Raw genomic sequence first — 42,112 nt, forward strand, 5'->3', positions numbered from 1 at the left:
CGCAGCACCACACGATCGACGAAGCGCGGTTCGGGCACGTTCACGCCGATCGCGGCGAAATAATCGCCCGCGTGGAACACCAGTTCGTATTCGCCGGTTTCGAGATCGGCGCCTTCGAGCAGCGGCGCATCGGCGCGGCCGTCGTCGTTGGTGTGGATGGTCTTGATCGCGCGGCGGACGTCGCCGTTGAGCGCGAACAGCTCGACTTTGATGTTTGCGCCCGGGCGGCCGTGCGCGGTGTCTAGGACGTGGGTGGTGAGCTTGCCCATTCGCAGTTTCCTTGAGTTGTGCGAGATCCGGCTTTGCGCATCGATCCGAAATTCGGCACCTTGAAACATCAGTGCGTCTGCGGCGGATCGAGGCTCCACGTCAGTGGCTACATACCCGTCGGCGTTTCAGATGCGCGCCGTGTACAGCATTGTAGGAATTTGAGACGCGCTGTGCGCCCGCGATAGGAAAGATAATGCCCAACGCATGACAGCGGCGCGTAAGCCCTGCGGCAAAGGGTTCGCCGGCGTTTCCGGCGGCTCCCGACGGCTTTTCCGGCGATGCTACCCGCGCCAAAATTCGGGAATATATCGCCGCCGTGAAGACGACTATGACGGCGGCTTGATTGCGTCCGATTTTTTGGTTGCGGACAGTGGCGAAGCGCGCAATATCTGATGCATATTGGCGGCGTCCCGAAGACGGCGGCACACGCTGGGTAACCGGGGCTTTTACTGGTTTCCCTCACCGTCTCTGGAGATAACGCTGATGCCACGCAGTCTTTTGGTCAAGAACGCCCACATGCTCGTCACGATGGATGAGCATCGCCGCGAGATTCGCGACGGCGGCATGTATATCGAAGACAACCGGATCGTCCAGACGGGACCGACGAGCGAGCTTCCGCCATCCGCCGACGAGGTGCTCGACATGCGCGGCCATCTCGTCATTCCGGGCCTCGTCAACACGCACCATCACATGTACCAGAGCCTGACGCGCGCGATTCCCGCGGCGCAGAACGCCGAACTCTTCGGCTGGCTCACGAATCTCTACCGGATCTGGGCGCATCTCACGCCCGAAATGATCGACGTTTCGACCAAGACGGCAATGGCGGAGCTGCTGCTGTCCGGCTGCACGACGTCGAGCGACCATCTGTATATCTATCCGAACGGCAGCCGGCTCGACGACAGCATCGCGGCGGCGCGGGAAATCGGCATGCGTTTTCACGCGGCGCGCGGCAGCATGAGCGTCGGGCAGAAGGATGGCGGCTTGCCGCCCGATTCGGTCGTCGAAAAGGAAGACGCGATTCTGAAGGATTCGCAGCGCCTGATCGAGACGTATCACGACGAGGGCCGCTGCGCGATGCTGCGCGTGGTCGTCGCGCCTTGCTCGCCGTTTTCGGTGAGCCGCGAATTGATGCGCGATTCGGCGCTGCTCGCGCGCGAATACGGCGTGTCGCTGCACACGCATCTGGCCGAGAATGTGAACGATGTTGCGTACAGCCGCGAGAAATTCGGCATGACGCCCGCCGAATATGCGGAGGACCTCGGCTGGGTCGGGCACGACGTATGGCATGCGCACTGCGTGCAGCTCGACAGGGCGGGCATCGAGCTGTTCGCGCGCACGGGCACGGGGGTCGCGCATTGCCCTTGCTCGAACATGCGCCTCGCGTCGGGCATCGCGCCGATCCGCGCGATGCGTGACGCGGGCGTGCCGGTGGGTATCGGCGTGGATGGCTCGGCGTCGAACGATGGTGCGCAGATGGTCGCGGAAGTGCGTCAGGCGCTGCTTTTGCAACGTGTCGGCTTCGGGCCGGACGCAATGACTGCGCGCGAGGCGCTCGAAATCGCGACACTCGGTGGCGCGAAAGTGCTCAATCGCGACGACATCGGTGCGCTCGCGCCCGGCATGGCGGCGGATTTCGTGTCGTTCGACCTGTCGCAGGCGGCGTTTGCAGGCGCGCTGCACGATCCGGTGGCGGCGCTCGTGTTTTGCGCGCCGTCGCAGGTGTCGACGAGTGTCATCGACGGGAAGATCGTGGTGAAGGAAGGGCGGCTGACGACAGTCGATCTGGGCGTGGTGGTGGAGCGCCACAATCGCCTGGCGCGGGGGCTGGTTGAGGCTTCGGGTGTGTGAGGGTCGGCTGCGCGGTGGCTTGACTTGTCTGGTTTGGTTTGCGTTCGTGAAACCTGTCTACGTGTTGGTTATGAGCACTGCGCCCCGCACAGGGGCAGTGCAAATACACCAACACGAACACCAGTTTTCGCGACGATCAAACAAGCGGCAACCACGCCCTAAGGCTGATCGATCAACGACCGCGTCGCTTCCGCGACGAGCCCCCGCAGCCAGCGGACTTCGTCGGAATAATGACAGCGCTCATGCCAGAGCTGGTAATACTGCATCGGCGGGAAATCGAGCGGCGCGGGCACGACCGCGAGGGGCAGGAACCGCGCGTAATGGTCCGCGAAAAGGCGCGTGGTCGTGAAGACGAGATCCGACTTGATCAGCACGTAAGGCGCGAGGTTGAAATACGGCAGCGTGACGACGACATGGCGCTTCAGGCGCTCGCGCGCGAGATGCACGTCGATTGCGCCGCGCTGGCCGACGGAATAGGGCGTCGGCGCGAGATGCGGCGCGTTGAGGTATTGATCGAGCGTAAGCCCGCCGCGCTTGGCGAACGGATGCGTGTTGCTGACAAGACACACGATCTTGTCGACGAACAAGTTTGAGAGATGCAACTGCTCGGGCGGCTCAGGCCAGTTGCCGACGACGATATCGAGCTTGCCGTCCTCGAGCGCGAGTTCGTAATCGAACGCGGGGCCGAGCGAATGGAACTCGAGCGTCGCGTTGGGCGCAGCCTGCCGGAATCGTTCGACGACGGTCGGCACGAACAGCACGTTCAGATAGTCGGGGCAGCCGATGCGATAGCACCGCACGGAGGTCGACGGATCGAAGTTGTGCTGCTGGACCTTGATGCGCTCGATTTCACGCAGCGCGTTCTGCGTGGGCTCGAGCAGGCGCAGACCGTATTCGGTCGGCACCATGCCGGACTTGCCGCGTACCAGCAGCGGGTCGCCGGTGATATCGCGCAGCCGGCGCAAGGCTGCGCTGATGGCGGGTTGCGACTGATTGAGCTTGACGGCCGCACGCGTCACGCTGCGTTCCATCAGAAGGGTATGCAAGACGCGTAACAGATACGTATCGATCGCCTCGCGCTGCTGACTCATGTTATCTCCACTATATGTTCTGGCTGATCGACGCGGGGGTGCGACATATCGTTTTTAATATGACGTGAAAAATTCGTCAAGGTGTGGGATACCCGCAAACACTGGCTTTACCGGCACGCAACACTAATTTTGAGTTATCGACTTAGGGCCCCGAATTCTGTAAATTCTGCCCGCGATATGAGTTCGTGCGACATGACCTGTCTCGCGCTCATGAGCGGTAATCTTTCCAGCCTGGCCTGCTCGGTGGCCGGGCGCATTTCTGGATCTCAATGGGCGACGCCATTTCCACGTCGATGACGCCACCGCGCCTGGCGTTGTCGGGTATCAGCAAACAGTATCCGTCCGTCAGGGCGAACGACGGCGTGAATCTCGTCGTCATGCCGGGGGAAATTCACGCCGTGCTCGGCGAGAACGGCGCGGGCAAGTCCACGCTGATGAAGATCATCTACGGCGCGGTGCGTCCGGACGAAGGCGAGATCCGCTGGCAGGGCCAAGCGGTCGAGATCGGCAGCCCGGCCGCCGCGCGCAAGCTCGGCATCGGCATGGTGTTCCAGCACTTTTCGCTCTTCGAGACGCTGACGGTCGGCGAGAACATCGCGCTCGCGCTCGACGAGAAGTTCGACATGAAGGCGCTGGGCAAACGCATCCGCGACGTCTCAAAGGATTACGGTCTCGATGTCGATCCGCAGCGGCACGTCCACAGCCTGACGGTCGGCGAGCGGCAACGCGTGGAAATCGTGCGATGCCTGCTGCAGAATCCGCGTCTGCTCATCATGGACGAGCCGACCTCGGTGCTCACGCCGCAGGCCGTCCAGAAGCTCTTCAAAGTACTGCGACGCCTCGCCTCTGAAGGTTGCAGCATTCTCTACATCAGCCACAAGCTCGACGAAATTCAGTCGCTCTGCGAAAACGCCACCGTGATGCGAGGCGGGCGCGTGACCGGCAACGTCGATCCGCGCAAGCAGACGCAGGCGTCGCTCGCGCAGCTGATGGTCGGCCATTCGCTGCCCGACTACACGCGGCGCGAGCACAATCCGGGCGACGTGCGGCTCGCGGTGAAGAACCTGTCGGTGGCGAGCCCCGATCCGTTCGGCACGTCGCTGGAGAACGTTTCGTTCGCCGTGCACGCGGGCGAGATCTTCGGTATTGCGGGCGTGTCGGGGAATGGACAGGCGGAGCTGCTCGCGGCGCTCTCGGGCGAGATCCGCGACCGGCACGTCGCGCCCGATGCCGTCTCAATCTGCGGCAAGCCCGCCGCACGTCTGACCGCGGGCGGACGGCGCAGGCTCGGCTTTGCCTTCGTGCCCGAAGAACGCCTCGGGCGCGGCGCGGTTCCGGCGATGTCCCTCGCCGATAACGGTCTGCTCACCGCGCACCGCGAAAACATGGTGCGCGGCGGCTGGATAAAAACTGCGGCGGTGAAATTGTTCGCCGAGCGTTGCATCAAGGCGTTCGACGTGCGCTGCGGCGGCAGCGGTGCGCTCGCGCAGAGCCTGTCGGGCGGGAACTTGCAGAAGTTCATCGTCGGGCGCGAGATTCTTCAGGAGCCGAAGGTGCTCGTGGTCGCGCAGCCGACCTGGGGCGTCGATGTGGGCGCGGCGGGCTTCATTCGTCAGCAACTGCTCGATCTGTCGGCGCGCGGCGTCGCCATCCTCGTCATTTCCGAAGAGCTCGAAGAACTTTTCGACATCTGCGACCGGCTCGCCGTGATCGCGCGCGGCAAGCTCTCGCCGGTGCGCAAGACGAGCGAAACCAACGCGGAGGAGGTCGGCCTCTTCATGGCCGGTCTTTTCGAAGGCAAGACCGCGCCCGCCGCCGAACCCGACTCTCTCTTGAAGCATTAAGCACGATGACCTTTCCTTATCGACTCGAAGCGCGCCCGACGCCCTCGCGCGTCATGCAGCTCGCGGTGCCGGTAGTTGCCGCCGTCGCGACCCTCGTCATCGGCTTTCTGATTTTCAGCCTCGTCGGACAGGACCCGCTGCGCGCGATGCACGCGTTCTTCATCGAGCCGCTTTCCAGCATCAACGGCTGGTCCGAGCTCGTGCTGAAGGCGTCGCCGCTGTGCCTGATCGGGCTCGGACTCGCGGTCGGCTATCGCGCGAATGTGTGGAACATCGGCGCGGAAGGGCAGATGCTGCTCGGCGGAATCGTCGCGGGCGGCATCGCGATTCACGCCGGCGATGCGTCCGGCTGGTGGACGCTGCCGCTGATGATGGCGGGCGGCGTCGTCGGCGGCATGGTGTGGGCGGCGATTCCCGCGCTCCTCAAGAGCCGCTTCAACACCAACGAAATCCTGACGAGCCTGATGCTCACCTACGTCGCGACGCAATTGCTGATCTATCTGGTGAGCGGCCCGTGGCGCGACCCGGAAGGCATGAACTTCCCGATCTCGGCGATGTTCGGCGACGACGCGCTGTTCCCGCGCCTCTACGGCGACTGGCACTGGACGTGGCTCAAGGGCACGCGCATCAATGCGTCGGTGTTTCTGACGGCGATCGCGATTCCGTGCGTGTGGCTCTTCATGCGCAAGAGTTTCGCGGGCTTTCGCATGAACGTCGGCGGTCTCGCGCCGCTCGCCGCGCGCTACGCCGGTTTCTCCGACAAGAAAACGATCTGGACTTCGCTCCTGCTCTCCGGCGGCCTGGCGGGACTCGCCGGCATGGGCGAAGTGGCCGGCCCGATCGGCCAGCTTCAGGCGGGCTGGTCGCCGGGCTACGGCTTCACGGCGATCATCGTCGTGTTCGTGGGACGTCTGCATCCGGTGGGCATCGTGCTCGCCAGCCTGCTGATGGCGCTCTTGTATCTCGGCGGCGAAGCCGTGCAGACCTCGCTGCAATTGCCACAAGCGCTCGCGGGCGTGTTCCAGGGCTTGCTGCTCTTTTGCCTGCTCGGCTGCGATCTGTTCGTGAATTTCCGCATCAAGCGCAGGACGCCTGCGCATCACGCCGCATGACGAGGCAATAAGAAATGGACATCAATCAGGCCAGCAACCTCGCGTCGAGCGCCGTGATCGCCGCCATCCCGCTGATGTACGCGGGCGCGGGCGAACTCGTCGCGGAAAAATCCGGCGTGCTGAATCTCGGCGTCGAAGGAATGATGCTGATGGGCGCCGTCACCGGCTACGCCGTCACGGCGATCACCGGAAGTCCGTGGCTCGGGATCGTCGCGTCCGTGTTCGCGGGACTCGCGATGGCGCTGCTCTTCGGCTTTCTCACCATCACGATGCTCGCCAATCAGGTCGCGACGGGCCTGTCGCTGACGATCTTCGGCATCGGCTTTTCGGCGTATGTCGGCAAGCCTTATACGTCGGCGGCGGTGCGCTCGACCATCGACGTGATGCCGATTCCCGGCCTCGCCAACGTTCCCGTGCTCGGACCCGCGATCTTCTCGCTCACGCCGCTCGGCTATCTCGCGTTCATCATGTTCGCCGTCATCGGCTGGTTTCTCTACAAGACGCGCGCGGGCCTCGTGCTGCGCTCGGTCGGCGAGTCGCCGGCGGTCGCGCATGCGGTGGGCTTTCCGGTCGTCGGCGTGCGCTATGGCGCGACGCTCTTCGGCGGCGCGATGGCCGGCATCGCGGGCGGCTATTACTCGATCGTCTATCTGCATGTCTGGCAGGAACAACTGACTTCGGGTCGCGGCTGGATCGCGCTCGCGCTCGTCGTGTTCGCGACATGGCGCCCCGGCCGCCTGTTGATCGGCGCGCTGCTCTTCGGCGCGGTGATGGCGCTGCAGTTCTACGCACAGGCGATCGGCGTGCCCGTCCCGACGCAATTTCTCGCGATGCTGCCTTATATCGCGACGATCGTCGTCCTCGTGCTCATCTCACGCAACCCGAACACCATCAAGCTCAACGCGCCCGCATCGCTCGGCAAGCCGTTTTTCGCGGCGAGCTGATGCTGTTGTTCTTGCGCAGCATCGCGGTTCCGCTCTCATTTTTGACCGACCACACTGATGCGGGCCTGAAATATCGTTTCACACACAACATCGACCAGGAGAATCACAATGAATAAACCATGGCTGAAGGCGATCACCGCGACGGTCGCATTGTCCGCCACCGTCGCGGCGCTGAGCGCACAGGCGGCGGATGCGCCGGGCGTCGCGTTCGTCTATCTCGGCAATCCGGGCGATGCGGGGTGGACCTTCGCGCACGATGCGGGCAGCAAGGAAGCCGAAGCGAAGTTCGGCAACAAGATCAAGATCACGCGCGTGGAAAACGTGCCGGAGTCGGCGGATTCGGAACGCGTGTTCCGCGACCTCGCGAACAAGGGCAACAAGGTCATCCTCGCTACGAGCTTCGGCTATCAGGATTTTGCGCTGAAGGTCGCGAAGGATTTCCCGGACACCATCTTCCTGACGGCAACCGGCTTCAAGAAAGCGAAAAACTTCGGCACCTATGACGTGCGCATGTATCAGGGCGCGTATCTGGCCGGCGTCGCCGCGGGCTACGTGACGAAGACCAACACGCTCGGCTTCGTCGCGTCGGTGCCGATTCCGGAAGTCGTGCGCAACATCAACGCCTACACGATGGGCGCGCGCTCCGTGAACCCGAAGGTCCACACGAAGGTCATCTGGATCAACAGCTGGTTCGATCCGGGCAAGGAAAAGCAGGCTGCCGAGACGCTGATCGGCCAGGGCGCCGACGTGCTGCTGCAGAACACGGACTCGAACGCGACGCTCAACACCGCCGCCGAAAAGAAGGTCTTCGCGTTCGGCTGGGATTCGAACATGAAGAAGTTTGGCCCGGGCGCGCATCTGGGCTCGGTGGTCGCGCACTGGGGCGTGTACTACAACTCGGTGATCCAGCAAGTGCTCGACGGCAAGTGGAAAAACGATCCGGTGTGGCTCGGCATTCCGCAGAAGGCCGTGGATCTCGAAGACCTGAACACCGGCGTGATTCCGGCGAAGGCGGTGCAGGCGGTTGCCGCGAAGCGTGACGAACTGCACGCGGGCAAGTGGGATGTGTTCAGCGGTCCGATCAAGGATCAGTCGGGCGCGGAGAAAGTGCCGGCTGGCAAGACGCTGACCGATCCGGAACTGCAGCGCATCAACTGGTATGTCGAGGGCGTTGACGGCTCGCTGCCGAAGTAAGCTCGCGTCTCTACCTTCAGTCCGCGCAATGACGAACCGCGCTTCGTTGCAAAACGAAGCGCGGTTTTTTCATGCGATGCAGCGAGCGGATCAATCGATGCGCAATCCCACCTTGATCGTCACCTGCCAGTGCAGGATCTTGCCGTCCTCGATGTGCCCTCGTGTTTCCACCACTTCGAACCAGTGCATGTTGCGCAGCGTTTTCGACGCCTTGTCCAGCGCGACGCGTACGGCGTCATCGCTCGATTGCGTCGAGGAGCCGGTCAATTCGATCTGCTTGTAGACGTGTTCCGACATGGTGTTCTCCTTGTAGTCCCCAAGGCGATTTCCTCAGGGCATGATGGATCGGGTAGGCAGCTTGCAATCCCGACGCAGCAAGGCACGCGCCATCACGCTTTCGCGCGTGGCTTCCATTAAAGAACACGAAAGCGCGCGGGAGTAGTCGGGGTTTGCGCGAAGCGCCTCGACGCGCAGCCGACGGCACGCCGGGCCTCGTTCACGAGGCCCGCGCGCATCAAAGACACACGGGAAAGGTCAGAGAGGGATCAACGCAGCGGCCGCGATGCGGCATCGCCCGCGTCCTGCCGGCGGGTGCCGCGACGCCTGCGCGCTGACACCGTCGCACCGAATTCGCTCAGGATCTGCGCACGGGCGCGGCTCGCGAACACGAGGAAACCAAAGCCGTTTGCCTCGTACCAGTAGCCGCCGTTCTCCAGTCCGTCGAGCGGCTGCTCGAGCGCATTGGTGATCGATTCGACGCAGCGCCTGTGTAACTCGTCGATGGCCGGGTACGGTGGCTGTGCGCCTCGCACGCTGCACAGAAGGACATCGAGACCGGGCAGAACGTGTGCGTAGAGCACCGGTTCATCCTGGGCGCGAGCCCGGGCGATCTTCGTGTCGAGCTGACCAAATGGCTTGAAATGCCGCAGCACGGCGAGAAAAGACTCGTCGCCATCGGCCTTCACGCGCTTACGCCTTTTCGGGAAGGACATAAAAACTCGCCTGAAAAAGATTTGCAAGAAACGCAGCGTCCTCATGCGGCCACTCCCGTCTTGCGCGCCGCACGTCGATCTTTTATAGCGCATCGATGTGATTAGGTCACGGTGAATCGGGCCATCTCGTCGTGACCGGCAAGGTGCCGGTGCACGTCCGTGGCGCATGATTCGTGCCGATGACCGTTTGGCGGCCCGCTTGGCATCCCTCTGAGCATCTATCCCAATAATAGTCCTGCTGCTACCCGCGCGAACAGCTTTCGTAAAGAAAAAAGCGGGTGGGCGCACCAAGCGAGCGGGGGTGGGCTACCCGGGCAGACCCGCGCGAGCCGCGTGGGTTCAATCTGTTTCGAGCGGGTTTGTCCGGCTAGACGCGCGGCGCGTTCTTGAGTTCGTCGCGAATTTCGCGCAGCAGCAGCACGTCTTCCGGCGTCGCGGGCGGCGGCGTGGCTTCATTGGGCTTGCGCAGATTGTTGATGAACTTGACCATCAGAAAGATGATGAACGCGAGGATGATGAAATTGATCAGCGTCGTGATGAACGAACCGTAGCCGAACACGGCGACACCCGCGGTCTGCAGATCCTTGTACGAATCCGGATTGCCCTTGAAGGTAGGCGGTATCTGACCGAGTCTTACGAAGAGGTTCGAAAAGTCGAGGCCGCCGGTGGCGAGACCGACCACCGGCATGATCAGATCCTTCACGACGGAGTTCACGATCGTCGAGAAAGCGCCGCCGATGATCACACCGACCGCGAGGTCCATGACGTTGCCCTTCAAGGCGAAGTTCTTGAATTCATCGATCATGCTCATGCGCGGCTTCCTCCAGTTTGAGTTAGACGGTTGTGCGGACCAAAGCGGCAGCAAGGGCTATGCCATTGAAAAGCCCGCGAAACATGCGGCAAAGTGCGTTCCATTGCGGGCTCCGACAATGATAGTCAATTCGACTGCGGACCGCCCGCGCGCTGAGAATCGCGCCCGTTCGACCGTCAGGCGGCCGGGACGCGGCCCACGCTGATCGCCGCGCAAAAGGCGGCGTGATCGGCGACCGTCTGTGCGCCGTAGCGCTCGGCCCAGGTCGCGTACGCGGCATCCAGGCGATCCGAATTGCCGCAATAGCCCGCGATGAGCGCGGCGTCTCCCGTGCGCGCGTGGGCGCGGGCGAGCAGGAGGCCGAGACACCACGCGTAGAAATCGAACGTGGCGCCGTGCAGCCAGTCCATCGGAATCGAGCCGCGGATCTGCTTCATCTGTCGTACGTAGAAATCGCGGCCGGAGATGGTCGTCCAGCCGAGCAGCGCGTCCGACGAACTCTGCAAGAGCCGCTGGCCATGCACGACGCGCCGTCCCTGGTGCCGATACGGCTCCTCGAGCGGCGGCACGAACGGCGCGGCGGCGGGCACGATGCCTTCCTTGACCTGAATGAAAAGCGGATCGCCGAGCGCGCGGCTCAGCATCAGCACGAGATACGCGCGCGTGCCGACGCTGCCCACGCCGACGACGCGATGCGCGACATCCACGACGTCGTATCGCTCGAGCATCATGCGCCATTCGCCCGCGATGGTCTGCAGATACGCCTTCAGGCCGTCGATCACATGATTTTTCTCGGCGGCGTCGAGGCTCGTGAGGATCGGCGGATCGACCTTGAAGCGATAGCTCTTGCCGACCGGTTCCGCGACTTTCGCGAGCATGGTCGCGTGCGAGCGCTTCATCGCACGCTCGACGGTCTTTTCGATGGTCGCTTTTTCTTCGGCGTTAAGCTTCGTCGGGGCGTCCATGTGCAGCGCGCTCGCGTAGGAGCGCATCTGCCAGAGATCGTAAGGGCTCACTTGCCAGAGGCCGGCCATCGTCGTGCGATACGCCAAGCAGGCCGAGCGCACCGCGCGCTCGCGCCCCGCGGCGTCCACGCCGTTCTCGCGCGCCGCGACGTTGATGCTCGCCGTCAGGCGCTTCAGATCCCACTCCCACGGGCCGACGAGCGTTTCATCGAAATCGTTCAGATCGAACACCACGTCCTGGCGCGGCGTGCGAAAGAGGCCGAAATTGTTGACATGCGCATCGCCGTCGATGATCACGTTGTGCCCGATCGACGGCGACTTCGCCAGATCCCACGCCATCACGGTCGCGGAGCCGCGCAGGAAGGCGAACGGCGACTCGGCCATACGCTGCATGCGTAGCGGAATGAGCCGCTCCTGCCGGCCCGCGTTGCCTGCGAGTACGCGCTCGACCGGGTCGGGCCGGTCGGGCTCGGGCGACCACGCGCCGTGGGCCTCGAACGGAACGGCGTCGCGCAGCGCGCGGCCGGCCGCGCGGCTGTCTTCGGCTGTGCCGTTGATCGGGGAAATCGACATGGCGGGACCTGGGCGTGTGGACAAGGCGTGTTCTCCTGCTGCGATGGGCGGGTGTGTCGAACGTCATTCGGGCGCCGAGCATTTCGCGCTCCGGTAAGCGAACGTTTTACACGCGGGGCGGTGCGCGCGTAACGCTTCGGACGTTGCAGCCAATCTGAAGCGAGCCGCGCGCCGAATCAGCGCATGGGCACGCTAAATGCTCCTTACGATCCGTTGGAAGCCCCGCAATGCCCACGCACGATCCCGACGCACCGCGTGTCAACCACTCGAACACATCATCTCATGCCGAAAGAACTCCGCATTGCTGAAGGCTCCCCGTTTCCGCTCGGCGCGAGCTGGGACGGAACGGGCGTCAATTTCGCGCTTTTCTCCGCGAACGCGACCAAGGTCGAACTATGCCTCTTCGACGAGAAGGGCGAGAAGGAAACGCAGCGTATCGAGCTGCCCGAATATACCGACGAAGTCTGGCACGTTTATGTGCACGGGCTCGAACCCGGCACGGTGTACGGCTACCGCGTGCACGGTCCATACGAACCGGAAGCCGGACATCGCTTCAACCCGAACAAGCTGTTGCTCGATCCCTATGCGAAGGCGCACGTCGGCACGCTTAAATGGGACCCGGCGTTGTTCGGCTACACGCTCGACGCCGAAGGCGACGATCTCACCTTCGACGAACGCGACAGCGCGCCTTTCATGCAGAAGTGCCAGGTCGTCGATCAGACTTTTAGCTGGACCCATGCGACGCGCGTGCGCGTGCCGTGGGAGCACACGATCTTCTACGAGACCCACGTGCGCGGCTACACGAAGCTGCATCCGGCGATTCCGGAGCACATGCGCGGCACCTTCGAAGGGCTCGGGCAGGAAGAGGTCGTCGAATACATCAAGAGCCTCGGCGTGACGTCGGTGGAACTGATGCCGATTCACGCGTTCGTCAACGACAGTTACCTGCTCGACAAGGGTCTCACGAATTACTGGGGCTACAACACGATCGGCTTTTTCGCCGCCGATCCGCGCTATTTCGCGCGCGGGCCGGGCGCCGTCGCCGAGTTCAAGGAGATGGTCGACCGGCTGCATGAAGCCGGCCTCGAAGTGATCCTCGACGTCGTGTACAACCACACCGCCGAAGGCAACGAGCGCGGGCCGACGCTGTCGTTCCGCGGCATCGACAATGCGTCGTACTATCGGCTGATGCCGGAAGAGACGCGCTACTACATCAACGATACCGGCACGGGCAACACGCTCAATCTCTCGCATCCGCGCGTGCTGCAGATGGTCACCGACAGCCTGCGCTACTGGGTGACGGAGATGAATGTCGACGGCTTCCGCTTCGACCTTGCGACGATTCTCGGCCGCGAGCCGTACGGCTTCGACGAAGGCGGCGGCTTTCTCGACAGTTGCCGGCAGGACCCGATTCTCTCGAGCGTCAAGCTCATCGCGGAGCCCTGGGATTGCGGGCCGGGCGGCTATCAGGTCGGCGGCTTTCCGCCGGGCTGGGCGGAATGGAACGATCGCTATCGCGACACGGTGCGCGAATTCTGGAAGGGCGACGAGGGCGTCGCGCCGGAGCTCGGGACGCGGATCACCGCGTCGGGCGACAAGTTCAACAAGCGCGGACGCAGGCCGTGGGCGAGCGTCAACTTCATCACGGCGCACGACGGCTTCACGCTGAACGATCTCGTGTCGTACAACGAAAAGCACAACGAGGCGAACGGCGAGGACAACAACGACGGCCACTCGGACAACAAGTCGTGGAACTGCGGCGCCGAAGGCCCGACCGACGATGTGGAAATCCGCACGCTGCGCGAGCGCCAGAAACGCAACATGCTCGCGACGCTGCTGTTCTCGCAAGGCACGCCGATGCTGCTCGCGGGCGACGAGTTCGGCCGCACGCAGAAGGGCAACAACAATGCGTACTGCCAGGACAACGAAATCAGCTGGGTGAATTGGGAAATCGATGACGATGGCCGCGCGCTCACCGAGTTCGTGCGCAAGCTCACGACGCTGCGCCACACGCTGCCGGTGCTGCGCCGCCAGCGCTTCCTCACGGGCGAGTACAACGCCGACTTGCAGGTGGCCGACGTCAGATGGCTCGGTACGACCGGCGACGAACTCACGCAGGAACAATGGGACGATCCGAACATGCGCTGCTTCGGCGTCGTCTTCGACGGCCGCGCGCGGGCGTCAGGCATCCGCAAGCCGGCATCGGACGCGACGCTGTTGCTCATCGTGAACGCGTATCACGACGTGGTCGATTTCACGCTGCCGGACATCCCGGGTCCGGACGAGTGGATTTGTCTGATCGACACGAACGCGCCGATCCGTGAGGAGTTGCCCGAGTTCGGCTCGGACGACGTATATCAGGTGACGGGCCGCTCGTTGCTGTTGTTCGCGCTTCAGCCGCGCGGCGCAACGAAGCGAATCTTTGACCGACTGGAGGAGGCGCTGACCGACGAAGCACCGCCCGAAAGCGAGGAGAAGAAAGCGCAGGGGTGAAGCTCGACTCGGCGGGCCGCCATGCCCGACCGGGTATCATGCGATTTTTGCGACAGGCACAGGAGGCGGCGAGAGCCGCCTTCTTTTTTCCACGATGGATGTTTCATTCAAGCATGAACGCGCGCTCGTCGAAGGCCGCGCGACGCCGACGGCATGATCCTCCGCGCCATCCTGCACGTCGCGAGCTGGGATCAGCTCGAGCGCATCTGGGAGTTCATCGTCGGCTTCTTCAGGTTTCTGTGGGGCCTGCTGCGCTTTCTCGGCGGCGGGTGACGCGCTGACTTCTGCGCGCCGGTTCTTCAAGTCAGAACGAAAAAGGGCCCCGCGAAAACGGGGCCCTCATTGATGCGTGCGTGGCAAGGTCAGGAGTCGCGCCAGTTGTCGTCGTTGCTGCCGAGATCGAGCCCGCCGCCGCCGCTGCCGTCGTTCCAGTCGTTCGACCCGTTGCCGAGATCGAGGCCGCCGCCGCTGTTGTTGCCGAAATCCAGTCCGCCGTTATCGTTCTGCGGCGGACGATCGACGGGCACCTCGCGCTCGATCACGCGATCGCGTCCATGTGACAACGCTTCGCCGAGCAGTACGCCGGTGAGCAGGCCTCCCATGCCGCCGGCGAATCCGCCGCCGCCTTGCTGAATGATGACGGGCGGCTGCTGCTGCCCCTGCTGGGGCGGATAAGGCGGATAAGGCCCTTGCTGCGGATACTGCTGGCCGCGCCCGAAACGCTCGGCTTCCTGCGCATAGGGCGAGCCGTTCGGCGCGCCCGGCTGAGCGTTGTTGCCAACGTTCGGATCGGGACGGCCCTCGGCACGGGCCTTCAGGCTCGCGACCTGATTTTCCAGATCTTCGATCGCATACGGCGGCACCGGATTCTTCGAGTTCGATAGCGACTCGACCATCTCGCGCAGTTGAGTCTCGGCGCCTTCGACGTCTCTCAGCAGCGCTTCGTGACCGGGCGCAGTAGACAGCCGTACATCGAGCTTGAGCGTGCGCACGTCGTTGAGCAGTTCGGTCGCGCGCTTCATCTGCGAGCGGCGGTCGTTTTCGGCCTGACCGTCGTCGCGTGCGCGGGCGCGTCGCAAGCCCCAGCGCAGCACGAGCGCGATCGCCGCGATCAGCAGCGCCAAACCGATCCACGCGCCCATGCCGATGCCGTGCTTTTGCGGTGCCGCGGCGGCCTGATCCTGATTGAAGGGATTCTGCGCGCTCGATGTAGTCGTGCCGTTGCTCGAGCGCGGCGAGATGCTGGCGCGCGTCGCATCGGCCTGAATGCGGGCTTGCGTGGCGGCGAAGCGCGACGGATCCGTGAAGCTCAGGGAAGGATCGAGCGATTTCGCCTGTTGAAGATGCGAAAGAGCATCGCTGTAACGGCCTTCGCGGTCGAGCACCTGCGCATAGAGATAGTGCGCATGCGCATTCTTCGGATGCGCGCCAAGCACTTCGCTCAACTGGGAGTCGGCCTGTTGCCAGTTGCCTTGCGTCATCGACTGCTCTACCTGCTGCGCGGTCGGCACGGCGAACGCGAGCGGGGAAGCAAGCGACAGCGACAACGCCAGAGCCGTCAAAGTCTTTTTCATGATGCGGGCCGGACGCGATGAACGTCCGTCTCCTGTCGATGCTGCGAACGAGTGATGCAAGTGGTGATACTCAAAGTAGCGCATGTTCGTGCAACGCGTCGCGAACCCAGGAGTTCGCCATGCGTCGACGCCTTCAACACCAGCACTTATTGCGCCGGCGTATTCAACTGCTTCTTCAGCGCCTCGAGACGATCCTCGACCGAAGGCCCGCGATTGAGTTCCGCGAGTTTGTCGTCGAGCGCCTTGCCGGATTTCTGGTCCGCCGAATTCAGACGCGCGTCCGAGCGGGCGTTGGCGAGCTGAACCTTGTCTTCGAGCTTCTGAAAGTCCTCTGAAAGATTTTTTCCGCCGATGCCGCCCAGCGCCGTCGCCGCGGTGTCCTTCGCCTGCGCGATCTGCTGCTTTGCCTGAAGAATATTGGAACGCGCGTTGAGATCGTTGCGGCGCTGACGCATGTCCGCGATCTGCTTTTTCAGATGCTCGACCGAAGGCTCCAGCGTCTGCAGTTCCGCCGCGAGCGCGTCGCGTTCGGATTCGGCGTTCGCCTGCGCCGCGAGTGCTTCGCGCGCGAGTCCTTCATCGCCTGTCTGCAGTGCGCGCTTCGCACCGTCGCCGTACTTCTTCGCCTTGTCGGCGGCGGCGTCGCGCTTGCTTTGCTGCGTCGCGACCTGCGCTTCTATCTCGATGAGCGAGTTCTCCGCCTTCGCGATGCTGTCGTCGAGCTCGCGCACGATCTGGCGCGCGTCGCGCGAAGGGTCCTGCATGGTATCGGCGGCGTCGTTCAAGAGGCCTCTGACGGTGCGCGTGATGGAATCGAAAAGCGACATGTATTTCTCCTGGATGAAGACGGCGGCGTGCGCGCTCATCAGCGTGCCACGCGGCTCGAATGTGAGGCGCAACGCGCGGGATTGCAAGCGGCGTGAGCCTTGCGTTCACGCCGGGTTTACCCGCTCATTAAATCATGCCGTGACTTAATCGGGCCTTAACGGAAGGTTAAGGAGTGTAACGACGCGCGCGGCCGCAGCGGGGCAGAGCTAGCGTTCGGAACGCGTGTCGTCCGTCAGGGAGGCATCGTCGTCGTGATCGGTGTCGTGCACGACTTCATCTTCGGCTAAAGCGGGGTCAGGAAGGGGCTCGGTGACGGTGCGCGCCTGCGCGGCGCGCTTGGTCGCGCTCGCCGCAGCTTCCCGGGCTTCTCGCGCGGCTGCTTTCGCGGCGACGCTTTTCAGCGCGGCGTTGAGCGGATCGGGGGCCTTCGGCGCACGCAGACGATCGACGATGCCAGCCACCTTGATCTGCTCGCTCGTCGCGTTGAAGTTCAGCACCGCGCGTCGCATGAGCTCGCTCACGCTGATGCCGAGGGTGTCCGCTGTATTGCTGATGGCCAGCTTCTGCGCGGGAGTCACGAAAACAACGATGCGTTCGCTGGGTTTGGTCGTCATGAGCGGCTCGCAAACAGTAAGGCGATCGTATGGAAAGATCGCGGCTTCGGTTCATCAAACGGCACGACATCTATATCTCAGGCACGCCCGAGTGGTTGCGGGGAACCCGCGATCCACTCAACCATCATATCGGTTTGCGCGCCGGCCGTGCGTGTGAGCCACCTCGCATCGCACGCGTTTGAGCGTCGCGCAAAAACGGCGCGCGATCAACAACTTGGATATTTTCTCATACGGTTGTCCACAAGGCTCTCAACACTTTCTGTGGGTAACCCGACATACGCAGGCGTTCGCCAGGCGCGCGGCATTTACTTACAAAAAATTCCCGCTGGTTTTGTAGGGGCGCGCACGAATTCTTTAAAATGGGCAGTTATTCTCGGTCGAAACCGGCCCCATTCGTTCGTCCCGTCTTTGCAGTAGCGCCGAGGCTTCGGCGCGTCGCATCGCAGCCCGGCAGCGCGCGCGCTTCAAGGCACGCTGAACAAACCACACATGCCTATCATCAAACGACCCGACTCATCGAAGTCTTCGCGATACGATCGCGAGCCCCGCTGGAACGACTCTCGCAACGACTCACGCAATGACTCGGGCGGCCGCGACGGCGGCGGACGCAACGGCGGAAATGGCCGCGGCGGCCGCAACGATCGTAACGGCGACGGGCGAGGGCGTTCGCCCTTCGCGCGCATCGCGCTCTGGTTTGCGGGCCTCGCCGCGATCGGCGTGGTGATTGGCGCGCTCATCGTCGGTTATGCGCTCGTCGTCATGGGGCCGAACCTGCCGTCGCTCAATGCGCTCATCGACTATCGGCCGAAGGTGCCGCTGCGCGTCTACACCGCGGATCACGTGCTGATCGGCGAGTTCGGCGAGGAACGGCGCAGCCTCGTGCGCTTCCAGGACATTCCCGACCAGATGAAGAAGGCCGTCCTCGCGATCGAGGATTACCGCTTCTACGATCATGGCGGCGTCGACTTCGTCGGGATTCTGCGCGCGGGCGTGACCGATCTGACGCACGGCGGCGCATCGCAGGGCGCGAGCACGATCACGATGCAGGTCGCGCGCAACTTCTTCCTGTCAAGCGAGAAGACCTACACGCGCAAGATCTACGAGATGCTGCTCGCGTACAAGATCGAGCGCGCGCTGACGAAAGATCAGATCCTCGAGCTGTACATGAACCAGATTTATCTCGGCGAGCGCGCCTACGGGTTTTCGGCTGCGGCGCGCGTGTACTTCGGCAAGGATCTGAAGGACATCACGCTCGCCGAAGGGGCGATGCTCGCGGGCCTGCCGAAAGCGCCGTCTGCGTATAACCCGGTCGTCAATCCGAAGCGCGCGAAGGTGCGCCAGCAATACATTCTCAAGCGCATGCTGGACCTCAACTTCATCACGCGCGAGCAGTACGATCAGGCGATCGCCGAGGATATTCGCACGAAGTCCGCGGGCACCGAGTACGGCGTGCATGCGGAATACGTCGCGGAAATGGTGCGGCAGATGATGTACGCGCAGTACAAGGAAGAGACCTATACGCGCGGCCTCACGGTGACGACGACCATCGATTCCGCCGATCAGGACGCCGCCTACAAGGCCGTGCGCAAGGGCGTGATGGATTACGAGCGCCGGCATGGCTATCGTGGCCCGGAGGGCAACATCAATCTGCCGTCGAACGCGGACGACCGCGCCGAGGCGATCGAAGACGCGCTCGTCGAACATCCGGACAACGGCGAGCTCGTTGCGGCGGTCGTGACGAGCGCGAGCCCGAAGCAGGTGACGGCGCAGTTCGTCGGCGGCGATACCGCGACCATTTCCGGCGAAGGCGTGCGCTTTGTGGCGGCGGGGCTGCGCAGCAACGCGACGAAGGCGCTTGCGATCAAGCCGGGCTCGATCGTGCGTCTCGCGAAGGACGACAAGGGCAACTGGCAGCTCACGCAACTGCCGCAGGTCGAGGGCGCGCTCGTGTCGATGACGCCGCAGGACGGTGCGATCCGCGCGCTCGTCGGCGGCTTCGACTTCAACAAGAACAAGTTCAATCACGTCACGCAGGCTTGGCGCCAGCCGGGCTCGAGCTTCAAGCCGTTCATCTATTCGGCGGCGCTCGACAAGGGTCTCGGACCGGCGACCATCATCAACGATGCGCCGCTGTACTTCCCCGCGGCCGGCGGCGGCGACGCGTGGGAACCGAAGGACGACGACCAGCCGGACGGCCCGATGTCGATGCGCACCGGCCTGCAGAAGTCGAAGAACCTGGTGTCGATCCGCATCCTGTCGTATATCGGCACGGGCTACGCGCAGGACTTCGTCACCCAGAAGTTCGGCTTCGACAAGGACAAGACGCCGCCTTATCTGCCGCTTGCGCTCGGCGCCGGGCTCGTCACGCCTTTGCAACTGAGCGGCGCGTATTCGGTGTTTGCGAACGGCGGCTATCGCATCAATCCTTATCTCATCGCCGATGTCGCCGATGCGCGCGGCACCGTGATCTCGCGCGCGAATCCGCTCACGGCCGGCAGCAACGCACCGCAGACGCTCGAGCCGCGCAACGCGTACATCATGAACAGCCTGCTGCATACGGTCGCGACGCAGGGCACGGGCTCGGGCACCAACGTCCTGAAGCGCAACGACCTGCAAGGCAAGACCGGCACGACCAACGACGCGAAGGATGGCTGGTTCGCCGGGTATCAGAAGCAACTCGTCGCGGTCGCGTGGATGGGCTATGACCAGCCCAAGACGCTCGGCAGCCGCGAGTTCGGCGCGCAGCTCGCGCTGCCGATCTGGGTCGAATACATGGGACGCGCGCTGCGGGGGATTCCGCAGGAGCAGATGGCGAAGCCCGATGGCATTACGACTGTCGACGGCGAGTTGTTCTATGCCGACCGCACGCCGGGCGCCGGCTTCGTCGCGAGCATCGGACTGGATAACACCAACCCCATGGCGGGCGATGCGACCACGATGGGCGGCGTGGGACCGGCCGGCATGCAGGCGCCCCCAACGCCGCAAGTCACGACCGACGAACGCAAGCAGATCATGGACATGTTCAGCAGGCCGTGAAGTAATGCTGTGTAGCCGCTAAAAAAGCGCGCCGGGCTGGAAATCCGGCGCGCTTTGTTTTTAAGAAGCGTGAGCTGCGTGATCTCAATGACCGACCGTCGCCGGCGACTTCACTTCGCAGTTCGCGTTGAGCGTGGATTTGTCCGCGAACGAAAGGGTGAGGGGAATCGTCGAGCCTACCTTGAGCGGCTTGCCGGGTTCTTCGAGCATCAGGTGATAGCCCTTGGGCGCGAAGCTCAGCGTGCCGTGCGGGGGGACGTCGACCGAGTCGACCGGCGACATCGTCGCCGTGCCGTTTTTACTCTCGGACTTGTGCATCATCGCCATGCCGAAGGCGGGGGTCTCGGCGGCCGTGAGTGTGGCGGGCTTGTCGCCGTTATTCGTAACGATGAAGTAGCCCGATGATGGCAGGTTCGGCGGCATCGCGCGAATCCAGCAATCGCGGGCTTCGAGCGTGGCGGCCTGGGCGAACGATGCGCAGGCGAGCGTGCCCACGAGTACAGCGATTTTTTTCATATTGTCCTCACTTGACGGTGAAGTTGTAGTGACCTTGCGTCCGATGACCGTCCGCCGCGACAGCGGTCCATTGCACTTCGTAGACGCCCGGCGCGAGATCGGGAAGCGCGACGCTCATGTGCTTTTTGTTGCCGGCATCGACGGTGGAGCTCGCGGTGTTGACCTGCGTGCCGCGCGCATTGGTGACGATGAGCTTGCTGAAGGTCGGCTCGAGCGCCTCCCCGAAGTCGATCGCGACTTCGTGCGGCCCACTGACGGTCGCGCCGGGGCCGGGCTGTTGCAGCTTAGGCAATGCGTGCGCGAACGCGAGTTGCGTCGAGCCGAAGAACGCCAGCGCGAGCGCGCCCCGCCTGAACGATGATGAAAGCATGATGGTTCCTTGCGTGCTCGAAGCAGTCGACGCTTCGGGCGATATTTGCTGCATGCGAATGAAAGACTTCTCTCGCGCTGTGCGATGGACGAAGCCCGTGCATGGGAAATTGATTCAGGCGAAAGCGGGCGGGGCGCGCGGTTGCGCAGCGTTGACCAACTCGCGTCGCGGCGCATCCGTGAGCGGGGCGGAAGGGAATACATCGCGTGGTGAAAACGCGGAGAAAGCTCGATCGAGCGATACCGGCGGCGTTGGCGCGTGCGCGATGAGATCGCAATAAGCGCATGCCTGAAGATGATCGGCGACGTGGTGGTTCGCTGGATGCGAATCGCGCGATGCCTGCGCATCGGATGCGCACACGGAAGCGAGCAGCGATTCGATGCGCGCATGTTCGAACGCCTGCGATGCGACGGGCGCGAGCGAGAGCAGCAGGATCGCGCATATCGCCGCGAACCCGCTGATCTTTCCGATGATGCCCCGACGCAAGTGATGCATGCCGCGTTTGATCCGTTGTCGATATGGAGACCATGACGAACGGACGATTATGCCACGCGTGTTTCCATGGCTTCGCTTCGACGCGAGACGCTGCGACGCAGCTTCGTTTCTTCTTTTTGGAAGATCGAAGCAAACGGGGTATTGCGGCAAACTAAGCGAGGACTTATAATCTTTTCTTCGACGGACGCGGGGTGGAGCAGTCTGGCAGCTCGTCGGGCTCATAACCCGAAGGTCGTAGGTTCAAATCCTACCCCCGCAACCAACACCGTCCAGCATTACTCAAAAAGCCCGGTCAAGCCGGGCTTTTTGCTTTTCCGCGCGCGTATTGCGATGCGCCCAGCGTGCCAGCTCACAGGTCGCAATTGAACCGGTTCATGGCCGACTCTCGCGTGGCGACTTCACACGCGCGTGTCAAAATCGCAAAAATCTCGGCGAAGTCACATACGCCAATCCCAATCCACGCACGCTAAAGGAGTCCTCGCTCATGGACATTCCACACGTTCTGCAGGCTATCGCGCATCAGGAACACACGCTGGTGTTCCCCCAGTTTCACGCCGAGCATGCATGGCAGATCGGCGCGCAGTTGCGCGAGATGGCGCTCGCGCGCGACGCGGCCGTCGTCATCGACGTGCGCACGTTCGGCCGCAAGCTCTTCTACGCCGCGATGGACAACACCACGCCCGACAACGCGCGTTGGGTCGAGCGAAAGTCGCGCACCGTCGAGCATTTTCGCCGCAGTTCCTATGCGATCGGTCTTACGCTGCAGCAGGCCGGCGCGACGCTCGCCGACAAGTACGGTCTCGATCTCGCCGAGTTCGCGACGCACGGCGGTGCGTTTCCCTTGCGCGTATCCGGCGCGGGCGTGATCGGCTCGGTCGCGGTGTCGGGGCTTGCGCAGCGCGACGATCATCAGATGGTCGTCGAAGCGCTATGCGCCGTGCTCGGCCAGAACTTCGGCGATCTTTCGCTCGGACGCGACTGACGCCATCGACATCTTCGAACGAACACGACAACTGACGACAACAAAGATGCGCTCAACCGCTTATGTGCTCCTCGCGATCGCGATCGTCGCCGAAGTCGTCGCGACCTCCGCGCTGCGCGCCTCCGATGGCTTCACGCGCGCGCTCCCCGCGGTCATCGTCGTGACCGGATACGGGCTGTCGTTCTATCTGCTGTCGCTGACGTTGCGCGCGTTGCCCGTCGGCGTCGTGTATGCCGTGTGGTCGGGCGCGGGCATCGTGCTCATCACGCTCGTCGCGGCGCTGCTCTTCAAGCAGACGCCGGATTTGCCCGCCATGCTCGGCATGGGCCTCATCGTCGCCGGCGTGGTCGTGCTCAATGCGTTCTCGAAGATGAGCGCACACTGACACGGTCCATCGCCTGCGTGCTTACTTGCAGCGCACGATCATCGAGCGGTTCTTGACGTTCGCCGATATCACGTTGGTGATGCCGCCGCCGGTCGGGCCGCCTTCCTCGTTATCCTTCGAGACGATGTCGTATCCCGTCGCGCCGCATTTCTTGCCGGCGAGCACATAGCAGCTCGCCCAGCTCGATCCCGCGTCCGCGCCGCTGCAATTGACGGCGTAGCCGGTCTGTCCATCGGGCAGGTTGATGAGCGATGCTTCGTTCGACGACGCGCACGCGCCGAGACTCGCCACGGCGACGACCGCCGCGCCGAGTGCGGCGGCACGCAGCCAGAAGACACGCGAAACAGCGCCGCCATGTGCGGCGCGAGCGGAGATACGGCGCATGCGCCGACCGGGTTCCTTCATCTTTACCTCGTGAGAGCGAATTGCGATGTGCGCCGCCGGCCTTGTCTTCGCGGCGAGGGCGCATTTTTTGAGATAGGCATTGTCCCACACGCGGCTTACGCGACTCGTAAGCGGTTGTTATCCGCCCGAGGCGGGCGAGCAGGGCGAGGTCGCGCGGGCGCGTTGCTTGCGGATCGACGATTGGAGGTGCCTGTCCGATGAACTATTTTCCGGATCGCACACCTTATCCATCTGGGATTTCGGTTGCAATTGCCTGCCGGGAACCTGGGAGAAATCGGCAAAAAGCGCGGCAAGCTAAAGAGGGGGAAGAAGCCATGGCGGAAAGAGTCACGGGGCCATATCGCGGGTATTACATCAGCGCCTCGGCGCGGCTCGTACGGGCTCACGGCGAACAGGACGGCGGTGCGCCGATCTATGTCGGTTCGGTCAGTCTGGCGCGCGGCGGACCGGATGACGTGCATCGCTTCGAGGCGCTCGTCGATCTCGGACCCGAGCGGCGCTTCGCAACCGAGAGCGGGGCCCTCGCGCATGTGGAGCAGGCCGCGCGCGACTACATCGACCGCTTGCTGCAAGCGACATAATGCGTCCCGTCCACCTGCGACACATGGTGCTGCACGACGTCGCGAATTGCCTGATCGACCTTTTTCCGAGCGGCGCGGATGTCGCGGAAATCGGTCTCGAGCCGACGCCCGCGCTTTTCGTGAGTTGGCGTACGAGCGGCGTCGCGAATCATCCGGGCAACATCGCCTGGGGCGTGCACTATCGCTTCGACGCGCACGTGCTGCGCGACTATCCGCACTTATCGGAGAAAGCGCGGCAACGCGTATGCGAGCGCGTGCGCGAGATGAGCCGGCTGCTCGATTTCAACTATGCCGATCCTCGGGCGAGTTCGCTGCTCGTCGTGGATATCGACGAAAGCGTTCTTGCCGCGTGAACGGCACGGGCGCTGGACCGCGCGGCGCGACCGCGGTTACCATATCGCCGAATCGATTCGTGCGAGCGTGGGCGGCGCAGTCAACGTGCTCGCATCGAATGGAGCGATAAGCGCTTGAACGTCTTCGCGTGGCCCCCGACCCAATGCTCTCCCACCGGTCGCCACGCATCAGCAACGAGACAATCATGGATATTCGTTTCCTCCCGGACGCGCCCGATTACCGCGATGCCAATCTGACCGTCGAGTTCGCCGCGATCGTCGACGGCCGGCGCGTGCCGTGCGCCATTTCCGTCGAAGCGCTCGAAGATCATTTCGGCGCGCAGTCCTACGACACCGCCGGCTGGATCGACGCGTTCGCCGCGGGCCGCACGCGCATCGAAGCCGTTGCGCGAGAGCATCTGCGCGTGACCAACGGTATGCCGGTGCTCCTGAAAAGCGGACACTTTCCGCCGGGGCGCGTCACGGTCTGATGCGCTGACACACGCAAGCCTTCGTCTCTTACACGGCGCGATGTAAGACCTCCAACGCACCGTGTTCGTTATCGACGGCGGAAACATCGCGCCTGCTTCCGCGTGATCGCGCAACGGAGTACCATCGCTCTATTCGCCGCACGCGATGCGATTCGCTCGGCACATTATTTGCTCAAAGGCATGCGCTTTCCTGAGCATCAAATATAAAAATCGCGCGGGGTCGTCATGCTTCATTCCTTTCTTCACTCACTTGTCGAGTCCAATGCGCTATGGCTCATCTGGGCAGCCGTTGGTGTGCTGATTCTTGCGCTGTGCATCGTGTTCGCGTCGGTCGTGCTCGGCGATTCGGACGAGCCGCTTTATCGAGCGGCGTCGCGCCGCAACGACAACGGCAAGATGACCATCTGAGCGCGCACCGGCGCGCCGCGATTTGACTTCGAAAGAGGCGGTGCCGACAATGCCTCGCATGGGATCGCAGGAGCGGCGCACCGAGCAAAGACGCGAACAGCGCGAGGCGCTGCGCGAGCGCATACTCGAAGTCTCGCGTGCGATCGTAAAGCGCGAAGGGTTCGCATCGCTCTCGATGAGAAAGCTCGCCGAGGCGATCGATTACTCGCCTGCCGCGCTCTATCTTCATTTCAAGAGCCGTGGCGACATCGCGCGGGCGCTGTGCAAGGAAGGGCACGCGAGTCTGCGCGACGCGTTCCTCGCGCATACATCGATCGCGGACCCGGCCGCGCGCCTGAACGCAATGGGGCGCGCGTATGTCGAATTCGGGCTGGCCGAGCCCGAGACGTATCGGCTGATGTTCATGGAGCCCGCAGGTTTCGCCGGCGCAGGCGCCGATGCCAAAGACAACGTCAATGGCAACGGTCGGGCGGCGGATTCCGGCGCGGCGGCGCTCTCGCTGATCGCGGATGCGTTCGTCGAGTTGCGTGCATCCGACCGGCTGCCGCCGCGCGCTGCGCCGGTTGCGTGCGCGGAAGGGCTGTGGGCGAATCTGCATGGCATCGTCGCGCTGAAACTGAACGGCGCGGCGTTGCCCGAGACGCCGGCCGCGACACTCGTCGAGCTGTCGCTTGACGCGTGGTACGCGCCGGTCAACGGAACTGAACCTCGGGGAACCGAAACTCGATTCAACGCACCGGATCGATCCGACACTTCAACACGATGACCACCGAAGACATCCGTATCGACACCGCCAACGGCATCGGCTTCATTGCGCTCGATCGTCCGAAGGCACTCAACGCGCTGACGCCGCTGATGCTGCGCGCGATCAGCGAGGCATTGCGCGCGTGGCGCCACGATCAGGCGATCCGCGCCGTCGTCGTCTATAGTCCGCACGTGCGGGCGTTTTGCGCGGGCGGCGATATCCGCTTTCTGTACGAGTCCGCGCAGGCGGGGGCGCGCGACGCGATCGACGCGTTCTTCACCGACGAATACAAGCTCAATCACGCGATCTTCACGTTCCCGAAGCCGTATATCGCGGTCGTGAATGGCGTCGTGATGGGCGGCGGCATGGGCATCTCGCAGGGTGCGCATCACACGGGCGGCCTGCGCATCGTCACACAGTCGACGAAGATGGCGATGCCCGAGACGCGTATCGGCCTCTTTCCCGATGTCGGCGTGAGCTGGTTCCTCGCGCGCGCGCCCGGCGCGATCGGACGCTATCTCGCGGCAACGGGCGCGAGCCTCGGCGCAGCCGATGCGCTCTATGCCCGCATGGCCGACGCCTATCTCGACGATGGCGCGCTGCCGGGACTCGTCGAATCGCTCAGGCATCAGCGCTTTCTCGATGGTGTCGAGATCGTGCGTTTCGTGCAGAACGAGACGACGAAGTACAAGGTCGCGCCGATCCCCGAGAGGAGCGAGCTCGCCGCGGCGCGCACGATGATCGACAAGCACTTCGCGGCGGGCAACGGCGCATCGATTCTCGCGTCGCTCGAGCGCGAGGCGGAGCTCGGTAACGACTGGGCGAAGCGCACGGCCGCGGAACTGCGCGAGCGTTCCCCGCTTTCCGTCGATGTAGCGCTGCAGCAAGTCGATCGCGCGAAGTTCTCGACCATGGCCGAGACGCTGCGGCGCGATCTCGACCTCACGCGCACGATGTTCGAGCGCGGCGATGTGCTGGAGGGTATTCGCGCGCGCATCGTCGACAAGGACAACGAGCCGCGCTGGAAGGTCGCGCGCGCCGAGGACGTGAACGCCGCGGATATCGACCGCATGTTCGAAAGCGCGTGGACGCCCGCGGCGCATCCGCTACGGCTTCTGAAGGACTGATGCCGCGCGGGCGGTTTTGACGGGGGATCAGTCCGACTCGCTGCCCGCCATGAACGCGCGCATGAAGACGAGTGCGCCCCAGCCCCAGATGGCGTTGGCGATGAAGTTGGGCGTGAGACGCGGCAGCAGGTTGCCGCTCGGCCAGATGCCGCGCGCCGGATCGATCACGAACACGCCGACCGCCGTCAGCACGATGCCGCCGAAGACGAGCGCGCCGATCCACGGTGCGCTGCGCTCGGGCCCAACGCGCAGGAGCCACACCATCAGCACACCGAAGATGGAGCTCCACAACGCATTGGCGATGAATTCGGGGATGCCGAGCGGAAGAAATGGTGTGATGGAAAAGCCGGCCGGATCGACGAGACCCGCTGCGTGGAGCAGCGCCAGGGTCGATTCGCGAAAAAAAAGCGCGGCGAGAAAACCGGAAACTAATGGCAGTATGACTTTTTGCATTGGCTAGACCGCTTGAAGCCGGAGGGCGCGGCTCTCTCCGATTGTCGTGACGAGCGCCATTATAGTGGCGTCGCAAGTGCTTCCAGGCCGGGTCCGGCGCTGTCGCGGGTTATTTTGCGATGGCGTCGCTCGCCGGGCTGTGATGCAGCATGCGATCGCTGTTTTGCGGCGGATTCGGGCGCTTCACCGGCATGTTGTCGGGATTGTCGGGGCGCGTGGCGCTTGCGGATGGCGCACCGGGCGCGCTCGGCGGCTTGACCATCGAGGCGCTGTCGTCCGGACGCGCGGTCTGGGCGTGCGCCGTGAACGTAGTGATGAGCAAAAGGGCGGCTGTCGCGAGGTGATGTCGGGTCATGATCGCTCTCCGCGAAGGGGAGACCCTCGATGTGCATCACGCGTGCCTGGCGCCCGGCCGATTCGGGCCGGACGACCGATCCGCCGCGCTGCGGTAAAATTGTCGATTCCCTATTAGATTCAGGCGGTTCGCGCGAAAGCGCGGCCGCCGTCGCCCATGTCAGCCGTATCGAAGACCAGCCCGCGCCGCGTTTCCGTTGCCCCGATGATGGATTGGACCGACCGCCATTGCCGGTCCCTGCACCGCCTCGTATCGCGTCAGACTTGGCTTTACACGGAAATGGTGACGACGGGCGCGCTGCTCTACGGCGATGTCGCGCGCCATCTCGCATTCACGCCCGCCGAGGCGCCCGTCGCGCTGCAACTCGGCGGCAGCGAGCCGGCCGATCTCGCAAAGAGCGCGAAGCTCGGCGAACAGTGGGGCTACGACGAAATCAACCTGAATTGCGGATGCCCGTCCGAGCGCGTGCAGCGCGGCGCATTCGGCGCGTGCCTGATGAAGGAGCCGCAGCTCGTCGCGGATTGCGTGAAGGCGATGCGCGACGCCGTATCGGTTCCGGTGACGGTCAAGCATCGCATCGGCGTGGATGCGGTCGAGGAGTACGAGTTCGTGCGCGATTTCGTCGGCACGATCGCCGATGCGGGCTGCGAGGTGTTCATCGTGCATGCGCGCAACGCGATCCTCAAAGGCTTGAGCCCTAAAGAGAACCGCGAGATTCCGCCGCTCAAGTACGAGTATGCGTATCGGTTGAAGCGCGACTTCCCGCATCTCGAAATTTCGATCAACGGTGGCATCAAGACGCTCGACGAAGTCGAAGAGCATCTGAAGCACGTCGATGGCGTGATGCTCGGCCGCGAGGCTTATCACAATCCGTACGTGCTCGCGGGCGTCGACACGCGCTTTTACGGCGCTGCGACGCCAGTGCCCTCGCGCGAGGACATCGAGGCGGGGCTCATCGACTACGCGCGTCACGAACTATCTCGCGGCACGTATCTCGGCGCCGTGACGCGCCACGCGCTGGGCCTGTATCGCGGCGTTGCGGGCGCGCGGGGATGGCGTCGTGTGCTATCCGATAATCGCCGGCTCGCAACAGGCGATCTGACGATTTTCGACGAGGCGCGCAGCCACCTTCGCGAGGCCGTGGAAGCAATCGAGTCCTGATGCGCGTACTTCGGAAAAAGATGCTCAAAGGTACTAGGCAAGCGCGATCGTTGTTCGTATAATCTCGCTTCTTGATTGCTGCAGCAGTTCAGAAGCAATCAAGATCGCGGCACCAGTGGTGGCTGTAGCTCAGTTGGTAGAGTCCAGGATTGTGATTCCTGTCGTCGTGGGTTCGAGTCCCATCAGCCACCCCAAAAAGATTTCAAGCGGATCAACGCTCTAGAGAAAGGCACTGTGATTTTATCCAGTGCCTTTTTTCTTTTGATTCCCGCCAAAATTCCCATTTTGGGAACCGAGGTGGATGCCTACGATATACGTGAAAACGCATATCCTGTGCATCCATACAGTCAAAGCGCACGACGTTTCACGACCCTCGAACGGTCATAGACGCGGGCGGTCGTCGCGGGGTTAGCGTGCAGATCGGGCAGGGCACCGCGCTCTGCTTTGTGCTGGGTGACGTAGTAGGCGCGCAAGTCGTGGAAGGTGAACCGGTGCGCGATCACCTTCTTCTTGATCGCTTCGACCATCAGCTTCTGCCACATCGTCTTGAATCCGGCCTGCGTGTACGCCGTGCCCGAGCGATTCGGAAACACGTAGAGGCATTCTTCATTCTTTTGCGCCGCGCGCGCGACTTTCAGCCGGGCGATCAGCGCGGCTATCTGCGGCGTGATCTCGATTTGCTCGATCACCTCGCCGCGCTTCTTGCCCCGTTGCTTCGCTCGCTTGATGCGAATGTGCCCGGCGGCCTCGTCAAATCGTTGTCCACGACCACGGACAAGGACACCGAAAACTCGATGCTGATCCGCATCGTGATGCGTCAGATTTTGATGGCACAGACCCAGACGGTGACGGTTCCTGATTCGAGCAACATGTCGAACCCGGCGAGCACCGCGTCGCCTGAAGACGCAGGGGTGACCTCGCCAGTCCCTGCGCCGAACATCAACGTGACAGCACTTCCATGACCGCATACGAGATTCCGCTGTCGGCCAAACCGCAGACGTTCAGCATCGCGCTCGGCGGCGTCACCTACAAGATGACGCTTCGCTGGAACGTGCAGGCCGCGGCGTGGATGCTGGACATTGCGGACGCGACCGGAAACCCGATGGTCGGAAGCATCCCGCTCGTGACGGGCGTCGATTTGCTTGGGCAGTACGGGTATCTCGGCTTCACCGGAAAACTGGTGGTTCAGACAGACCATGATCCCGATGCGGTGCCGACGTTCGACAACATCGGTACGACAGGGCATCTCTACTTCGTGACCTCATGAGCGATCAATTCGGACGGAAGGCGACGCTGATCGTTTCGAGCGGCTCGAAGGGTCTCGAGCTTTCACAGCTTCGATTCAGATTCGAAGTGCGGCAGGCTGATACTCAGGCACCGAACACGCTTTACGTGCGCGTGTACAACCTCGCGCCTTCCACTGTGAAGGCGATTCAGGGCGAGTTCACGACGATCACGCTGCAGGCGGGATACGAAAAGGGCAATTTCGGAATCATCTTCCAAGGCACGATCAAGCAGTTCGTGCGCGGGAAAGAGCGCAACGTCGATTCGTTCCTCGACAATTGGGCGGCGGACGGAGACGAGTTCTACAACTTCGGGATGGTCAATCAGACTCTGGCGGCCGGCAGCACGCCGCAGCAGATCCTCGACTCGATCACGAAGCAGAACGCCGATGCTGGGAAGCTGCCATATGCGACGGACGTCAACGGTCTGGTCGGCGGAATCCCGGCTCAGGCGCTCGCGCGCGGCAAGGTGTTGTTCGGCATGTCGCGCGACTACGCGCGAGACTGGGCCGCAAAGAACGGTTTTCGCTGGAGCATCCAGAACGGGCAGGCAGTGGTAGTGCCCGTCACAGGCTATCGGCCCGGCGAGGCGGTTGTGCTCTCTTCGACGACTGGGCTGATCGGCGTGCCGGAGGCGACCGAAGATGGCGTGCACGCGCGCATTCTGCTGAACCCGCTGGTACGAATCGGATGCCTCGTGCAGATCGCGCAGGCTGACATCAACACGCTGACGATTAAGCAGCAGGGGCTTTCGTACACCGGCCTGTCAGCGGCAGCGCAAACGACGGCCGCCGGCTTCTACCGCGTGCTGGTCTCGGAGTTCATCGGCGACACGCGCGGGCAGGAGTGGTATTGCGATCTGATCTGCTTGGCGGTCGACACGTCCGTACCCGCGGGCAACTCGGTACAGGCGGCAGGCTAGTTCCGAAGCGCGCCGACGCCGACGTATCCGGAATCATCGCCGAACTGGCTGTGCCAGCTGACCTTCGCGAAGCCATAAGTTTTCTCAGCCGCCCCGTCCCACGACTTCGGATCGGTCTTGATGATCGCGACGCGGGTGTCCGCCGGCACAACGGCGCAGTTTCTGTTTCGAACAATGCGCTCCTGTTCCGAGTCTGGCGCGCGTGCGGCTTCTTCGGCAGTGCCGCGAAGCTGCTGCCACTTTTGGCAGATCAGCGAGCCGGTCTTCAGGTAGATCGGTAATGACTCATTGGGCCGGCTGGATGAAACCGGACTCGGTGGATGCAGAGCGCTCGATAGCGCGTCGCTGCTCTGATCAGCTAGCGCCAAGGTGGGAACGACGGCCAGTGCCGCGATCGCGGCTATTTTGATTTTTCTCATATCCAATGCTCCAGACCGAACGCTCGGCCAACTTTGAAGACGCGCTGCGCGCTGCGCTCGGCGGCAACCAGGCGGGACTCTGGACGGCGCTCCCCGCGATCATCCAGAGCTTCGACGCTAGCGCATTGACCTGCACTGCGCAACCCGCCATTCAGGCACAGGTGCGCGCGCAGGATGGTAGCACTTCGTGGGTGACGCTTCCGTTGCTTGTCGACGTTCCAGTCTGCTTTCCCCGCGGCGGCGGCTGCACGCTGACGTTTCCGGTCGCGGCTGGCGATGAGGCGCTGATCGTTTTCTCGTCGCGCTGCATCGATGCGTGATGGCAGTCAGGCGGCGTTCAGGTGCAGGCGGAGCTGCGAATGCATGACCTGTCGGACGGTTTCGCGATTCTCGGGCCGTTCTCGCAGGCAACGAAGATCAGCGGCGTCAGCACGAGCACGACGCAATTGCGCAGCAACGACGGTACGACGTTCGTCGATCTCGACCCGTCCGGGAAGGTCGTGAAGGTCAAGGCGCCGGGCGGAGTCACGCTCGACACGCCGGCCGTCACGGTGACGGGAATCATCAATGTGCAGAACGCGAACAGCGCTCCGACCGCGATGGCGATCAACGGCAACACGAATTTCACCGGTCAGGTTTCCGCTAACGGACACCGGATCGATGAATCGCACAAGCACACCGGCGTCACCACGGGCGCAGGTCAAACAGGATCGGTCGTCTGATGCGCTATCGAACACTCGACGAAAACGGCGACTACTCGTTCGGCCATGGCTCGGCGAACTTCCTCGTCGACTCGCCTGCGGCTGTCGCGCAGCTCGTGCTGACCCGGCTCAAGCTTTCGACGGGCGAATGGTTCCTCGACACGACGGAGGGCACGCCGTACGCGACTGAGATCCTGGGAACCGGAACAGCGGCGACGCGCGATCTCGCGGTGCAAGAACGCATCCTCGAAACGCAGGGCGTAACCGGCATCGCCGATTACGCCAGCGTCTTCGATCCATCGACGCGCGCCTTCACGGTGGCGGCGACCATCGACACGATCTACGGCCAAACGACAATCACGGCGGCTCTCTGATGGCGACTTACCCTCTCGCAACGCTCGGCCCGACTATCACGAGCGCGGGGATTTCCATTCCCTCGTTCAATGACGTCTATCAAAGCCTGATCGCGACGTTCCAGAGCATCTATGGCTCCGACGTCGTCGTGACGCCTGATAGCCAAGACGGGCAATGGATTGCGACGATCGCCTCTGCGATCAACGATTGCAACAACGGCGCGGTCGCCTGCTACAACGCATTTTCTCCGGCCACTGCGCAGGGCGCGAATCTGTCGAGCGTCGTCAAGATCAATGGCATCGCGCGCAATGTATCGTCGCAATCGACCGTCGACGTGACGCTCGTCGGGCAGGCCGGCACGACGATCACGAACGGCATCGTGACGGACGCGAATTCGAATCAGTGGGTGCTCCCGGCGAGCGTGCTGATTCCTTCTGGCGGCTCTGTCGTGGCGACGGCAACGTGCCAAACGGACGGCGCTGTGACGCTCGCATCGGGCACGACGCTGCAGATCTCGACGCCGACGCGCGGCTGGCAGACTGCAACGGCAGCGAGCGACGCGGATCCCGGCGCGTCTGTCGAGACAGACGCGGCGCTGCGTAAGCGCCAGACGACCTCAGTTGCGATCCCATCTCTTACGGTTCTCGCCGGCATCATCGGCGCCGTCGCAGGGGTCTCGGGCGTCACGCGCTACGCGGCATACGAGAACGACACGAACTTGACGGATTCAAACACGTTACCGCCGCACACGATTTCGCTGGTCGTGGAGGGTGGAGACTCGACCGCGATTGCAAACGCCATCGCAGCAAAGAAGACACCCGGCGGCGGCACCTACGGAACGACGACTGTCACGGTGACAGATGTCTACGGCATCCCGCATCCAATCAACTTTTACCGTCCGACGACGCAAGCGATCACCGTAGCGGTCTCGCTGAAAGCGCTATCCGGCTATTCATCCGTAGTCGGCGAGGCCGTTCAGCAGGCGATCTCCGACTACGTGAATTCTGTAGCAATCGGCGGCGGGGCCGCGGACGCCGTCGAGTGGGACTCGTGCATCGCGGCAGCAAAGGGGGTAAGCGGCGGCAACACGTTCAAGATTGCGTCGCTCACGCTCACGGGCCCGGGCGGCGCAGGGTCTCCTGACGTACCTCTGGCCTTCAATCAGTCTGCGACTTGCGCGCCGGCTAGTGTGACTCTCACGGTTTCCTGATCTATGGCCGACGTTACCGATTACACCGGCCTCGTCACGTCTGAGCATGCCGACAAGCCGAATTTCATGGCAATGATCGGCGGCGTCGCGCAGGCGTTCGTTGACATTCAGAACCAGCTCGCCGCGACACCGTCTTCGTTTGATCTCGATTCAGCGGTTGGCGCACAGCTCGACGCTGTTGGGCTGTGGGTTGGTGTGACCCGAAACGTCAACACGCCTCTTACGGGCGTCTACTTCTCGCTCGACACGCCAGGACTCGGGTTCGATCAGGGCGTGTGGCAGGGTCCTTTTGATCCGTCTTCCGGTGTCACATCGCTCGATGATGACACCTATCGCCTATTGATTCGCGCCAGAATTGCGGCGAATCATTGGGACGGAACGCTCGAGGGTTCTGCGGCAGTTTTGGCGCTGATCTTCTCGACAGACATCTCCTATCCAGAAATCCTCCTTTCGGATGGGTCGCAGGTCCTTGTGTACGACGAGACTACCGGCCAGACCGTTCCACTGGTCGGATATAGCGATTTGTCGACGTACGTCTTCATACAAGACAACGGCGACATGTCCATCACATATGGCATCGCCGGCAACGTGCCGAGCGCAATCTTCCTTGCGTTGCTGCGCGGCGGATATATCCCGCTGAAGCCCGAAGCCGTGCACATCGACGGCTATTTCGTGACATCGAATCCAGGCGGCCCGCTGTTCGGTTTCGACGTCGAGAACAATCTGATTTCCGGTTTCGACGTCGGCGCATGGGGCGTCGCTGCCTGACCATCACGGAGCATAAATGGCAACGAATGATTTCCTTCCGTTCGCGGTTGGCGGATCTGCGAACGTTCTGTCGCAGTCTGCATACGCAGCACTCTCAGCCATCGCCAACGGCTATTCGTCCGGAGTCGCTCAGTCCGCGGCACTGAACAAAACGTGGCGGCAGTCGAGCATCATGGCCGCTGTTCTGGCGCAATTTATCGCCGACGAAACCGGCGTGAACTCGGTCGATGACGGCACCACGGCGACGCTGCTCGCAAATCTGAAGAACGCGACGCCTGGCAGACTGCTCCGCGTCACTTCATACACGGGCGGGACATTCACGTGGAATAAAGGCGCCGGCACCACAGCGATTCGTGTTCGCGTGCAGGGACCGGGCGGCTCTGGCGGTGGGGCACCGGCGACAGGATCGGGTCAGGTATCAATCGGCTCGGGGGGTTCCTCCGGCTCGTATGGCGAAGGTTTTTTCACGACGTTCCCATCGAGCGTGACCGTGACTGCGCCAGTCGGTCCTTCCGGCACCGTTGGTGCTGTAGGGACAAACGGGTCGACTGCTTCGTTCGGGGCGCTGATCAGCGCGCCTGGTGGCTTGGGCGGCTCCAAGGCAGGCCCGTCCGCTCCACCGTTTGCGCCTACCGGTGCAGGTGTTCCGGGTCCGAGCACCGGTGGCAACATTATCAATACTGTCGGGAATGGCGGTGGCGTAGCTTTGCCAATTTCCACCGGCGTCATCGGGCCCGCATTAGGCGGAAGTGCCGTGCTCGGCGGCGGTGGCGTTGCATCGACCGGGGGCGCGGGCCAGCCTGCTACCGGCTACGGCGGCGGGGGCGGCGGAACATGGATCGGGCCGAGCGTCGCGGCGGTGGCGGGCGGAAAGGGTGGCGACGCCATCATTATCGTTGAAGAATTCGGGAGTCTGTAATGCGGATCTATGCACGGCTGCAAGGCAACCTTGTCGTCGAAATAATTGACCCTCTGACGGACGCGGAAGGTCAGGAAGTGCCGATAGACGAACGCTATACGCAAGAACTCGTTTCAACGCTGATTGATGTCACAGACGTCGAGCCGAAGCCTGAGCAAGGCTGGACATTCGACGGATCGACGTTCGCGGCGCCGGTTCCCTATCAACCCGGTCCGGCCGAAATCCTCGCGTCGAACTCGACAGTGAGGGACGCACTGCTCGCGCAAGCTGCAATTGCGATCGCGCCGCTTCAGGATGCCGTGGATCTCGACGAAGCTACTGATGCAGAAGCAGCTCTCCTTAAGCAGTGGAAGCAATATCGCGTGGCTGTCAATCGCGTTGATCTGACGCAGGCGTCACCAGTCTGGCCGACTGTACCTGGGACGTAATCCAGATGCCGTCTCAGCTATTCACGATTGGGACCGGTTATCACCGGATGCCGTCATCTGAAATGAATGACGGCTCTTCCAAGCTCGGACTATGCCGGCGCGTGCCGGTCGTTCGACGAGATGCATCATCGCCATAGAAAGCAAGAGGCTGACAGCGGCGACGACCAAAAATTGAACTGACTGTGGCCAATGCTTTAGGACGTCCACGCGCTCGACGTAACAGCGGATCACGATCTGATGCACGAGGTAGAACGCGAAGCTTACCTCGCCGAGGTAGACCATGACATTGCTCGACAGGAAGCGGGACAGGCATCCGCGCGAAACCGACAGAATCACGATCATCAGCGCATAAGCGGGTGCAGCGGCGTTGCCATGCAAGAGACCGGAGAGACCTATGTAAGGCGTTCGTGAGTGCTCGGACATGTAGGCATTGGCGCTCAGGGCGAAGACAACTCCTGCAACTTCTACGACGGACCAGGTGAAGTAGCCGAGCCGTGGCGTGAGGTGTTTGTATCGTTTTTGCTGCAGGCCGGCAAAAACACCGACGAGGAAGGAGAAAAGTCCCGCGACCAGATTCATCGATTTCAACCAGCCCACATCGGCCCACGGAAAAATCATCGGTATGGCTACGAGAGAACCCGAGATGATGGCGGTCGTTCCGATGAACAGGAGGACCGGCCTGCGGATTGCCGACGCTACAAGGAATGGGAAAAGCGCATAGAAAAACATCTCTGCGGAAAGGGACCACGACACGGAGTTATAGCCGCCATAGAAGTCGAGCACCGGAAACCAGTCCTGCAGCAAGCCGATATTCAGCACCAAGCTTTGAACGTATAGCGTTGTGGTGAAATAAACCTCGCTCCACGGCCAAAAGGCGAGGAATAGAAGAATCAATGATGCGATGTGCGCAGGCCAGATCCGAGCAAATCTAGCGACGAAAAAGTCGGCCCAAGAACGACCGCGCATTCCGACCACAGTCAGGATGAAACCAGAAAGTACAAAAAATAGGGGTACGGCTCCGCCCAAATTGAAAGGTCTGAACGTCGCAGACGGAACGACGTATTCAGGTAAATGGCCGATGAAGATGGATAAGGCGGCGAAGATACGAATCCCTGTCAATGCATCTATCTTTTCGGGGGATTGATTCGGGATTTGAGCCTGTGGTTGTTGCGATGACATTTATCGTTTTCGGACGCTTTATCAACGGCGGATAGTAACACGCAGTCGAATATGGCTTGCTGTGCTCGGATTTGGACCAGTAGCCGCCCATTGAGGCGGCTTTTTCATGCCCGGTTAACCGGCAAAGCGATTTCCAACAAGCCACCTACGGGTGGCTTTTCTTTTACGGGGCCAACTTTTGAATCCACCCGCGCACCTGGAGCGCCGACCCAGCAATGAGGAGCGGTTCGCGATGATCGACCAGAGGTTCGAGGACTTCCAAGAGCAGATTGACCGTCGCTTCGAGGCCGTCCACAAGTCCATTGAGGAGAACACGGCGCTGACGAAATCGGCGGACGAGCGATCCCTTCGGATTGAAAGCAACACCCGGGCGCTGATCGACATCTTCAATCGCGCGGGGCAGAGCGCGACGTTCTTCGCGCGCATGGCGCGCTTCCTTCGCAGCGCCGCGATCTATCTCGGGCCGTTCTTGACGGTCGGCGGTGTTATCTGGGCGCTCGCTCACGGCAAGTGGCCGAATCTGGACTGACATGGAACTCAACTCGACGATCGTGTCTGCCGGCACCGGCGTGACGCAGCTTCGTGCTGCGCAATGGCTGCCGCATCTGCAGGCGACGTGCGACCGCTTCGCGATAAACACGCCGCGCCGCGTGGCCGCGTTCCTCGCGCAGATCGGCCACGAGTCGGGCGGTCTTATCTATGCCCGCGAAATCTGGGGGCCAACCCCCGCGCAGACGCGCTACGAGGGACGGGCGGATCTCGGCAACACGCAGCCAGGCGACGGCAAGCGCTTCATGGGCCGCGGCCTCATCCAGATCACTGGCCGCCGGAACTACCAGCTCGCAAGCATCGGACTCGACCTTGACCTGATCACTCATCCCGAGCTGCTCGAGCAGCCGGCGAACGCGGCGAGCTCGGCGGGCTGGTGGTGGGCCAATCACGGCCTGAACGGATACGCCGACGCTGAGAAGTTTCTACAGATCAGCAAGGTGATCAACCTTGGCAGCGCGACAAGTTCCGCAATGCCGAACGGGTATCAGCAACGGCTCGCGCTGTACGGCGCGGCCAAGCGCGCATTGGGGATTGCATGAGCGTAGAACAAATTCACGAACAGAAAGAATCGTGCGAGGTGGATGTCTTTCTGCCCGGCCACGAGCCGCGCACGACTACTGCGCTGTTTGCTCGCACCAAGAAGCTGCTTGTCGAGCGTGAGGGCGGGCGATGCGCGGTGTGCGGCCGCACGGCAGAAGACAGCGGACATCCGCTGGAGTCGCATCATCATCCGATCGAGCGATCTCTGGCAAACATGATCGACTGGGATCGCTTCCGCAAGGACTGCGAGGCGGGATTGTGGGGCAAGTTTGCGCAGGCATTTGACTGGTCGACATTTTCGACTGACGACCCGTATTCGTTCGTCGACGATCAAACGGTGAACGGTCTTCTGCTGTGCGCCGACCATCATCGCGGGAAAAACGAGGGAATCCACTGGATGCCGTTCCCGTATTTCGTCGCGCAACGGTACGGCAAAGAAGGGTATCAATTCACGCCGACCGAAGTCATTCACCACGAGCACCTCTGACCATGATCAAGCGACTGTTGCAGCTGGTCACCGGCGACGACAACGTGACGCTCGAACCGGCCTACGCGTGGTCCGCTGTCGCCGTCATTGTTGGACTCGCGCTCGAAGTGTTCAGCGTAGTCACCGGCAAGCCGTTCGACATGCAGGCATACGGCACAGGCGCGGCCGCGCTTCTGGCTGGCCTCGGCGTCTCCGCGAAACTCGGCAAGTAATCTCCACCCTCGAAGGAAATCACCATGAAACGCACCATCATGCTGCTCGCGGCAGGCGTAATCGCGCTCGTTCTCTCCGCATGCTCGACAGTGACAACCGTCCCGGCGAGCGACGCGCTCGCCAATCTGCAGAAGCAGGTCGTAAAGCAGTGCGCCGTCGTGCAGCCGTTCATGAGCTCGATGCTTGCGATGCAATCGCAACTGTCGGCCGATTCGATCGCGCAGCTCTCGCAGGCGTCGGCCGCGACTTCAAAGGTGTGCGCATTCGCCACAAACACGGCGGACGGCGCGCCGGTCACGCTTTCGGTTACCGACGTTCAAGCGCTCGCGAATCAGGCGATTCCGTCGCTCATTCGGATCATCGATCTGTCGCCGCTCGACCAGGCACAGAAGATGGCTGCCGAGATCGCGATCACTGCGGCGCAGGTCGCAATTGCAACGGCCATCGCGAGCGCGCAATGAGCGCGTTCCTGACGGATCTGCACGTCGAGAACGCGAGCGGCACAGATGACGGGAAATGGCGGCTTACCGCGCCACTCGTCTACGAGTCGGACATTGCCGGTGAGACTTTCGTCGTGCCGCCCGGCTTCGTCACCGACTACGCGTCCGTGCCGCGCGCGCCGCTCGTCTATTGGTTGTGCGGCGACACCAGCACGCTCGCGTCGGTGGTGCATGACTTCCTCTACACGACGCACCCGGTCGCGCGTGAGGTCGCCGATGCCGTCCTAAAAGAGGCGTCTCTTCTCACTGGCGTTGCGAAATGGCGCGCTTGGCTCATGTGGGCCGGCGTGCGAGTAGGTGGCGCAAGCCACTGGACCCCCGACGAACCGGCCGCTGCGTAATTCACCGATCCCGCCTTGCGCGGGATTTGCTTTTTCAGGACCATAAGAGATGACCACAGGGGCAGGGATTCGACTTCCGGCGTTCCCGTCTGCGACTGGCTTTTCGGACGCCGACTATCTTTTCATGACTCAATCGGGTGCCACCGTCAAAGGGACGATCGCGCAATTGCGCACGGCTCTGTCGGTGAACCGAGCGGTCGAGACGTTTCTCGCTGTCACGAACTTCGTCGCAGGATCGACCACGTCGCTGACGCTCACGGGCAGTTACGGATCAATCAACAACATCGATGTGTACTGCGATGGCGTTCCGCAGCTCGACTGCACGCTCAGCGGTAAGGTACTCACCTTCAATCCGGTGATTCCGTCCGGAACGAACACTGTTTTGGTCAAGGGAACCACGGCCAATTCAATCGGCGTTCCGTCGTCCGCCTCCGGAGCACACATTGCACCGCAGAAATCCGCTGCCGTAATTTCCAACCACGCCACGCTGGGCACAGTGCTGGCATTTCTGTTTCTCGTTCACTGTCATCTTTTCCTCCGAATCAGGCAGTAGTAGTTGCATGTAGCATCGTCACATCGATGATGCTGCTGCGGGGCAGATCTGCTTCGTGCGTGTCGCGGCGCATGCGCTCTAACCTCGGGATCAGAAGAATAAAGTAAGATTCTGCGAGTTCTGCGCCCAACCTGAGTCTCGCTAGAATGAACACCATGTTGAAACGACTACAGCAAGAGTTATTGAATAGATTCGGCTTGACAAAACGGAGCGGGCCGTCCCCTTGGCCGGCGGACTTCATCGAAGAGTACGGATTTCTCGACCAGTTCGCCGATGCCACTTTAGTTCCCGAGGGCGTCGAACATTCGGTCCGCGCCCTTAATCAAACTGGATTCATCGGTCGCAATGCTGCCATCGGTCGACCCGCGGCTAACGTCTATGGAAGCCTTTCACCGCTCCTCGCTCAGAGGAAATTCAAAGTCGTCTGCTTCTTCACAAGCGACAATGAATATGCTGGGCTGGCTGCGCGCTTGAAGGAATGTCTCGACCGATTCAATGTCGAATATGAGTTCGACCCCATACAGAGTTTTGGTGCGTGGGAATTGAATTGCGCTTACAAAGCACGGTTCATTCGTGATAAGTGGCTTGCTTCTGAGGTTCCGATCGTATGGCTCGATGCAGATGCGACGGTTGAAGCAAGCCCCGACCTCTTCGCGACACTAGACGCCGATTTTGCAGTGCACAAGTGGCATGGTAAGACAGCATCAGACCAGGGGTGGCAGTTCGCGTCGGGCACGATCTTCTTCGGAAAGACGGATCTTGCTGGGAAGCTTATCGATCAGTGGCTGCTGCGCTGCGAAGCTGATCCCGAGACTTGGGACCAAGAGCACCTGTGCTCGGCGTGGTGCGACATTAGCAGTGTCCATCCGCTGAAAACCGTCTGGTTGCCGAGGTCATACCTTCAGATTGCCGACGCCGCGGAATTCTCCGCTCCGGTGGTCAGGCACTGGCAAGCTTCACGCTCCTCGAAGACGGACGGACGAGCTCTCCATACCCGGGCAATAAGCCACACGGAAGCTGGGATACGCGACCGTTTGGATAATCGACTTTGGCGAACTGTGGAAGAAGGATTTTGGATTTCTGAAGGTACGAGACACATCAAGCCAGAAATCGGGCTTGAGTATCCTGAAGGATTTGATGTTGGTCGTGTGCTGCGAGACACGATCGGTGGCAAATTCCCTGTTTTGGAAGTTGGTTGCGGGGTTGGACGAATAGCAGCGCTGTTCAACAAAGATGAATACATCGGCGTCGACATCAACCCGAATGCCGTTTCGCAAGCAAGGAAAGCGTTACCCGGACACCGTATTCGTATTACGGATCATGGAATCGAATATCCGGATGCGCCGACCGCAATGATCTACACAGTCCTGTTGCATGTCTCTGACGAGGCCATTCCTTCGCTGCTCGAAGAAATCGTGAAGCGCCGAGAAAGGGTGGTCATTGCGGAGCTTATGGACACGAGATGGCGGAGAGATGGCGATCCGCCGGTTTTCAACAGGAACGCAGAAGACTACATCTTGCTCATGGACTCCTTGGGATTCGCTTTTTCTGCTTATCAGAAGCTTCCATATCAACGATATGAGAACCAAGGCCGGCCACAGGATACGAGAATAACATTCCTGCGATTCGACAGAAAGTGAGCTGCTGCGATAAAGAAAAAAGCCCGGCACATGAACTGACCCCGCAAAGTTGGACAGGTTTGGGCTAAGGCCGTGAGGGCTGAGTTCTGTACATTACAGGACTCAGCC

Annotated in this window: 52 protein-coding genes and 2 tRNA genes (1 of these 54 running past the window's edge); 36 read left to right on the forward strand and 18 right to left on the reverse strand. The window is 62.2% G+C overall.

Going from position 1 to position 42,112, the window contains the following annotated elements; translation table 11 throughout:
• On the reverse strand, positions 1 to 269 hold the 5' portion of the coding sequence (uraH, locus tag NCS58_RS06685) for a hydroxyisourate hydrolase (protein WP_250476565.1). The gene continues 85 nt to the left of window position 1, outside the view; the window shows 269 of its 354 coding nt (coding positions 1–269); it begins with the start codon at positions 267 to 269; the stop codon falls past the left edge of the window.
• 484 nt (positions 270 to 753) lie between these two features.
• On the opposite strand from uraH, the gene NCS58_RS06690 reads away from it, so the two are divergent.
• A complete protein-coding gene (locus NCS58_RS06690; protein WP_250476566.1) occupies positions 754 to 2,118 on the forward strand; it encodes an 8-oxoguanine deaminase in 1,365 nt (454 codons plus the stop codon).
• Between the two features lie 158 nt (positions 2,119 to 2,276).
• Here NCS58_RS06690 and NCS58_RS06695 read toward each other — a convergent pair whose 3' ends face one another.
• Positions 2,277 to 3,209, reverse strand: a complete 933-nt coding sequence (locus tag NCS58_RS06695; protein WP_008349998.1) for a LysR substrate-binding domain-containing protein — start codon at positions 3,207 to 3,209, stop codon at positions 2,277 to 2,279.
• A gap of 269 nt (positions 3,210 to 3,478) precedes the next feature.
• On the opposite strand from NCS58_RS06695, the gene NCS58_RS06700 reads away from it, so the two are divergent.
• From NCS58_RS06700 to NCS58_RS06715, 4 genes are all read left to right on the forward strand, one after another.
• The gene (locus tag NCS58_RS06700; RefSeq protein ID WP_250538157.1) at positions 3,479 to 5,053 is read left to right on the forward strand and encodes an ABC transporter ATP-binding protein; all 1,575 of its coding nucleotides are present in this window, start codon (positions 3,479 to 3,481) and stop codon (positions 5,051 to 5,053) included.
• A gap of 5 nt (positions 5,054 to 5,058) precedes the next feature.
• On the forward strand, positions 5,059 to 6,165 hold the full coding sequence (locus NCS58_RS06705) for an ABC transporter permease (RefSeq protein ID WP_061117524.1): 1,107 nt from the start codon (positions 5,059 to 5,061) through the stop codon (positions 6,163 to 6,165).
• Between the two features lie 14 nt (positions 6,166 to 6,179).
• Complete coding sequence (locus NCS58_RS06710; protein ID WP_061117523.1) at positions 6,180 to 7,109, forward strand: ABC transporter permease; 930 nt, start codon at positions 6,180 to 6,182, stop codon at positions 7,107 to 7,109.
• Positions 7,110 to 7,217: 108 nt separating this feature from the next.
• Complete coding sequence (locus NCS58_RS06715) at positions 7,218 to 8,303, forward strand: BMP family ABC transporter substrate-binding protein (RefSeq protein WP_061117522.1); 1,086 nt, start codon at positions 7,218 to 7,220, stop codon at positions 8,301 to 8,303.
• Between the two features lie 90 nt (positions 8,304 to 8,393).
• Here the strand turns inward: NCS58_RS06715 and NCS58_RS06720 are convergent, their stop codons facing one another.
• From NCS58_RS06720 to NCS58_RS06735, 4 genes are all read right to left on the reverse strand, one after another.
• Positions 8,394 to 8,600: a dodecin gene (locus NCS58_RS06720; RefSeq protein ID WP_061117521.1), complete on the reverse strand. Its 207-nt coding sequence runs from the start codon at positions 8,598 to 8,600 to the stop codon at positions 8,394 to 8,396.
• Between the two features lie 248 nt (positions 8,601 to 8,848).
• Positions 8,849 to 9,340: a hypothetical protein gene (locus NCS58_RS06725; protein ID WP_250476568.1), complete on the reverse strand. Its 492-nt coding sequence runs from the start codon at positions 9,338 to 9,340 to the stop codon at positions 8,849 to 8,851.
• A 322-nt stretch (positions 9,341 to 9,662) separates the two neighbouring features.
• Complete coding sequence (gene mscL / locus NCS58_RS06730) at positions 9,663 to 10,106, reverse strand: large conductance mechanosensitive channel protein MscL (protein ID WP_061117519.1); 444 nt, start codon at positions 10,104 to 10,106, stop codon at positions 9,663 to 9,665.
• Positions 10,107 to 10,282: 176 nt separating this feature from the next.
• The gene (locus NCS58_RS06735; protein ID WP_061117518.1) at positions 10,283 to 11,668 is read right to left on the reverse strand and encodes a DUF2252 domain-containing protein; all 1,386 of its coding nucleotides are present in this window, start codon (positions 11,666 to 11,668) and stop codon (positions 10,283 to 10,285) included.
• Positions 11,669 to 11,926: 258 nt separating this feature from the next.
• Between NCS58_RS06735 and glgX the strand changes: the two genes are divergently transcribed.
• On the forward strand, positions 11,927 to 14,137 hold the full coding sequence (gene glgX / locus NCS58_RS06740; protein WP_250476570.1) for a glycogen debranching protein GlgX: 2,211 nt from the start codon (positions 11,927 to 11,929) through the stop codon (positions 14,135 to 14,137).
• A gap of 362 nt (positions 14,138 to 14,499) precedes the next feature.
• On the opposite strand, the gene NCS58_RS06745 is transcribed toward glgX, so the two are convergent.
• From NCS58_RS06745 to NCS58_RS34445, 3 genes are all read right to left on the reverse strand, one after another.
• Positions 14,500 to 15,711: a lipopolysaccharide assembly protein LapB gene (locus NCS58_RS06745; RefSeq protein ID WP_250476571.1), complete on the reverse strand. Its 1,212-nt coding sequence runs from the start codon at positions 15,709 to 15,711 to the stop codon at positions 14,500 to 14,502.
• A gap of 146 nt (positions 15,712 to 15,857) precedes the next feature.
• Positions 15,858 to 16,538 carry a PspA/IM30 family protein gene (locus tag NCS58_RS06750; protein ID WP_250476578.1) on the reverse strand — a complete coding sequence of 227 codons (681 nt, stop codon included), beginning with the start codon at positions 16,536 to 16,538 and terminating at the stop codon, positions 15,858 to 15,860.
• Positions 16,539 to 16,745: 207 nt separating this feature from the next.
• Positions 16,746 to 17,153, reverse strand: coding sequence for a plasmid mobilization protein (locus tag NCS58_RS34445; protein WP_250476572.1), 408 nt, complete (start codon positions 17,151 to 17,153; stop codon positions 16,746 to 16,748).
• Positions 17,154 to 17,642: 489 nt separating this feature from the next.
• On the opposite strand from NCS58_RS34445, the gene NCS58_RS06760 reads away from it, so the two are divergent.
• A complete protein-coding gene (locus tag NCS58_RS06760) occupies positions 17,643 to 20,189 on the forward strand; it encodes a penicillin-binding protein 1A (RefSeq protein ID WP_250538158.1) in 2,547 nt (848 codons plus the stop codon).
• Between the two features lie 84 nt (positions 20,190 to 20,273).
• Here NCS58_RS06760 and NCS58_RS06765 read toward each other — a convergent pair whose 3' ends face one another.
• The 3 genes from NCS58_RS06765 to NCS58_RS06775 form a co-directional block, all read right to left on the reverse strand.
• A complete protein-coding gene (locus tag NCS58_RS06765) occupies positions 20,274 to 20,705 on the reverse strand; it encodes a copper chaperone PCu(A)C (protein WP_061117513.1) in 432 nt (143 codons plus the stop codon).
• Positions 20,706 to 20,712: 7 nt separating this feature from the next.
• The gene (locus tag NCS58_RS06770) at positions 20,713 to 21,075 is read right to left on the reverse strand and encodes a copper resistance protein CopC (RefSeq protein WP_061117629.1); all 363 of its coding nucleotides are present in this window, start codon (positions 21,073 to 21,075) and stop codon (positions 20,713 to 20,715) included.
• Positions 21,076 to 21,189: 114 nt separating this feature from the next.
• Positions 21,190 to 21,570, reverse strand: coding sequence for a DUF2946 domain-containing protein (locus tag NCS58_RS06775; protein WP_061117512.1), 381 nt, complete (start codon positions 21,568 to 21,570; stop codon positions 21,190 to 21,192).
• Between the two features lie 185 nt (positions 21,571 to 21,755).
• On the opposite strand from NCS58_RS06775, the gene NCS58_RS06780 reads away from it, so the two are divergent.
• From NCS58_RS06780 to NCS58_RS06790, 3 genes are all read left to right on the forward strand, one after another.
• A tRNA-Met gene (locus tag NCS58_RS06780) sits at positions 21,756 to 21,832 on the forward strand.
• A 222-nt stretch (positions 21,833 to 22,054) separates the two neighbouring features.
• Positions 22,055 to 22,552 carry a heme-degrading domain-containing protein gene (locus tag NCS58_RS06785; RefSeq protein WP_061117511.1) on the forward strand — a complete coding sequence of 166 codons (498 nt, stop codon included), beginning with the start codon at positions 22,055 to 22,057 and terminating at the stop codon, positions 22,550 to 22,552.
• Positions 22,553 to 22,598: 46 nt separating this feature from the next.
• Positions 22,599 to 22,937 (forward strand): multidrug efflux SMR transporter, encoded by a 339-nt coding sequence (locus NCS58_RS06790; protein WP_061117510.1) that lies wholly within the window; start codon positions 22,599 to 22,601, stop codon positions 22,935 to 22,937.
• A gap of 21 nt (positions 22,938 to 22,958) precedes the next feature.
• Here NCS58_RS06790 and NCS58_RS06795 read toward each other — a convergent pair whose 3' ends face one another.
• The gene (locus NCS58_RS06795) at positions 22,959 to 23,342 is read right to left on the reverse strand and encodes a hypothetical protein (RefSeq protein WP_061117509.1); all 384 of its coding nucleotides are present in this window, start codon (positions 23,340 to 23,342) and stop codon (positions 22,959 to 22,961) included.
• A gap of 314 nt (positions 23,343 to 23,656) precedes the next feature.
• On the opposite strand from NCS58_RS06795, the gene NCS58_RS06800 reads away from it, so the two are divergent.
• The 6 genes from NCS58_RS06800 to NCS58_RS06825 all read left to right on the forward strand — a co-directional run bounded on the left by NCS58_RS06800 (position 23,657) and on the right by NCS58_RS06825 (position 27,026).
• Complete coding sequence (locus tag NCS58_RS06800; RefSeq protein ID WP_061117508.1) at positions 23,657 to 23,923, forward strand: hypothetical protein; 267 nt, start codon at positions 23,657 to 23,659, stop codon at positions 23,921 to 23,923.
• Positions 23,923 to 24,276 (forward strand): hypothetical protein, encoded by a 354-nt coding sequence (locus tag NCS58_RS06805; protein WP_250476579.1) that lies wholly within the window; start codon positions 23,923 to 23,925, stop codon positions 24,274 to 24,276. The genes NCS58_RS06800 and NCS58_RS06805 overlap by 1 nt, the downstream gene beginning before the upstream one ends.
• Positions 24,277 to 24,461: 185 nt before the next feature.
• Positions 24,462 to 24,746 (forward strand): DUF1488 domain-containing protein, encoded by a 285-nt coding sequence (locus NCS58_RS06810; protein ID WP_061117506.1) that lies wholly within the window; start codon positions 24,462 to 24,464, stop codon positions 24,744 to 24,746.
• A 225-nt stretch (positions 24,747 to 24,971) separates the two neighbouring features.
• Complete coding sequence (locus NCS58_RS06815) at positions 24,972 to 25,154, forward strand: hypothetical protein (protein ID WP_061117505.1); 183 nt, start codon at positions 24,972 to 24,974, stop codon at positions 25,152 to 25,154.
• Between the two features lie 49 nt (positions 25,155 to 25,203).
• Positions 25,204 to 25,920 carry a TetR/AcrR family transcriptional regulator gene (locus tag NCS58_RS06820; RefSeq protein ID WP_250476580.1) on the forward strand — a complete coding sequence of 239 codons (717 nt, stop codon included), beginning with the start codon at positions 25,204 to 25,206 and terminating at the stop codon, positions 25,918 to 25,920.
• On the forward strand, positions 25,917 to 27,026 hold the full coding sequence (locus NCS58_RS06825; RefSeq protein WP_061117503.1) for an enoyl-CoA hydratase/isomerase family protein: 1,110 nt from the start codon (positions 25,917 to 25,919) through the stop codon (positions 27,024 to 27,026). Before NCS58_RS06820 ends, NCS58_RS06825 begins: the two co-directional genes overlap by 4 nt.
• 27 nt (positions 27,027 to 27,053) lie before the next feature.
• On the opposite strand, the gene NCS58_RS06830 is transcribed toward NCS58_RS06825, so the two are convergent.
• Positions 27,054 to 27,479 carry a hypothetical protein gene (locus NCS58_RS06830; protein ID WP_250476581.1) on the reverse strand — a complete coding sequence of 142 codons (426 nt, stop codon included), beginning with the start codon at positions 27,477 to 27,479 and terminating at the stop codon, positions 27,054 to 27,056.
• Between the two features lie 109 nt (positions 27,480 to 27,588).
• Positions 27,589 to 27,834 carry a hypothetical protein gene (locus tag NCS58_RS06835; RefSeq protein WP_086960893.1) on the reverse strand — a complete coding sequence of 82 codons (246 nt, stop codon included), beginning with the start codon at positions 27,832 to 27,834 and terminating at the stop codon, positions 27,589 to 27,591.
• Positions 27,835 to 27,990: 156 nt separating this feature from the next.
• On the opposite strand from NCS58_RS06835, the gene dusA reads away from it, so the two are divergent.
• Together dusA and NCS58_RS06845 are read left to right on the forward strand one after the other, a co-directional pair.
• The gene (gene dusA / locus NCS58_RS06840; RefSeq protein WP_250476582.1) at positions 27,991 to 28,995 is read left to right on the forward strand and encodes a tRNA dihydrouridine(20/20a) synthase DusA; all 1,005 of its coding nucleotides are present in this window, start codon (positions 27,991 to 27,993) and stop codon (positions 28,993 to 28,995) included.
• A gap of 118 nt (positions 28,996 to 29,113) precedes the next feature.
• Positions 29,114 to 29,189 (forward strand) — tRNA-His (locus NCS58_RS06845).
• 153 nt (positions 29,190 to 29,342) lie between these two features.
• Here NCS58_RS06845 and NCS58_RS06850 read toward each other — a convergent pair.
• Complete coding sequence (locus NCS58_RS06850) at positions 29,343 to 29,684, reverse strand: hypothetical protein (RefSeq protein WP_250538159.1); 342 nt, start codon at positions 29,682 to 29,684, stop codon at positions 29,343 to 29,345.
• On the opposite strand from NCS58_RS06850, the gene NCS58_RS06855 reads away from it, so the two are divergent.
• The 3 genes from NCS58_RS06855 to NCS58_RS06865 are packed head-to-tail and all read left to right on the forward strand — an operon-like array spanning position 29,673 to position 31,200.
• Positions 29,673 to 29,957 (forward strand): hypothetical protein, encoded by a 285-nt coding sequence (locus tag NCS58_RS06855; RefSeq protein ID WP_250538160.1) that lies wholly within the window; start codon positions 29,673 to 29,675, stop codon positions 29,955 to 29,957. The two genes, NCS58_RS06850 and NCS58_RS06855, sit on opposite strands and share 12 nt — an antisense overlap.
• Positions 29,954 to 30,262 (forward strand): phage baseplate plug protein, encoded by a 309-nt coding sequence (locus NCS58_RS06860; RefSeq protein ID WP_250538161.1) that lies wholly within the window; start codon positions 29,954 to 29,956, stop codon positions 30,260 to 30,262. Before NCS58_RS06855 ends, NCS58_RS06860 begins: the two co-directional genes overlap by 4 nt.
• Positions 30,259 to 31,200, forward strand: a complete 942-nt coding sequence (locus tag NCS58_RS06865) for a phage protein (RefSeq protein WP_250538162.1) — start codon at positions 30,259 to 30,261, stop codon at positions 31,198 to 31,200. The genes NCS58_RS06860 and NCS58_RS06865 overlap by 4 nt, the downstream gene beginning before the upstream one ends.
• On the opposite strand, the gene NCS58_RS06870 is transcribed toward NCS58_RS06865, so the two are convergent.
• Positions 31,197 to 31,619: a hypothetical protein gene (locus NCS58_RS06870; RefSeq protein WP_250538163.1), complete on the reverse strand. Its 423-nt coding sequence runs from the start codon at positions 31,617 to 31,619 to the stop codon at positions 31,197 to 31,199. The genes NCS58_RS06865 and NCS58_RS06870 overlap by 4 nt on opposite strands.
• Positions 31,620 to 31,624: 5 nt before the next feature.
• Between NCS58_RS06870 and NCS58_RS34340 the strand changes: the two genes are divergently transcribed.
• The 7 genes from NCS58_RS34340 to NCS58_RS06900 are packed head-to-tail and all read left to right on the forward strand — an operon-like array spanning position 31,625 to position 35,999.
• A complete protein-coding gene (locus NCS58_RS34340) occupies positions 31,625 to 31,939 on the forward strand; it encodes a Gp138 family membrane-puncturing spike protein (protein WP_311766297.1) in 315 nt (104 codons plus the stop codon).
• Positions 31,940 to 31,978: 39 nt separating this feature from the next.
• On the forward strand, positions 31,979 to 32,341 hold the full coding sequence (locus NCS58_RS34345; protein WP_311766298.1) for a hypothetical protein: 363 nt from the start codon (positions 31,979 to 31,981) through the stop codon (positions 32,339 to 32,341).
• On the forward strand, positions 32,341 to 32,694 hold the full coding sequence (locus NCS58_RS06880; RefSeq protein WP_250538164.1) for a hypothetical protein: 354 nt from the start codon (positions 32,341 to 32,343) through the stop codon (positions 32,692 to 32,694). Before NCS58_RS34345 ends, NCS58_RS06880 begins: the two co-directional genes overlap by 1 nt.
• Positions 32,694 to 33,884 (forward strand): baseplate J/gp47 family protein, encoded by a 1,191-nt coding sequence (locus NCS58_RS06885; protein WP_250538165.1) that lies wholly within the window; start codon positions 32,694 to 32,696, stop codon positions 33,882 to 33,884. The genes NCS58_RS06880 and NCS58_RS06885 overlap by 1 nt, the downstream gene beginning before the upstream one ends.
• Positions 33,885 to 33,887: 3 nt before the next feature.
• A complete protein-coding gene (locus tag NCS58_RS06890; RefSeq protein ID WP_250538166.1) occupies positions 33,888 to 34,652 on the forward strand; it encodes a DUF2612 domain-containing protein in 765 nt (254 codons plus the stop codon).
• Positions 34,653 to 34,668: 16 nt separating this feature from the next.
• Positions 34,669 to 35,571, forward strand: a complete 903-nt coding sequence (locus NCS58_RS06895; protein WP_250538167.1) for a hypothetical protein — start codon at positions 34,669 to 34,671, stop codon at positions 35,569 to 35,571.
• Positions 35,571 to 35,999, forward strand: coding sequence for a tail fiber assembly protein (locus NCS58_RS06900; protein ID WP_250538168.1), 429 nt, complete (start codon positions 35,571 to 35,573; stop codon positions 35,997 to 35,999). Before NCS58_RS06895 ends, NCS58_RS06900 begins: the two co-directional genes overlap by 1 nt.
• Before the next feature lie 21 nt (positions 36,000 to 36,020).
• Here NCS58_RS06900 and NCS58_RS06905 read toward each other — a convergent pair whose 3' ends face one another.
• Positions 36,021 to 37,178: an acyltransferase gene (locus NCS58_RS06905; RefSeq protein ID WP_250538169.1), complete on the reverse strand. Its 1,158-nt coding sequence runs from the start codon at positions 37,176 to 37,178 to the stop codon at positions 36,021 to 36,023.
• A 178-nt stretch (positions 37,179 to 37,356) separates the two neighbouring features.
• Between NCS58_RS06905 and NCS58_RS06910 the strand changes: the two genes are divergently transcribed.
• The 8 genes from NCS58_RS06910 (at position 37,357) to NCS58_RS06945 (ending at position 42,004) form a co-directional block, all read left to right on the forward strand.
• Positions 37,357 to 37,707 (forward strand): hypothetical protein, encoded by a 351-nt coding sequence (locus NCS58_RS06910; protein ID WP_250538170.1) that lies wholly within the window; start codon positions 37,357 to 37,359, stop codon positions 37,705 to 37,707.
• A gap of 1 nt (position 37,708) precedes the next feature.
• The gene (locus tag NCS58_RS06915) at positions 37,709 to 38,269 is read left to right on the forward strand and encodes a glycoside hydrolase family 19 protein (protein WP_250538171.1); all 561 of its coding nucleotides are present in this window, start codon (positions 37,709 to 37,711) and stop codon (positions 38,267 to 38,269) included.
• On the forward strand, positions 38,266 to 38,757 hold the full coding sequence (locus tag NCS58_RS06920) for a hypothetical protein (RefSeq protein ID WP_250538172.1): 492 nt from the start codon (positions 38,266 to 38,268) through the stop codon (positions 38,755 to 38,757). The genes NCS58_RS06915 and NCS58_RS06920 overlap by 4 nt, the downstream gene beginning before the upstream one ends.
• A 2-nt stretch (positions 38,758 to 38,759) precedes the next feature.
• Positions 38,760 to 38,969 (forward strand): hypothetical protein, encoded by a 210-nt coding sequence (locus NCS58_RS06925; RefSeq protein ID WP_250538173.1) that lies wholly within the window; start codon positions 38,760 to 38,762, stop codon positions 38,967 to 38,969.
• Between the two features lie 24 nt (positions 38,970 to 38,993).
• On the forward strand, positions 38,994 to 39,431 hold the full coding sequence (locus tag NCS58_RS06930) for a hypothetical protein (RefSeq protein ID WP_250538174.1): 438 nt from the start codon (positions 38,994 to 38,996) through the stop codon (positions 39,429 to 39,431).
• Entirely contained in the window at positions 39,428 to 39,811 is a 384-nt protein-coding gene (locus NCS58_RS06935) for a DUF1353 domain-containing protein (RefSeq protein ID WP_250538175.1), read from the forward strand. The genes NCS58_RS06930 and NCS58_RS06935 overlap by 4 nt, the downstream gene beginning before the upstream one ends.
• 49 nt (positions 39,812 to 39,860) lie before the next feature.
• Entirely contained in the window at positions 39,861 to 40,364 is a 504-nt protein-coding gene (locus tag NCS58_RS06940) for a hypothetical protein (RefSeq protein WP_250538176.1), read from the forward strand.
• A 146-nt stretch (positions 40,365 to 40,510) separates the two neighbouring features.
• A complete protein-coding gene (locus NCS58_RS06945; RefSeq protein WP_250538177.1) occupies positions 40,511 to 42,004 on the forward strand; it encodes a class I SAM-dependent methyltransferase in 1,494 nt (497 codons plus the stop codon).
• The last annotated feature ends 108 nt before the right edge of the window (positions 42,005 to 42,112 follow it).

It is taken from the genome of Caballeronia sp. INML3B (genome assembly GCF_023631305.1).
In the GTDB taxonomy this organism is placed as follows: domain Bacteria; phylum Pseudomonadota; class Gammaproteobacteria; order Burkholderiales; family Burkholderiaceae; genus Caballeronia; species Caballeronia turbans.

Bases quoted from the DNA above. Each gene is read 5' to 3' on its own strand.
- NCS58_RS06690 (WP_250476566.1), top strand. From the start codon at position 754: ATGCCACGCAGTCTTTTGGTCAAGAACGCCCACATGCTCGTCACGATG.
- NCS58_RS06695 (WP_008349998.1), bottom strand. From the start codon at position 3,209: ATGAGTCAGCAGCGCGAGGCGATCGATACGTATCTGTTACGCGTCTTG.
- NCS58_RS06700 (WP_250538157.1), top strand. From the start codon at position 3,479: ATGGGCGACGCCATTTCCACGTCGATGACGCCACCGCGCCTGGCGTTG.
- NCS58_RS06705 (WP_061117524.1), top strand. From the start codon at position 5,059: ATGACCTTTCCTTATCGACTCGAAGCGCGCCCGACGCCCTCGCGCGTC.
- NCS58_RS06710 (WP_061117523.1), top strand. From the start codon at position 6,180: ATGGACATCAATCAGGCCAGCAACCTCGCGTCGAGCGCCGTGATCGCC.
- NCS58_RS06715 (WP_061117522.1), top strand. From the start codon at position 7,218: ATGAATAAACCATGGCTGAAGGCGATCACCGCGACGGTCGCATTGTCC.
- NCS58_RS06720 (WP_061117521.1), bottom strand. From the start codon at position 8,600: ATGTCGGAACACGTCTACAAGCAGATCGAATTGACCGGCTCCTCGACG.
- NCS58_RS06725 (WP_250476568.1), bottom strand. From the start codon at position 9,340: ATGAGGACGCTGCGTTTCTTGCAAATCTTTTTCAGGCGAGTTTTTATG.
- mscL (WP_061117519.1), bottom strand. From the start codon at position 10,106: ATGAGCATGATCGATGAATTCAAGAACTTCGCCTTGAAGGGCAACGTC.
- glgX (WP_250476570.1), top strand. From the start codon at position 11,927: ATGCCGAAAGAACTCCGCATTGCTGAAGGCTCCCCGTTTCCGCTCGGC.
- NCS58_RS06745 (WP_250476571.1), bottom strand. From the start codon at position 15,711: ATGAAAAAGACTTTGACGGCTCTGGCGTTGTCGCTGTCGCTTGCTTCC.
- NCS58_RS06750 (WP_250476578.1), bottom strand. From the start codon at position 16,538: ATGTCGCTTTTCGATTCCATCACGCGCACCGTCAGAGGCCTCTTGAAC.
- NCS58_RS34445 (WP_250476572.1), bottom strand. From the start codon at position 17,153: ATGACGACCAAACCCAGCGAACGCATCGTTGTTTTCGTGACTCCCGCG.
- NCS58_RS06760 (WP_250538158.1), top strand. From the start codon at position 17,643: ATGCCTATCATCAAACGACCCGACTCATCGAAGTCTTCGCGATACGAT.
- NCS58_RS06765 (WP_061117513.1), bottom strand. From the start codon at position 20,705: ATGAAAAAAATCGCTGTACTCGTGGGCACGCTCGCCTGCGCATCGTTC.
- NCS58_RS06770 (WP_061117629.1), bottom strand. From the start codon at position 21,075: ATGCTTTCATCATCGTTCAGGCGGGGCGCGCTCGCGCTGGCGTTCTTC.
- NCS58_RS06775 (WP_061117512.1), bottom strand. From the start codon at position 21,570: ATGCATCACTTGCGTCGGGGCATCATCGGAAAGATCAGCGGGTTCGCG.
- NCS58_RS06785 (WP_061117511.1), top strand. From the start codon at position 22,055: ATGGACATTCCACACGTTCTGCAGGCTATCGCGCATCAGGAACACACG.
- NCS58_RS06790 (WP_061117510.1), top strand. From the start codon at position 22,599: ATGCGCTCAACCGCTTATGTGCTCCTCGCGATCGCGATCGTCGCCGAA.
- NCS58_RS06795 (WP_061117509.1), bottom strand. From the start codon at position 23,342: ATGAAGGAACCCGGTCGGCGCATGCGCCGTATCTCCGCTCGCGCCGCA.
- NCS58_RS06800 (WP_061117508.1), top strand. From the start codon at position 23,657: ATGGCGGAAAGAGTCACGGGGCCATATCGCGGGTATTACATCAGCGCC.
- NCS58_RS06805 (WP_250476579.1), top strand. From the start codon at position 23,923: ATGCGTCCCGTCCACCTGCGACACATGGTGCTGCACGACGTCGCGAAT.
- NCS58_RS06810 (WP_061117506.1), top strand. From the start codon at position 24,462: ATGGATATTCGTTTCCTCCCGGACGCGCCCGATTACCGCGATGCCAAT.
- NCS58_RS06815 (WP_061117505.1), top strand. From the start codon at position 24,972: ATGCTTCATTCCTTTCTTCACTCACTTGTCGAGTCCAATGCGCTATGG.
- NCS58_RS06820 (WP_250476580.1), top strand. From the start codon at position 25,204: ATGCCTCGCATGGGATCGCAGGAGCGGCGCACCGAGCAAAGACGCGAA.
- NCS58_RS06825 (WP_061117503.1), top strand. From the start codon at position 25,917: ATGACCACCGAAGACATCCGTATCGACACCGCCAACGGCATCGGCTTC.
- NCS58_RS06830 (WP_250476581.1), bottom strand. From the start codon at position 27,479: ATGCAAAAAGTCATACTGCCATTAGTTTCCGGTTTTCTCGCCGCGCTT.
- NCS58_RS06835 (WP_086960893.1), bottom strand. From the start codon at position 27,834: ATGACCCGACATCACCTCGCGACAGCCGCCCTTTTGCTCATCACTACG.
- dusA (WP_250476582.1), top strand. From the start codon at position 27,991: ATGTCAGCCGTATCGAAGACCAGCCCGCGCCGCGTTTCCGTTGCCCCG.
- NCS58_RS06860 (WP_250538161.1), top strand. From the start codon at position 29,954: ATGACCGCATACGAGATTCCGCTGTCGGCCAAACCGCAGACGTTCAGC.
- NCS58_RS06865 (WP_250538162.1), top strand. From the start codon at position 30,259: ATGAGCGATCAATTCGGACGGAAGGCGACGCTGATCGTTTCGAGCGGC.
- NCS58_RS06870 (WP_250538163.1), bottom strand. From the start codon at position 31,619: ATGAGAAAAATCAAAATAGCCGCGATCGCGGCACTGGCCGTCGTTCCC.
- NCS58_RS34340 (WP_311766297.1), top strand. From the start codon at position 31,625: ATGCTCCAGACCGAACGCTCGGCCAACTTTGAAGACGCGCTGCGCGCT.
- NCS58_RS34345 (WP_311766298.1), top strand. From the start codon at position 31,979: ATGCATGACCTGTCGGACGGTTTCGCGATTCTCGGGCCGTTCTCGCAG.
- NCS58_RS06880 (WP_250538164.1), top strand. From the start codon at position 32,341: ATGCGCTATCGAACACTCGACGAAAACGGCGACTACTCGTTCGGCCAT.
- NCS58_RS06885 (WP_250538165.1), top strand. From the start codon at position 32,694: ATGGCGACTTACCCTCTCGCAACGCTCGGCCCGACTATCACGAGCGCG.
- NCS58_RS06890 (WP_250538166.1), top strand. From the start codon at position 33,888: ATGGCCGACGTTACCGATTACACCGGCCTCGTCACGTCTGAGCATGCC.
- NCS58_RS06895 (WP_250538167.1), top strand. From the start codon at position 34,669: ATGGCAACGAATGATTTCCTTCCGTTCGCGGTTGGCGGATCTGCGAAC.
- NCS58_RS06900 (WP_250538168.1), top strand. From the start codon at position 35,571: ATGCGGATCTATGCACGGCTGCAAGGCAACCTTGTCGTCGAAATAATT.
- NCS58_RS06905 (WP_250538169.1), bottom strand. From the start codon at position 37,178: ATGTCATCGCAACAACCACAGGCTCAAATCCCGAATCAATCCCCCGAA.
- NCS58_RS06915 (WP_250538171.1), top strand. From the start codon at position 37,709: ATGGAACTCAACTCGACGATCGTGTCTGCCGGCACCGGCGTGACGCAG.
- NCS58_RS06920 (WP_250538172.1), top strand. From the start codon at position 38,266: ATGAGCGTAGAACAAATTCACGAACAGAAAGAATCGTGCGAGGTGGAT.
- NCS58_RS06925 (WP_250538173.1), top strand. From the start codon at position 38,760: ATGATCAAGCGACTGTTGCAGCTGGTCACCGGCGACGACAACGTGACG.
- NCS58_RS06930 (WP_250538174.1), top strand. From the start codon at position 38,994: ATGAAACGCACCATCATGCTGCTCGCGGCAGGCGTAATCGCGCTCGTT.
- NCS58_RS06935 (WP_250538175.1), top strand. From the start codon at position 39,428: ATGAGCGCGTTCCTGACGGATCTGCACGTCGAGAACGCGAGCGGCACA.
- NCS58_RS06940 (WP_250538176.1), top strand. From the start codon at position 39,861: ATGACCACAGGGGCAGGGATTCGACTTCCGGCGTTCCCGTCTGCGACT.
- NCS58_RS06945 (WP_250538177.1), top strand. From the start codon at position 40,511: ATGAACACCATGTTGAAACGACTACAGCAAGAGTTATTGAATAGATTC.